This is a genomic window from Actinophytocola sp. (genome assembly GCF_036002505.1).
Classification (GTDB): domain Bacteria; phylum Actinomycetota; class Actinomycetes; order Mycobacteriales; family Pseudonocardiaceae; genus DASYTH01.
Map to the genome: position 1 here is coordinate 1 of NZ_DASYTH010000493.1, position 57,112 is coordinate 57,112.

Consider the following 57,112-nt stretch of genomic DNA (forward strand, 5'->3'; position numbering starts at 1 on the left):
GCTTCGCCGCTGAGGTCGGTGCTGAACAGGGCGTGGCCGACCACGTCGAGGGTCAGCGCGCTCATCTCGGCGGCGACGTCGACGACCGTGCCGTCGGGCCGGGTGGACCAGGAGTCGGCGAGGCGGGTGGCGGCGGAGACCATGGCGGGACCGAAACCGAGCAGGTTCCGGCGGGCGAACATGGGCTGGACGAGGCGGCGCTGCCGGGCCCAGGACTCGCCTTCGTTGGTGAGCAGGCCGTTGCCGAGGACCTCGCGCAGGGGCCGGTAGGTGGGTGCCTTGCCGTAGGCGCTCTGGTTGGACACCAGGACGTGCGCCACGTCGTCCGGGTTGGACAGCAGGAGCACGGGATGGCCGGTGACGGACGGGATCCGCACGCGCTCGCCGTAGGTTGCGGCCAGGCTGGTCAGTAGGCCGAGGGGATCCCGGCGGAGCTGCGGCAGGATCGCGAACGTCGCGCGCCCGCGGGGACCGGGGACCGTCGCCATGCCGCCACGGTACTCAGCCGAACGCCGCCTCGCCCAGCGCGAGCAGCGCGAACCCGGCGAACAGGAACCCGGCGACCCGCTGGATGAGCTGGGGCCGCAGCCGTTCGCGGATCTTGCGACCGAGCAGCACGGCGATCCCGCCGACGCCGACCAGCGCCAGCCAGGCGCCGAGGCCGACGAACACCGGCGAGTCGAACCGGGCGGTCAGGCCGGCGGTGGCGAGCTGGGAGGCGTCGCCCCACTCCGCGGCGAACAGCACGCCGAACGACGTCAGCGCCGCGCGGCGGAAGGACACCTCGGCCGGACCGCTCTGCGCGGCGTCCTCCAACTCGCCATCCGGCTTGCTGAAACCCTCACGCAGCAACAGGAGCGCGCCGGCCGCGAACAGCACCGCGACGAGCGCGGCGACCACCCGGTCGGGGAGCAGGGTGAGCGCGGTGCCGAACGCGACGGCGATCACGCACTGCACCGCGAAGGCCACGCTGGCCCCGACGAACACCGGCAGCGGGCGGTACCTCGTGGTCAGCACCAGCGTGGCGATCAGCGTCTTGTCCGGCAGCTCGACGGCCAGGACCAGCGCGAAGGCGGTGACGAAGGCCAGAGATGCGGACGCCATGCCCCGACTGTAGTGTCCGGTGATCCCGATCTATTCACCCCGCGCTGGCGCCCGCGCGGGCCCTGGCTGCGTTGTCGTCAGCCCCGGTAGAGGCTCCGCTACAGGGGACTTCCTCCGCCTTGCCAGGGACCACGTGGATCACCAGCGCGGGGCAAAGCATCAGGATCACCGGACACTTGGGTCGGGACCTAGGTCCTGAGTGCGCGGGACCGCACGACCTGCCGCGGCCGCGCACGAGACGGGACAGTGACCATCGTGGACGTTCTGAACCTGGCCCGGTGGCAGTTCGGGATCACCACCGTCTACCACTTCCTGATGGTGCCGCTGACCATCGGCCTGGCGGTCCTGGTGGCCGGCATGCAGACCGCCTGGGTGCGCACCGGGAAGCCACACTACCTGGCGATGACCCGGTTCTGGGGCAAGCTGCTGCTGGTCAACTTCGCGATGGGCGTGGTCACCGGGATCGTCCAGGAGTTCCAGTTCGGTATGACCTGGAGCGCCTACTCCCGGTTCGTCGGCGACGTGATCGGATCGCCGGTGGCGATGGAGGGCCTGGTCGCGTTCTTCGTCGAGTCCACGTTCCTCGGGCTGTGGATGTTCGGCTGGGACCGGTTGCCGAAACGCGTGCACCTGGCCTGCGCCTGGGCGTTCTCGCTGGCCACGGTCGCCTCGGCATATTTCATCCTGGCCGCGAACTCCTGGATGCAGCACCCGGTCGGGGTGTCGCTTGTGGACGGGCGGCCGCGGCTCACCTCGATCTCCGCCTTGCTGACCAACAACACGGCGCTGGCCGCCATCCCGCACACCATCGCCGGGGCGTTCGCGGTGGCCGGCGCGTTCCTGGTGGGCATCGCGGTGTGGAAGCTCCGGAACAGCACGGACGGCGCCTGGCGGGCATCGCTGAAGCTCGGCGCGGTGGTCGGGGCGGTCGCGTTCGCCGCGCTGGCGATCACCGGTGACCGGCAGGCGAAGCTGATGTTCGAGCAGCAGCCGATGAAGATGGCGGCCGCGGAAGCCTTGTGCCACAGCGAGAGCCCGGCCGGGTTCTCCATCTTCGCCTACGGCGACGTGGCCAAACCGGACTGCGAGAACGTCAAGTCGATCACGGTGCCGGCGCTGCTCTCGTTCCTGGCGCACGGCGACCTGTCCACCGAGGTCAAGGGCATTCAGGAGCTGGTTCCCGAGTATGAAGCCAAGTACGGCGCCGGGGTCGACTATGTGCCGAACCTCCCGGTGACCTACTGGGGCTTCCGGCTGATGATCGGCTTCGGCGCGATCAGCGCCCTGGTCGGGGTGACCGCGCTGTGGCTGACCCGTCGCGGCCGGACACCCTCGCGCTGGCTGGCGCGGCTCGGGTTGGCGTCGATCACGTTGCCGTTCCTGGGAAACAGCTTCGGGTGGATCTTCACCGAGATGGGCCGGCAGCCGTTCGTGGTCGCGCCCAACCCGTCCGGTGTGGACGGTGTGTGGATGCTGACCGCCCAGGGCGTGTCCGGGCTGACCGCGGGTGAGGTGCTGGCCTCGCTGATCGCCCTGACCGCGACCTACACCGTGCTCGCCGTGGTCGAGGTGTACCTGATCGTGCGCCTGGCCCGCGCCGGCACCGAACCCGCGCCGGCCGAGGACACCGACGAGCTGGCGTTCGCCTACTAGGAGCCGACCATGGATCTCGCAACGCTCTGGTTCCTGATCATCGCGCTGTTCTGGCTGGGTTACCTGTTCCTCGAGGGTTTCGACTTCGGCGTCGGCATGCTGCTGCCGGTGCTCGGCCGCGACGAGCCGCGGCGCCGCGCGCTGCTCGGCACGATCGGGCCGGTCTGGGACGCCAACGAGGTCTGGCTGATCGTCGCGGCCGGCTCGATGTTCGCCGCGTTCCCGGCGTGGTACGCGGCCCTGTTCAGCGGCGCCTACCTGGTGGTGGTCGCGGTGCTGCTGGCGCTGATCGGCCGCGGGGTGGCGTTCGAGTACCGCGGCAAGGTCGACTCGGCGCGCTGGCGTCACATCTGGGACGCGCTCATCGTCTTGGGTTCATGGGTTCCCGCGCTGGGTGTCGGGCTGCTGCTGGCGACGACGGTGCTCGGGCTGCCGCTGGGTCCGGACGGCGACCGCGCCGGCTCGGTGCTGGCCGCGATCCGCTGGGATACCGGGCTGGGCGCGCTGGCCGTCGCCGGGTACGCGCTGGTGCACGGCGCGGTGTTCGTCGCGTTGAAGACCGAGGGCGAGCTGCGGGCACGGGCGCGCCGGCTGGCGCTGCGGTTCGGCCCGTTCGCGCTGCTGCCGCTGGACGGTTTTCTGCTGCTGGTGCAGCTGCGCGAAGGATCGCCGTGGACCTGGATTCCGGTCGGGGTGGTCGCCGCCGCGGCGGTCGTGGCGCTGAGCCGGTTGGCGCGCGGGCGGGAGGGGCAGGCGTTCGCGGCGCTCGGCGTGGTGATCACGGGCGCGGTGGTGGCGCTGTTCGGCGCGCTGTATCCCGGCGTTCTTCCGTCCACAGCGGACTCCGCGAACTCGCTGACGGTGGCCGGTGCGGCGGCGAGCCACTACCCGCTGACCGTGCTGACCTGGCTGGCCGCGCTCGCCACCCCGGCCGTACTGGTCTACCAGGGCTGGACCTACTGGGTGTTCCGGAAGCGGATCAGCCATGCGTGACTTCTACTCTCCCGGCCGGATCCGTCCCGCCAACCGGACCGGGAGCGGCCCGCTCGGCGCGCTGCCGAGGCTCTCCTCGTCAGCGCGCCGGGCGTTGGCCGGATGCGGCGTCCTCGCCGCGCTGACCGGCGCCGCGGTGGTCGCCCAGGCCTGGGCGCTGGCCGAAACCCTGACCGGGCACGGGTTCCTGCCGGTTCTGGCGGCCGCGGTGGTGGCCCGCGCGGTGCTGGGCTGGGCGACGCAGGTGGTGGCCGCCCGGGCCGCGGCCGGTGCCAAGGAGGAGCTGCGCGCCACGTTGCTGGACCGCGCGCTCGCGCTGGGTCCGGAGTGGATCGCCGCGCGCGGGCCGGCCGAGCTGACCTCGTTGGCCACCAAGGGTTTGGACGCGCTGGACGGCTACTTCACCAGCTACCTGCCGGCGCTGGTGAACGCCGCGGTCGTGCCGGCCGGGGTGGGTGCGGTGATCCTGCTCGCGGACTGGCCGTCGGCCGTGGTGATCGCCCTGACCGTGCCGCTGATCCCGGTGTTCGCCGTGCTCATCGGCCTGTACACGAAGGACCGGGTGGCGCGCTCGGCGGAGTCCACCCGGCGCCTGTCCGGGCACCTGCTGGAGCTGGTGCGCGCGCTGCCGGTGCTGACCGCGTTCCGCCGGGCGGAGGCGCAGGCCGAGGCGGTGCGCCGGGTCTCCGATGCGCACCGGCGGGCCAGCATGGGGACGCTGCGGGTGGCGTTCACCTCGGCGCTGGTGCTCGAGCTGGTGGCGACATTGTCGGTGGCGCTGGTCGCGGTGATCATCGGGCTGCGCCTGGTGTCCGGCGATCTCGGCTTGGCCGTGGGGTTGTTCGTGCTGATCCTCGCGCCGGAGTGCTACCTGCCGCTGCGCTCCGCCGGGGCCGCGCACCACGCCAGCGAGGACGGCCTCGAAGCGGTGCGCCGGGTCGCCGAGGTGGGGAAGCAACGTGACTGTGCTTCGTTCCCGCTTTCGCTCTACGCGCAGGAACGTGACGTTGCTTTCCAGGAGCTGGTTGTTCGTGATCTTCGGGTGCGCCGCCGCGACCGGTTCGCACCCGATGGCATGTCGTTCACGGCACGACCGGGGGAGGTGGTCCGGCTGGACGGACCGAGCGGTGCGGGCAAGTCAACCGCCATGGGGGTGCTGCTCGGCTTCGTCCAGCCGGACCACGGTCACATCGAAGGTCTGCCCGGCCGCGACCTGATCGCCTGGGTGCCCCAGCGCCCCGCGTTCACCGGCGGCACGGTCGCCGACGAACTGGCGCTCGCGGTGCCCGAGCCGACCCGTGGGGAGCTGGAAACCGTTGCCGGGAAAGCGGTGTGCGCGCAGCTGCTCGACCGGCCGGTGCTTCAACTGTCCACAGGGGAGCGTCAGCGGGTGGCCGTCGCCCGGGCACTGCTCCGGGTCCACCGCGGGGCGCGCCTGCTCCTCCTCGACGAGCCGACCGCGCACCTCGACGCCGGCACCGCCGCCCGGGTCATGGCCGCCGTGCACGCTGCCGCGGCGGGCGGTGTGGCCGTGGTGATCGCCAGCCATCGCAGCGCGGAACCCGTTGCCCGGATGGACGATCAGCCGGTTACGTCCCCTGTGCCCACGACCGGCGAAGCGCCCGGCGAGCGGAGTCCGTTGCGACGGCTCATAACCCCACGCCTCGTCGCCGGTGCGGCCCTGGGCGCGGCGGCGCTGATCTGCGGGGTCGCGCTGACCGCGACCTCGGCGTGGCTGATCGCCAAGGCGGCGCAGCAGCCGCCGATCCTGACCCTCTCCGTGGCCATCGTCGGGGTGCGCGCGTTCGGCCTGGCCCGAGCCGGGCTCCGGTACGCCGAGCGGCTGGTCACCCACGACGCCGCGTTCCGCGCAGCCGCCGACCTTCGCGCCCGGCTCTGGTCCGCGCTGGTCCGCCTCGGCCCGGCCCGCACCCTCGGCCTGCGCCGCACCGAGGGCCTGCAGCGCCTCGTCGACGACGCCGACACGGTCCGCGACCTCACCCCCCGCGTGCTGCTCCCGCCGCTCGTGGCCGCCGGCGCCTGCCTGGTCGCCGTCGCGGTGCAGTTCGCGATCCTCCCCGCCGCCGGCCTCACCCTCGCCGCGGCCGTCCTGCTCGCCGGTCTCGCCGCGCCCGCCCTGGCCGTCGCGCTCGACCGCCGGGCCACCGCCGCGCTCACCAGCGGCCGGCGCCGTGTCACCGCCGGCGTGCTCACCCTCCTCGAGGCCGCCCCCGACCTGATTGCCATGGGGACGCACACCCGTCTCCGCGCCACGCTCGCCCGCACCGACTCCGAACTCGCCGCCCAGGCTCGCCGCCAGGCCTTCGGCGCCGGAGCCGCCCACGCGTTGATCACGCTCGCGACCGGTTTCGCCGCCGTGCTCAGCGTCGGGTCCGCACAGGGGACAAACCTCGATCCGGTGCTGCTGCCGGTGCTCGCCCTGGTGCCGCTGGCGCTCGCCGAGGCGCTCGGGCTCCTGCCGCCCGCGGCTCAGCACGTGCGCGCTCTGCAAGAGGTGCGGGCGCGGGGGGTGGAGTGCGATGAAGGGGGCCTTCCTCGCACTGGGCGTGAGAAAGGCCCCCTTCATCGCACTGTGGCCCTGCATCATGTGCGGGTGCGCTGGCCCGGAGCCGCCGAACCCGCTCTCCAGGACCTCACCCTCTACCTCCCGCCCGGCGCACACGTGGCCGTGGTCGGCCCGTCCGGATCGGGCAAGTCCACGCTCCTGGCTCTGCTGCTGGGTTTCCTCCAACCCGAGCGCGGTACCGCCACCATCCCGGCCAACGTCGCCTGGTGCCCGCAGGAGCCGCAACTCGTCTCCACCACGCTCCGGGAGAACCTCCGCGTCGGCGATCCGCACGCCGACGACGCCAAGCTCGCTGAGGCGCTGACCCAAGCCGGTCTGGACCACTGGGCGGACCGGCTGGACACCCGGCTCGACTTCGGTGGTGCCGCGGCCTCCGGCGGCGAGACGCAGCGCATCGCCCTGGCCCGGGCACTGCTCGCGGCGCCACAAGCGGACCTGGTGCTGCTCGACGAGCCCACCGCGCACCTCGACGAGCCGACCGCGCGCAAGGTCCTCGCCAACCTCCGCGAGGCGCTCGCCGGCAAGACCGTCGTGCACGTGACGCACCGCCCCGAGGAGGTCCTCGGCGCCGACCTCGTGCTCGAGATCGCCTAGCCAGCACAATGCTCACGATGGATCCCACCCTGGCCGCGCGCACGCTCGTCGCGTCGACCGAGATCGCCACGGCGGCGCTGTCCGGCGACGAACCCGACGCGGTGCTGCGCCTGGTCGTGCGCTCCGCGGCCGAGTTGGCCGAGGCCGATCTCGGGCTGGTGTGGGCCCGCGCCGCGGACGGCTCGCTCACCGTCGAGGCGGCGCACGGCAACCCGGCCGCCCCGAACCTGCCGAACAGCTTCGATCCGGTCGGCCTCGTGCTCACCGCCCGGTCGGCGGCCGGCCGGGTGGCCCGCAGCGGGGTGCCGATCGTGGTCGAGGACATCGTGAACGACCCGCGCACGGCCCCGTTCGTGCCGGCCGAGCTGCGCCGCTACGGCCCGTTCGCGGCCGCCCCGTTCGGCACCCGGGAACGCCGGCTCGGCGCGCTGACGGTCTACCGGCGGCGCGGCGCGAGCCCGTTCACCCCGGCCACGGTGGACGTGCTGACCGCGTTCGCCGCGCAGGCCGGCCTGGTGCTGGTGCTGGCCGAGGGCGCCGCGGCGCGCGAGCGGGTCGGCCTCTACGAGGAGCGCGAGCGGATCGCCCGCGACCTGCACGACGTGATCATCCAGCGGCTCTACGCCGCCGGCATGCAGCTCGACCTGCTCACCCGCCGGCCCGGCCGCAAGCTCGCCCGCAGGGACGCCACCCGCCTGGCCGAAGCCGTCGACCAGCTCGACGCCACGATCGCCGACGTCCGCGCCGTGGTCCGGGCCCTGCGCAACCCCGACCCCGACGCCGCGACCCCGGCCGACCTGGCCGAGTCCGCGCGCCGCGAGGTCGCCACGGCCGGTGAGCTGCTCGGCTTCGAGCCGTCCTTCACGGTGACCGGCTCGCTGGACGAGGTCCCGGTCGCGGTCGCCGACCATGCCCGCGCCGCGCTCCGCGAGGCACTGTCCAATGTGGTCAGACACTCCGGCGCGCACACCGTCGGCGTCCGGCTCACCCGGGACCGCGAGGGCCTGCGCCTGACCGTCACCGACGACGGCTGCGGCATCCCGCGCGACGTGACCCGCCGCGGCCTGCAGCACCTCGAGGAGCGCGCCGAGCAGGCCGGCGGCCACTGCCGCGTGGACTCCTCACCCCGCAGCGGAACGACCGTGACCTGGCAGGTCCCGCTCACGTGATTACGGTTGTCCCATGGCGCCGGAACCCGAGAACACCACGACGATCACCGATGTCGCGGTCATGCGTGCCCTGGCCCATCCGAAGCGGATCGCCTTGATCACCCACCTGGCCAGCGCCGGTGCGGCGACGGCCACGGAATGCGCCGGCGTCGTGGGTCTCACCCCGAGCGCGACCAGCTACCACCTGCGCGCGCTGGCGAAGGTGGGGATGGTCGAGGAGGCACCGGGGCGCGGCGATGGCCGGGAGCGGTTCTGGCGCAGCACGGTCGGCAGCTACCAGGTCGAGGACGACCCCGACGCCGACCCCGATGTCCGGGAGGCTCAGCAGGAGCTGCTCGAGACGTTCCTCGTCTCGGAGGAGGCCCAGGTCCGGCAGTACCTGGCCCGGCTCGACGAGGAACCGGAGAAGTGGCGCAAGACCGCCCTGTTCAACAGCAGCGTCCTGCTGGTGACCGTGACTGAGCTCGACTCGCTCAACAAGGCCATCCTCGAGCTGATCGGCCCGTACCGGAAGCGCGTCCGGGAAGACCGGCCGCCGGGCGCCCGCACGGTGTATTCGCTGGTCAGGACGTATCCCATGGATCCACCCTTGCCTGACGAAGATATGAAGTAGATACTTCGAAGTATGTCCTTCACATCTCGGTGGTCCGACGTGTACCTGTCGGCGGGGGCCCGGGCGATCTCCGGCTGCGGCGACTTTCTGGCGGCGACCGCATTGGTGCTGGCGTTGCAGGAGCGCGGTGCGGGCAGCGGCGCGGTGGCCGCGGTCATGATCGCGGCGGCGGTGCCGCCGGTGGTGCTGGCCCGGTGGACCGGCCGGCTTGCCGACCGGGTGGACAGCCGGCTCCTGCTCGTCGGCGCCGGGCTTGCGCAGGCCGCGGTCTGTGTGGCGCTGGCCTACGCCACCGACACCGGGCCGATCGTGGCGCTGATCGCTCTCCTCGGTGCGGGCCTGGCCCTCACCCAACCCACGCTCGGCGCGCTGCTGCCGGCCATGGTGCGCCCCGTGGACCTGGCCAGGGCCAGTGCGATCGGGCAGACCGCGAACTCGATCGGCCTGCTGCTCGCACCGATCGCCGGTGGTGTCCTGGTAGGACAGTTCGGGTTGCGGGTGCCGCTGCTGGTCGATGCGGCGAGCTACCTCGCCCTGGTGGCCGCCGGGTTGCTGATCCGCACCCGCCGCGGCACGCCGGCCGAATCGGCGGACGCGGCACCGGCGCGGGAGTTCCGGCTGCGCACTGACACCCTGCTGCTGGCCGTGTTCGTGCTCATTGGCGCGGTCATCGCCGCGGTGAGCGCGGTGAATGTCGGCGAGGTCTTCCTCGTACGCGGCGAGCTGCATTCGTCGGCCACGGTGTATGGCCTGCTCAGCGCGACCTGGCTGGGCGCCATGCTGATCGGCGCCTGGCTCGTGACGAGGCGCGATCTGGACGACGGCACGCTCGGCATCGCCCTGCTGGTGCTGCTCGCCACCAGCTGCCTGGTGGTGGTCGGCTGCGCCGTGGTCCCGGCGGTCGGCTGGCTGGTCCCACTGTTCGTCATCGGCGGGGCGGGCAACGGAGGCGAGAACGTGGCGGCCAACGTGCTAATCGCGCGCCGCGCCCACCCCGATGTCCGCGGCCGGGCCTACGCGCTCTACGGAGCGGTCACCAACGGCGCCACCGTGATCGGCTTCGTGCTCGGCGGCGCGGTGCTCACCGTGCTCCCGGTCCGGCTGACCCTCGCCGCGGCCGGCGGCCTCGCCCTGGTGATCGCGGCCGCACTCGCGGTGCCGATGCTCCGGGCCGCCGCGGCCGCCCGCTACGAACGGCCGGAGCGGCGGGCCACCCAGGCGACGGCCTGAGTGCGGCGTTCCATGCCCAACTTGGACAGCACGGACGTGACGTAGTTCTTCACGGTCTTCTCGGCCAGGAACAGCCGCTCGCCGATCTCCCGGTTGGACAGGCCCTCGCCCATCAGCGTGAGCACCTCCCGCTCCCGCTCGGTGAGCGCGGCCAGCTCGTCGGTTTCGGCGGCCTTGCGCATCCGGGAGAGCACCCGCGCGGTGGTCACCGGGTCGAGCAGGGAGCGGCCGGCGGCGACCTCGCGGACGGCGTGCACGACGTCCTGGCCGCGGACCTGTTTCAGCAGGTAGCCGGACGCCCCGGCCGTGATCGCCTCGACCAGTGCCTGCTCGTCGTCGAAGGCGGTCAGCACCAGGCAGGCCGGTGGCGGGTCGAGGGAGCGCAGGGAGCGGCACAGCGCGACGCCGTCGCCGTCGGGGAGGCGGACGTCGACCACGGCCACGTCAGGGGAGGTCACCTGGGCGCGGGTCAGGCCCTCGGCGGCAGAGGCGGCCTCGGCCACCACTTCGATGCCGGGCTCGCCGTCGAGCAGGTCGCGCAGCCCGCGGCGGACGATCTCGTGATCGTCCACGAGCAGCACCCGGATGGCCACGGTTTCACAGCTTACGGAGCCGCACCCGGGTGATCCGGTGGTCGGCATCCTTGCGCAGCACCAGCGTCGCCCGCGGGCGGGTGGGCAGGATGTTCGTGATCAGGTTGGGCTCGTTGATCCGCTGCCACAGCCGCATCGCCTCGGCCGCGGCGTCGGGGTCGGAAAGCCCGGCGTAGTGGTGGAAGTGCGAGGCCGGGTCGGCGAAGGCGGTGCCGCGCAGGGCGAGGAACCGTTCGACGTACCAGCGCGCGATGTCCTCGGTGTGCGCATCCACGTAGATCGAGAAGTCGAACAGGTCGGCCACCGCCAGCCGCGGGCCGGGCTGCAGCACGTTGAGGCCCTCGACGATGAGGATGTCCGGGCGCCGCACGGTGATCGTCTCGCCGGGCACGATGTCGTAGGCCAGGTGCGAGTACACCGGGGCGTGCACCTCGTCGGCGCCGGACTTGATCTCGCTGACGAACCGGAGCAGCGCCCGCCGGTCGTAGCTCTCCGGGAAACCCTTGCGGCTCATCAGCCCGCGCCGGATCAGCTCCGCGCGCGGGTGGAGGAACCCGTCGGTGGTCACCAGGTCCACCCGCGGGTGGTCCTCCCAGCGGGCCAGCAGCGTCCGCAGCAGCCGCGCGGTGGTGGACTTGCCGACCGCGACGCTGCCCGCGATGCCGATCACGAACGGCACTTTTTCGGCGGTCTCCTCGCCCAGAAACGCGGTCGTCGCCTCGTAGAGCCGCTGCCGGGCGGCCACCTGAAGGTTGATCAACCGGGACAGCGGCAGGTAGACGTCCTCCACCTCGGCCAGGTCAACCGGGTCGCCCAGGCCGCGCAGCTGGATGACCTCCGCCAGCGTCAGCGTCAGCGGCGTCGCGTGACGCAGCTCCCGCCACTGCTCCCGGCGCAGCTCGACGTACGGCGAGAGCTCCCGGACCTTTACCGATCCCACCGCACAAACGTAAGCGCTTGTGGAAGATTTGCAGTGTGACGCTGTACACCCTGCGCCCGGTCGAACCTCGGGACCGACCGGTGATCGAGCGCCTGCTGACCGAGGCGTGGGGTTCGGCGGTCGTCTACGCCGTGGAGCTGGGCGGCCTGGTGGACGCCAGCGCGCTGCCCGGGTGGCTCGCCGAGCAGGAGCGGGCCGTCCTCGGCCTGCTCACCTACCGGGTCTCCGGCTCCTCGCTGGACATCGTCACGGTCAACGCCTACCGCGACGGCGCCGGCATCGGCACCGCGCTCGTGGAGAAGATCACCGCGCTCGCGCCCGCGCTGGGCGCCAAGCGGGTCCGGGTGGCCACCACCAACGACAACACCGACGCGCTGCGGTTCTACCAGCGCTGCGGTTTCCGGCTGACGGCGGTGCGCCCCGACGCCATGACCAAGGCGCGCCGCCGCCACAAACCGCAGATCCCCGAGATCGGCCACCACGGCATCCCGATCCGCGACGAGATCAACCTCGAGTTCTCGGTCTAAACCGGGCTCAGCACCACCTTGTCGATATCGGGCGCCGCGGCGCCGTCGTTGAACAGCGTGATCAGGTTCAGGCCCGGACGCAGCGGCACGGTCAGCGACTTCCCGAGCAGCGGCGCCGACGGGCTCCAGCCGGTCATCGCGAGCTGGCCGGCGGGGCGGAGGTTCACCTCGACCGCGACCGACTTCGTTCCCTCCGTGCCACCGACCACGGTCAGCACCTGTTCACCCGAGCCGGACGACCACACCGGCAGGTAGAGCCGGTTCAGCCGCGCGCCCCCGACTCCGGTGACCTTCCGGCCGCCCGAGCACACGTCGCAGGCGACCGTGTGCACGGTGCCGAGTTTGAGGCCCTGCTCGGCCTCCCAGGTGAACCCGGCGGGCGCCGATGCCGCGTAGCCGGAGCCGAACCAGACCTCGTCGATGCGCAGCTTGTGGAAATAGTTCGGCGCGTTGTCCTGCGCCCACGTGCTGTCCACATTGAGCCGGAAGTACCGGGCGGGCGCAGTGAGCGTGACGTCGAGGAACTGCACGCTGCGGGTGCTCGGCATGACCCCGGACTTCACCGCCGTCCAGGAAACCCCGTCGGTGCTGGCCTCGAGCCGGTAGTCCTTGATCCGAGCGGAGTCCTCCGGCCGGCCGAACGTGTTGCGGTTGTACGTCGGCGACCACTCGCGCTGGTTGAGCGCCAGGTACACCGGTTTCTGCGGCCGCCCGAGGTCGAGCGTCAGCGCCACCGGCAGCGCGGAGTTGCTGTCCCAGTAGGACAGATAGTCGCCGTCGACGAGGTTCGACGCCGGAAATCCGTCCAAAGTAGACGATGCGCTCGCGGTGACAGAGCTGAGTGGGTACACCCCGACCCGCCCTGACGTTTCCACCTTGAACACCGTGTCGTAGGTGTCCCACGACGTGCTGCCGTCGATCGTCAGCGAGCCGCCGGACTGGCTGAACCGCATCGTCTCCCCGGTCCGCAGGTTCCGCACCCGCGACACCCGGTACCCGTTGTCCCGCAACGTGATCGACGTCGCGGTCGCCGGCTTGGTCAGCACGTGCACGTATTCGAGAGAGGGATCGGCGCGGCTGATCGTGATCACGCCGTGCGCGCCGTCGTTCCAGAAGCCCGGCACCATGCCGCCGTACAGGTACCCGGCGCCCTCCACGCCGGAGATCGACTCCCAGATCGGCCCGAGGTAGCCCGCAGCGAAGTTGTTGAACTCCTCCTGCAGCGGCGGGAACCGCCCGTTGATCTGCGCGGTCTCGGCCATCAGCGAGCGGATCGAGGAGCCGGCGTTGCTGATGATCCGGCCGACCGTGACCGGGTAGTCCACCGGCCCGTCCGTGCCGTCGTACCACCAGTTCCCGCGCGTCGGCAGCTTCCACTCGCCCTCGGTCAGCCGGGGCAGCGGCGTCCACACCGCCTGCGGGTAGTCGTACGCCGGGGTCATGCCGACCTTCTGCTCGTGGCTGACCATGTCCATGACCGGCGTGTCCTCGTTGTTGTTGGACAGCGTCAGGTCCGGCCGCTCCGCGCGGATCCGTTCGTAGAGCCCGTTCTGCTCCCAGTACTCGTTGTCGTTGTCGATCCAGAACCCGGCCAGGTCGCGGTAGCGCTGCATGACCTCGACGACGTTGTCGTAGCTGAACTCGCCGAACCCGGGCCGCAGCTGCAGGTTGACCTCGTGGCCCTTGTACGCCGAGTACGCTGCGGAGTTCATCCAGCTCGGCTTCGTCGTGTCCAGCGCGTCGTTCGGGTCGGTGGGCTGCGGGCGCAGGTGCTCCCAGTACCACTTCGGGTCGTCGGTCATGTAGAGGATCGTCCTGACGCCGCGGGCTTTCCCGGCGGCGATCAGCTCGCCGAGGAAGTCCCGCTGCGTCGAGCACGTGCCGGGGATCGCCGACGGCCAGGCCCGCGCGTAGCCGAGCCGGCTGTGGAACGAGGCGAGCACGACGTACCGGGCGTGCAGCTTCAGCGCCTCGTCGATCCAGTAGTTCGCGTTCCACCCGCCGTCGGTGACCGCGCGCTCCCACTCCGCGCAGTCGGTGTGGCCGGGGGCGGTCCACATACCCCAGTGCAGGAACAGTCCGTTGGTCGACTCGCGCAGCCACTGCTGGCGCGGCTGGAACATCTCGGCCGCCGCGGACGGCGGGGACACCGCCGCCATCCCGAGGGCCAGGCACAGGGCGGCCAGGCCGGCGGTCGCGGCACGGCGGACTCTTCTGGGCATCATCATTGGGCTACACCGCCCTAAAGATGGGATGTTTGCAGGGCAAGCCCACGCTATCAGTGCCGAGATCCGTGTCAACCGCCGTGATAGATCGGATCTAACCGGAGCAGGATTAACGATCCCGCCAGCGGGCAAATCCCGCTATGCGAGGCCTATGAGGAGGTTGACGATGGCTCTCACGGTTCGGTCCATGTGGGACCCGTTCGGCTCGCTCATCCGGCAGCTGGACAGCGATTTCGAGAACATGTTCCGGCGCTCGGGCGGCCGGGCCGGCGCGTTCGTGCCCGCCGCCGACGCGGTCCGGGACGGCGAGGACGTCGTGGTGACGGTCGAGCTCCCCGGTGTCGACGTGGCGAAGGACGTCAACGTCGAAGTGTCGGACGGGCGCCTGCTGATCACCGGCGAGCGCGCCGAGGAGACCAGCCGGGAGGAGGGCGGCGTGCTGATCAGGGAGAGCCGCAGCGGCTCCTTCCGCCGCGAGTTCGCCCTGCCCGAGCACATCACCGCGGACGACATCGAGGCGTCCTACGACCGCGGGCTGCTCCGGATCCGCATCCACGGCGTGGCGAAGCCGAAGGTCGAGCCGCGCCGGATCCAGATCCGCAGCGGCGACGAGGCGGGCACCCCGAAGGTCGTGGAGGGCGACGCTCAGGCCTGAGCCCGGTCCCCGATGACCTCGTCCCAGGCCGCGATCACCTGACGGGCACAGGTTTCCGGCGCGACCCCGCCGACCCCGGTGCCCATGCCGGGCAGCGCGATCGTGCGGACCACCTCCCGGACCGGCTCGCCGTGCTCCAGCGTGCCGTTCCGCCAGAGCCGCAGCACCGCACGGGCGGCCAGGTACGGGTGCACCGTGTCGGGCGGCAGCAGCTCGCCGGGCTGGCGCATGGTGGGCGCGCTGATCAGCCACTCCGGGGCGGGGGAGCCGGTGGGCACGATCAGCGCCTCGCCGACCGGGAGCTCGCCGCCGTGGTAGGCCAGCACGGCGCTGCGCACCTGCTGCTCGATGCTCGGGAAGGCCTGCGCGTACACCGCGTCGATCCCGCCGCGCATCCAACCGAACGAGTTGGCCGGGCTGACCACCGCCTGGGCCGGCACCTCCAGCACCGATCCCCGGTGGACGACGATGTCGGGACGGCCGTTCGCGGCGGCGTCCCACGCCTGGGCCAGCGGCTCACTCACTGCGCACAGCACGAGCGTGAGCGGCGCGGGCTCAGGATTCAGGTCTGTTGCGGACGTGGCCGTGTCAGCCTCCGGATCGGCGATCACGTACTAGGGCGGCACCACCTGTATACCGCGCGTGACAACCGTTTGGTAACTGGGAAACCGGATCACCAGCCTATTGCCGGCGAGCCGATCGGGTGATCATCTCGCCGGCTCCGGCGTGTCGTGTTGAATTGGCTCGCTCCGCTCGCGTGAGCGGGCAGTGACATTGGGCTCGCTCCGCTCGCGGGAGCGGGCCTTGATGCGGTGTCTTCCCTCCTGCGCTGCTCGGTCGCTCGTTCCTCGCTCCCTGCGCTGCTCGTCAGTCCAGACACCGCCGGCCCGCTCGGGTCTTGGAGCTCTAGGGTGGCGCCCGTGTCGAGCATCGCGTATCTGGGGCCGCAGGGGACGTTTGCCGAGCAGGCCGCCCTTGCCTACGGCGGCGGGCACGAGCTGGTGCCGGTGCCGACCGTGCCGGCGGCGCTGCGGGCCGTCCGGGCCGGCGAGGCCGGTCTCGCCTGCGTTCCGGTGGAGAACTCGGTCGAGGGCGCGGTCGGGCCCACCATGGACGGGCTCGCGGTCGGCGACCCGCTGCTCGCCGTCGCCGAGATCGTGCTGCCGGTCGGGTTCTCCGTGCTGGTCCGGCCCGGCACCGCGGCGGCCGACGTGCGCACCGTGGCCAGCCATCCGCACGCGCTGGCCCAGGTCCAGGGCTGGCTCGAGAAGCACCTGCCGAACGCCCGGCCACTCGCCGCGACGTCCACCGCGGCCGCCGCGGTCGGGGTGCGCGACGGGGACTTCGACGCGGCGGTCACCGCACCGGTCGCGGCCAGCCACTACCCGCTGCACGAGCTCGCCACCGGGGTCGCCGACGTGGCCGACGCGGTGACCCGGTTCTTCGTGCTCAGCCTGCCCGGTCGCATCCCGGAGCCGACCGGGGCGGACCGGACGTCGGTGGTCATGGTGGCCCAGGCGGACCGCACCGGGGTGCTCGCCGAGCTGTTGACCGAGCTCGCCGTGCGCGGGATCAACCTCTCCCGGATCGAGTCCCGGCCGATCAAGGGCCGGCTCGGCGAGTACCGCTTCTACCTGGACATGGACGGTCACGTGGCCGAGCCGCGGGTGGGTGACGCGCTCGCCGCGCTCCACCGGCGCTGCCGCGAGCTGCGCTTTCTCGGGTCCTATCCGAAGGCCGACGGGGTGCCGTCCAGCGTGGCAGAGGGCAACGCCCCGGCCGACTACGCCGCGGCCGCGGACTGGCTGAACCGGCTGCGGCACCGCTGACCGGGTGAATTCCCGGCGCGTTTTGTCGGGGTTCGGGTCTAGGCTCGCGCCCGGGTGGGGAGATCACACCAATCAGACTGGAGGTCGATCATGTCCGCGTCCGAGGTCGCGGTCCGCGCGGAGGCGCTGGTCAAAACGTTCGGCTCGACCCGCGCGCTGGACGGGGTCGATCTGGAGATCACCACCGGGACCGTGCTCGGCCTGCTCGGGCCGAACGGCGCCGGGAAGACGACCACCGTCCGCATCCTGACCACGTTGCTCAAACCGGACTCCGGCCGGGCCTGGGTGGCCGGGCACGACGTGCTCGCCGACCCGCAGGCGGTGCGCCGCTCGATCGGCCTGTCCGGCCAGTACGCCGCGGTCGACGAGAACCTGACCGGCTACGAGAACCTGTGGATGTTCGGCCGGCTCTACGGCATGAACCGCTCCGACGCCGCGGCCCGGGCGCGCGCGCTGCTCGGCCGGTTCAACCTGGACGAGGCCGCCGAGCGCCCGGCGAAGACGTACTCCGGCGGCATGCGGCGCCGGCTCGACCTGGCCAGCGCGCTGGTGGCCGAGCCGGCCGTGGTGGTGCTCGACGAGCCGACCACCGGGCTGGACCCGCGCGGCCGGCTGGAGACCTGGGAGGTGATCGGTGAGCTGGTCGCCGACGGCGCCACCGTGCTGCTCACCACCCAGTACCTCGAGGAGGCCGACCAGCTCGCCGACACCATCCTGGTCATCGATCACGGCAAGGTGATCGCCAGTGGCACGGCCGACCAGCTCAAGGCTCAGGCCGGCCGGGAGCAGCTCGAGCTCGTGGTCACCGAGGCCGCCGAGGTGGAGCTGGCCAGGAAGGTCCTCATCGAGGTGGGCAGCAGCGACCCGGTGATCGACGAGAAGGCCAAACGGGTCTCCGTCCACGTCGACACCGGCCCCAAGGCGCTCATCGAGGCGCTGCGCCGGCTCGACGCCCAGGACGTCGCGGTGCTCGACGTCGCCCTGCACCGCCCCACCCTGGACGACGTGTTCCTGGCCCTCACCGGCCACGCCGCCGAGGACCAGGCCAACGGCGACAAGGCCCGTAGCCGCCGCCGCAAGCAGAAGGAAGAGGTTCCCGCATGATCAAATCCTCGGCGGGCCACTCGCGCGGGCCGGCGGTGTCTGGACTGACGAGCAGCGCAGGGAGCGAGGAACGAGCGACCGTGCAGCGCAGGAGGGAAGACACCGCGTCAAGGCCCGCGCACGCGAGCGGAGCGAGCCGAAAGGACACAGCATGAGCGTGATCACCGTTGGCGCCCGGGACAGCGGGATCATCACCTGGCGCAACCTGACCAACATCCGGCGCCAGCCCGACCTGCTGCTCGGCGCCACACTGCAGCCGATCATGTTCGTGCTGCTGTTCGCCTACGTGTTCGGCGGCAGCTTCGGCGGCGCCAACTACCGCGAGTTCCTGATGGGCGGGATCTTCGCCCAGACCGTGGCGTTCAACTCGGCGTACACCACCATCGGGTTCGCCGCGGACCTGCAGAAGGGGATCATCGACCGGTTCCGCTCGCTGCCCATGTCCCGGGGCGCGGTGCTGCTCGGCCGGACCACCTCCGACCTGGCGGTGAGCGCGCTCGGCCTGCTGATCATGTCGCTGTGCGGGTTGATCGTCGGCTGGCGGATCCGGGGCAGTGTCGGTGACGCCGTGCTCGGCTACCTGGTGCTGCTGCTGTTCTCGTTCGCCATGTCCTGGGTCGGCGCCATCGTCGGGATGGCCTCGGGCAGCGTCGAGGTGGCGCAGAGCGCCGGGTTCATCTGGATGTTCCCGGTCACCTTCATCTCGTCGGCGTTCGTCTCGCAGAACACGCTGCCCGGCCCGCTGAAGACCATCGCCGAGTGGAACCCGGTCACCTCGGTCGCAGACTCCGCCCGCGACCTGTTCCACAACCGCATCACCGGCGGCATCCTCGACCGCGGCACCAGCTGGCCCGCCCAGCACGCCCCGCTCTACGCGACCCTCTGGTGCATCGGCCTGCTCGCCGTCTTCATGCCGCTGGCCATCGCCAAGTACCGCAAGGTGGCCAGCAAGTAGCCATGAGGATCATGCCGCTCGGGGACTCGATCACCGACGGGGACGGGAGCACGGACGGCGGCGGTTACCGGCGGCTGCTGAGCCGGGCGCTGGCCGAGGCCGGACACGACGCGGTGTTCGTCGGCTCGGTGCGCGACGAGGTGGCCGGGCTCGACCACGAAGGCCATCCCGGCTGGGAGATCGACGACCTCACCGGGCAGGTCGAAGGCTGGCTCACCGGCGCGCGGCCGGACGCGGTGCTGCTGCACATCGGCACCAACGATCTCGGCCGCGCGCTGGACCTGCCCGGCGCGCCCGCCCGGCTCGGCACCCTGATCGACACGATCCTCCGCACCGCCCCGACGGTCACCCTCCACGTCGCCTCCCTCGCCGCGGTCGGCACCGACGACCTGCAACGCCTCGTCGACGCCTTCAACGCCGAGATCCCCCGCCTGGTCAAGGAACGCGTCCGAGCCGGCTTCGACGTCCGCTGCGTCGACATCGCCGCCCGGCTCACCCGCACCCACGCCGCGGACCGGCTGCACCCCAACGATCTCGGCTACGCCGTCATGGCCGACACCTGGTTCGCCGCGCTGACCCGGCGTGTTGGCCCCTGACGTCGCCATGTTGGCCCCTGACGTCGCCGTGTTGGCGTCTGGCGTCGCCGTGTTGGCCGCTGGTGCGGTGGGCACGAGTGGAGGGGGACGGTTGCCCGGGATCGGTGTCGCCGTCACGAGCCAACACGGCGACACGATCGGCCAACACACCGTCGCCGCGGGCCAACACACCGACGTGGGCCGCCAACACGCCCGGTCAGGAGCGTGGGCGGACCACCGGGAGCCGGTCCAGCTCGAAGCCGAAGATCGTCCGGTAGACGTCGAAGATCTCCGTCTCGCCGGCGAGCGTGGTCTCGGTGCGGGTGTCACCGACGGTGGTGATCAGGCGGTCGCCACTGATCGAGATCCGGCCGTCCTCCGTGCGCAGCGAGCACATCAGGCTCTGGGTGAAGTGCGACGCCGGCGAGGTCTGCTGCCACCACGAGCCGACCTCGAACTCCTCGAGTTCTCGTGGCCGCTGCTCCATCCGGTACTGCGGCACCCCGTCGCGCAGCACCTCGACGTCCCCGTGCGGGGCGTCCACGACCAGGAACTTCCCGTCCGGGTCGTCCTGCGCGTCCGGCCAGTCGAGCCGGAGCGGGTACCGGCTGTGCTTGCCGAAGCCCACGTCGGCGAGCCACCGCTCACCGTCAAGCTCGACGACCAGCGCCAGGTGGTCGAACGGGATGCCCAGCGTGCCGTCCTCGCCGAACACCCGCGCCGCCCGCCGGCGGACCTGAAACCCCAGCGCGGCAAGCAAAGCCGCGAACGCGCCGTTGAGCTCGTAGCAGAACCCGCCACGCCGCCGCCGGACGATCTTGTCGACCAGCGCGGCCTCGTCCAGGGTGATCGCCTCGTCCAGGTGGATGCCCAGGTTCTCGAACGGCACCGTGCTCAGGTGCCGCTCGTGCAGCTCCCGCAACAACCCCAGGCTCGGCGCACCAGCCGGCCCAGGTAGCCCGATCCTGCGCAGGTACGCCGCGGCGGTCTCATGGTCCATCCACCCACTGTGCCTCATGCGGAACGTGGGTTGTGCGCAGCGGAGTCCGTGGGCGACCAACGCAACCTCAGGGGACCGTGGCGGTACTCAGCCACAATCCACCGGATGTCCGCACTGCTCGCTGGGACGCAACCAACACATCAAAATTCCGGGGAGGCGGACTATCAACCGGCCCCGCTGAGCCTCGCCAGTTCGCGCTCGGCCTCCGGGGTGGAGCTGATCACCCGGGCGGCGTCGGCCAGCCGGAACCGGACGAAGGACGCCTGGGCGGACAGGTCGGCGTCCGGCTCGCCGTCGAGGTAGGTCTGCCAGCTGGCGACCGGGATCGGCGCGGTCATCCCCTCGAACCGGGCGGCGAGCGACCACTGCCCGCGCTCCACCGTGATCAGCACAAACGCCTCGAGCCAGTGCCCCTCGGTGTGCACCGGCCCCTGCAGCAGCAGGTGCCGGCGGCCCTCCTCGAGCACGTCGAATCCCTGGCCGGCGAGGTCCGCGCACATGTCCGCGACCGGCCGGGGGAACTCAAGCTCCGTCACCGCCATAAGCATCCTCCGCATCCCGGACAGGGTCCCGAGCAGCGGTGCACTCCCGATCGATGGTGGCTCAACGCGTGCTGAATGGGCGCGTTTATTCTTGGCGGATCCGAGGTATGTCTCGTTGACGAGCAACCCGACCCCGCTCCCACCCGTCCCTTCACCAGAGCGTCCAGGAAAGTCGGGGCTGGAGGCGAGGTAGCCATGACACGTAGCAAGCTTCTCTCGGTGACCGGAATCGCGATGGTCGCCCTGTGCGCCGCCGCGTGCAGCGGGGCCGTCTCGGGAGGGTCGGCCGCGCCGGCGGTGCCGACCGTCGGTTCGTCGACGGCCAGCTCACCGGCGCCGTCCACCTCGGAACCGCCCAGCGCGGTGCCACCGGCCGCGCCGGCCGAGCAGCCCGCGCCCGCCGCACCGCCCGAGGCCGCGGCGTCCAGCGACTGCAAGGCGGCCGAGCTGACGTTGTCCCTGGGACACGGCGAAGGAGCCGCGGGCACGGTGTACCGCCCGCTGCGGTTCACCAACAAGGGCAGCCGCACCTGCACCATCCAGGGCTTCCCCGGGGTGTCCTATGTAGCCGGTGCGGACGGTCACCAGGTCGGCCCGGCCGCGTTCCGGGTCGGCACCAAGGGCCCGGCCATCGCGCTCGCACCCGGTGCGACCGTGAACGCTCCGGTCGGCTTCACCCAGGTGCGCAACTTCGACGCCCGCGCGTGCCGGCCGACCGCGGTGAACGGCCTGCGGGTGTACCCGCCGCACGACACCGCCGCCATGTTCGTGCCGATGGACGGCACGGGCTGCGCCGGAAACCCGCCGGGCAACCAGCTCGTGGTCAAGACCGTCCAAAGTGGAGCGGGGGCCTAGTCTGGGAAGGAATGTGACATTGCCGCGTTAGAAGGAAAGCAATGTGACATTCATTCCTGGTCCATCAGCCCGGTGCGCCAGGCCCAGGCGGCGATCTCCACCCGGTTCCGGGCGCCGATCTTCGCCTGGACCGCGGCCAGATGCGTCTTCACCGTCGACAGTGACAGGTACAGCTCGGTGCCGATCTCGGTGTTGGTCAACCCGCGCGCGGCCGCCCGCGCCACGTCCAGTTCCCGCGCGGTCAGCGGCTCGGCCGGCGTGTCCGCCGGGTCCGCCGCGTGCGGCTTGGCGTAGTGCCGCAGCAGCCGCACGGTGATCTGCGGCGACACCAGCGCGTCGCCGCGGGCGGCCGCCCGCACGGCCTCCATGAGCAGCGCCGGCCCGGCGTCCTTGAGCAGGAACCCGCTGGCGCCGTTGGACAAGGCACTGTGCACGTACTCGTCGAGGTCGAACGTGGTCACCACGACGACCTTCAACGGATCCGCCACCCCCGGCCCGGCCAGCGCCTTCGTCACCTCGAGCCCGTCCATGCCCGGCATCCGCACGTCCAGCAGGCACACGTCCGGCCGCAGCTCGCGGGCCCGCCGCACCGCCTCGACCCCGTCCGGAACGTCCGCGACCACCTCGATGTCGTCCTGCGTCTCCAGGATCATCCGGAATCCGGCCCGGACCATCTCCTGGTCGTCCGCGATCAACACTTTGATCAATTCGTGCCCCTCAGGGGAAGTGCCACCTTCACGACCCAGCCGCCGTCGCCGCCCGGGCCGGCGCTGAAGAAGCCACCGAGCAGTTCGACCCGCTCGCGCATGCCGATCAGACCGTAACCACCGGACCCGCCCGCCGGATCGCTCCGCCGCGCCGTGCCGTCGTCTTTCACGAAAACGTTGAGCTGGTCGCCATAGTCGCCGTAGCCCTTGGCCACCCCGACGAACACGCTGGTCGCGCCGGCCGCGTGCTTGCTCACGTTGGTCAGCGACTCCTGCACCAGCCGCAGCACCGACCGGCCCATCTCGACCGGCAGCGTCTCCGGCAACGACAGTTCCAAGTGGACAGATGGCCCGGTGAACCCGGCCACCAGCGCCCGGATGTCCGCGGCCAGATCGCTGGTCGCCTGCCGCGCCGCCGTCGACTCCCCGGCCGGCTCGGCCCCGCGCAGACTCCCGACCAGCATCCGCATCGCCGTCAGCGCCTCGGTCCCGCTGTTCTCGATCTTCTCCAACGCCCCCACCGCGACGGCCGGGTCCCGCTCCGCCACCATCCGCGCCGCCTGCGCCGCCACCACCATGCCGGTGACATGGTGCGCCACCACGTCGTGCAGCTCCCGCGCCAGCGCCATCCGCTCCGCCTGCCGTACCCCGGTCACCGCCACCCGCATCGTCCGGCCGCGGTCCGCGTCCCGAGCCCGGAAGTACAGCCCCGCGATCACGGAGATGACCAGCAGGAACCCCAACGGCAGCACCGCGTCTTTACGACGCGCGACCGGCTCCAGGTTCGCCACCACCAACGCCGCCACGCTCCACACCGCCGGTCGTGTCGCGGCGTACCGGGTGACGAACGCGACCAGCGCCATCCCGGCGGCGAGCTGCGACAACGTGAACGGCAGATCCCTGGACGAACTCACGAAGGCCAGCGCCGGCAGCGTCGTCACCGCCGTCGCACCCGCCCCGATCAGCGCACACCGCACCGGAAACCGCGGCGCGAAAAACGCACACACCGCGGTCACCATCGCCCCGGCCACCGCCAGCATCTGCAGCACCTCACGGTGCACATCCAGCCCGAACGCCGAAAACCCACCCCCGGTCGCACCGATGTCGAACAGCAGCAACACCGTCAGCGCCGCCCCCAACGGCCACTGCCGCCGCACCAGCGCGTTCAGCTCGGACCCGCCGCCCTGCTCCCGCCGCAGGTACAACCCCGCCGTCACACAGATCACCAGCAACGCCAACCCGAACCCCAGTGACGCGAACTCGTACCTCCCACGCTCCCGAATCCCCACCGCCCCCAGCGCCGCGATCACCAGCGCCGCCACCCCCAGCACCGCGACCTCCGCCTGCGCCCGCCACGCCACCAGCACCACCAGCGCCCCGCCCGCCAGCACCTCCGACAGCAGCAAGCTCTCGATCCCCACCCACTGCGGCACCGTCCCCGTCGCCCTGATCACCACCGACGACCCGATCAGCACCGCTCCCGCCCCCGCCGCCGCCACCCCCGGCCACCGCACCCCCAGATACACACACCCCAGCAGCGCCGCCGCCCCCGGCAACGCGAACACATACCCCCGGCTCCCCCCCGCCGCCGACAGCACCACATCAACCAGGAACGCCGCACCCAGCAGCCCCACCAACCACCGCCGCGACTCCGTAAGCCCGTTCACAGCAGCTCAACCTATTGCCCCCACCCCCACCCCACCTCGGCCAACCGGCGCCCCCACCTCAGCCGATCGGCCACTTCCCCCGTGTCATTCCCGGCCGTCCGGCGCCCCACCCCGCCCGTCCGGCCGATCCGCCCCCCACCGTCCACAAGCGACGCTGGACCCATGTTGATGCTGCTACTGACCTGGACCGGCGCCGTCCTCGGCCTGACCATCCTCCTTCTGATGGCCCTCACCCCACTCATCGTCAGGCTGGACGCGCTACCCCGTCGCCAAGGCAAGAAGCACCAGAATCACCACAACCACCACGATGACGCCCAGCAGCGGAAATCCCCTCAACCGCGCCCGCCGTCGGTGGTGAGAGCGCACTGGTAAGCCCAGCCGGTAGTGCCTACGAACCCAAGGCATGAGTACCTCCCGAGACTTCCCCGGCTTACGGGGTACCCACACCACACGCCGCTACCACGCGCGTCAGCGCGTGTCTCTCGGGCACGGAGGGCCGGTGACGCGCGGTTGTGAGGTCGGTGATCCGGACGATTCCGGTTTCACCGCGAAGATCACGTGTCGCGATCACCCGGCCCTCATGGGGACGGGCGAAATCGATGGTGTCGGCACGGACGCCGGGCGGGGCGGTGCAAACGGGTCGATGATCCGTCGCCCTGTGCTGTCCGGCCCTGCGTCAGATTCGCCGACGGCACAGACGGCGCCGATCCATCGGTCAATCGTAGCCGTGGAAGGTGTTGATCAGCAAAGTCTTCGGTACCTGGTCGACAGGTTGAACAATCACCAGCGCACCGTCGCCACGATCGACGGTCCGGTCACGGTGCCGTTCAGCAACGCCGCTCCGTGTCAACGCGGTATCGAGCAGGTTGTACATCACCTGGCGCAGCCGGGCCTTCAATGCATGCCGGGGAAATTCACTACGACAGCCGCGGACCGTTCGGCGAAGCGCTCGACATTGCCTGCAGGCTCGTCGACGCACCGGAACTCAAGCAAGCGACGAGATCCACGTCGGCGCCGCTGGTATTGGCGGTGTCGGATCACATCTTCCAGTCGGTCGTCAGGCACCGGTATAGCGGTATCGACGACAACGCATATCAGCCCCTCGTACGGATGGATATCGGTGGGCGGGAGCATCGTGGATGGATATCTGTGCCCGACACGACGTTCCTGATCCATTGAGTGCTCGTGGGAACGAGCAGCCCGATCACTCCGCTCGATCCCAATGCCGTCAGCTGGCCCGGCGCGGGGCGGGGGTGCGTTGGACGGTGCGGCGGAGGCGGTTGAGGGCGCGGTGTTGGGCTACGCGGACGGCGTCGGCGGTGGTGCCGACCATGTCGGCGGTTTCCTGGGCGGAGAGGCCCAGGACGATGCGCATGATGAGGATGTCGCGTTGGCGGGGGGTCAACATCCGCAACAGGCCGCCGGTGCGTTCGACGAGTTCGCGGCGGAGGGTGATCTGCTCGGGATCCTCGTCCTCGACCATGATGTCGGGGGTTTCGGAGGTGGGCTGGGAGCGGTCGCGGGCGGCGGCGCGGTGAACGTCGGCGACCTTGTGCGCGGCGATGCCGTAGACGAAGGACAGGAAGGGGCGACCGAGTTGCTTGTACGTGGGGAGGGCACGGAAGACGGCCAGGCAGACTTCCTGGGCGACGTCGTCGGCGGCGACGAAGGTGCGCTGGACGCGGCCGAGCTTGGTGCGGCAGTAGCGCACGACGATGGGGCGCAGGAACGCCAGGAGGTCACCGGCGGCGACGCCGTCGCCGCCGACCGCGGCGGCCACCGCGTCGTCGAGGTTGGTCCGGTCCACGCGGCGCGGCGCCGGGATGGAACCCTCCCAGGTCGCCTCTAGCTGGGCCAGGTCAACCTCTGGCTCGACTGTGCACAACATTGCACGCCTCCCGAACGTTTTCCACTGCTCCAAGAGAGCACGTGGGGAGGCGCCAAATACCTGGACGGCGATTTTGTATCCCGGACGAACCAAACTGCTGCCCCAATGGGCATACGCTCCGCACTCGGCGTGTGCGGACAGTCACCCACTGCGGGAAAGGGTCTGGTTGGCGAGCATGTCAATCACATCATCGAGCCGGTGGCGCCGTTCGTAAGCGGCCCGCTGCCGCGCGGCGCCGCCGCCGTGAACCCGGAGCCACGCCAGCATGTCGTCGACGAAGGACAGTTCGCCGGTTTGGCGCAGCTCGCGAGCGACCCGGTCGCGCAAATGCGAAAGAATTTCGTGCACCGGCGACAGTTCCCCGGACTCCGGATGCGGGCAGTGCCCTTCCAGCCCGTCCCGAGCCGCCCGCCACAACCCGGCCCGCAGCACCTCCTGCGGCACCCGGCGCGCCGGGTGCGTCGAGTCGAGTGCCTGCCCGGCCAGCGCCCGCACCAGCACTCCGTAGAGCGCCGCCTCTTCGGCCGTGCCGGCGGTGTCGCACACCCGCATCTCCAGGGTCGGCTGGTGCTCGGACGGCCGGACGTCCCAGTAGACCATCTTCCTGTCCAGGACCGCCCCGGTGCGCACGATCGCCTGCACCGTGGCCTCGTAGTCCGACACCGACTCCAGGTACGGCGGTGGCCCGGCGGTGTGCCAGCGTGCCCACAGCAGGTACCGGGAGCTCGCGTACCCGCTGATGTGCCCGTTGTTGAACGGCGAGTTCGCCGACAGCGCCAGGAACACCGGCAGCCACGGCCGCAGGTGGTTGCCGACCCGCACGGCGTGCCCGCGGTCGGCGATGCCCACGTGCACGTGGCAGCCGCAGGTGGTCCCGGTGAACACCAGCGCGCCGAAGTACTCGGCCATCCGCTGGTACCGGGCGATCGGGCTGATCGCGGACTGGTCGAACTGGGCGGAGACCGGGGTGCCGGTGCCGACCAGCCGGGCGCCGAGCACCCCCGCGCTCCCGGCCAGCCGCTTGCGCAATCCGCGCAGGTCGTCGAGCAGCTCGATGCCGTTGCGGCAGACCGCGGACGCCGACTCGACCTGGCAACGCAGCAGCTCGGCCTGGATGCGGACGCCGTCCAGGCCCGCGCCGGCGAGCGTCCCGCCGGCCTGCTGCACCAGCCGCCCGTCGGCGCCGACCAGGAAGAACTCCTCCTCGACACCGACCGTCAGTTCCGTCACATATCTGGATTACCAGCACCGACAGGGATTCCCGAAACTTGAACATGTTCAACTCCTGTCCTACGCTCTTTTTGAACGTGTTCAAAACAGGAGGGAGGAGGTTGTGGAACCAGTCATGACGACGTACGTCATCTACCTGCTGCTCAGCGTGGCGCTGACGGTGTGGGTGGCGTCGGGTGGTGGAGACGCTCGCGGTGAAGCTCGGCACGGTTGCCCTAGTGCTCGGTGGGGTGCACTTGGTCAACGTCTGGGTGTTCAACAGGTTTCGCCGGCGCCGGATGGATGAGCGGAACCTCCGGGGCAAGCGGCCGAGCACGATTCAGGTCGAGCCGGCGCCACCGCTGACGTGACGGCGATACCGTGACCCTCGTGTCAGAGCCCCAGGAACAGGCCGTAGCCGGCCGGACGCCGAGGAGCGAGGCGACCCGCACCCGGATCGTCGAGGCCGCGCTGCGCCTGTTCGGGGAGAACGGCTACGACCGGACCACGATGCGTGCGATCGCTCGGGAGGCCGGGGTCTCGGTCGGCAACGCGTACTACTACTTCAAGTCCAAAGAGGAACTGGTCCAGGGTTTCTACGACCGGATCGCCGAGCTGCACGGCCGGCAGAGCGCGGATGTCCTGGCCGTCCAGCGGGACTTCGCCGGCCGCCTGCGCGGCGTGATGCTCGGATGGCTGGACGTGGCCGCGCCGTACCACGAGTTCGGGCGGCAGTTCTTCGTCAACGCGGCGGACCCGGAGAGCCCGCTCAGCCCGTTCTCGCCGGAGTCCAGCCCCGCCCGGGACGCCCAGATCGCCATTCACCGCGCGGTGGTCGAGGGCTCCGACACCCGGATCGACCCGGCGCTGCGGGTCGACCTGCCGGAGCTGCTGTGGCTTTACCACATGGGCGTGGTGCTGTTCTGGGTGCACGACCGCTCGCCGGGCTGCCGCCGGACCCGGATGCTGGTCGAGCGCACGGTGCCGCTGCTGGACCGGGTGGTGGGGCTGTCCCGGCTGCGGGTGCTGCGGCCGGTCACCGGAGAGATTATGGCGCTGATCAGGGACCTGATGCGGCCGGACGCTTGACAGCCTCGCCCGGTCTGATGGAACCTGAGGTAACTGTTACGACCGGTAACACCTCGGGAGGACCGCCATGGCGAGGGCCCTGCAACCGAAGGACCGCGACCTCACCGCGACCCGGCTGCTCGAGTCGTCGGTGCGCAATTCCTACGACCCGCTGCTCGACATCGACTGGGACGCCCCGGTCGAGCCGGACAAGGGCTACCTCCCGCCCGAGCGGGTTTCCTTGTACGGCACCGAGTTGTGGGACTCGCTGTCGGCGGAGCAGCGGATCGAACTGGCCAAGCACGAGGTCGGCAGCACGGCCAGCGTCGGCCTGTGGACCGAGATCGTGCTGATGCAGCTGCTCGCCCGCTACGCCGAGGGCCTCGACCCGCGCAGCCCGCACGCCCAGTACGCGCTCACCGAGATCGGCGACGAGACCCGGCACTCGATCATGTTCGCCAAGGCCCTGACCCGCTTCGGCGTCCCCGCCTACGGCCCGCCCCGCGTGGTGCGCAAGCTCAGCCCACTCTTCAAGTCCGTGGTCGGCGGCGCCTCGATGTTTGCCTCGGTCCTCGTCGTCGAGGAGATGACCGACCGCCTCCAACGCTCCACGGTGGACGACGAAACCGTGCAACCGTTGATCCGCATGGTCAACCGCATCCACGTGATCGAGGAGGCCCGGCACGTCCGCTACGCCCGCGAGGAGCTCGTCCGCGAGCTGCAGAACGTCAGCCGCCCCATGCTCGAACTGCACCGCACGGTGACCGCGGTCGTCGCCTACACCGTCGCCGACATCCTCGTCCACCCCCGCGTGTATGCGGCCGTCGGCCTCGACCCCAAGCAGGCCCGCGCCGTTGCCGCCGCCAACCCCCACCACCACGAAACCCTGCGCTGGATGGCCGAGAAGATCGTCGCCTTCCTCACCGACGTCGGCATGATCGGCGGCCCCTCCACAGCGTTGTGGCGGAGTGCGCACCTGATCTGATCGGCAGCGGGATGCGATGAAGGGGGCCTTTCTCACGCCCAGCGCGAGGAAGGCCCCCTTCATCGCACCCCCAACCCGCAGTGTTGATCAAGGCGCACGATGGTGCAGCCGCGGAGTTCGCGGATGAGGTGGGCGGCGTGGGTCCAGCGGAGGGCGGGGTCGTCGAGGGGGACGATGTCGCCGCCGATCGCGGTGGGGAAGGGGAGGGTGGGGCGGTAGCGGATGCCGTAGACGGCGGCGACTTCGGAGTGGCGGACGCGGAGGGCGGCGTAGCCCTGGCGGAGGTTGGGGCAGTGGCGGACGGAGAGCTGGGCGCAGGGGAGGCAGACCGGGGGTTCGGAGCAGGCCATGCCTTCCGGCCAGTTCGGCCAGTCGCGGAAGTCGCGGACGAGCCAGAGGGTGCCCTGGTCGTTGTGGTCGGGTTGGCCGGCGCAGATGGCGCACAGGAGCTTGGTCATGGCGCGGCGCTGGCGGAGGGGGTGGATCTTGCCGAACTCGGGGCGGCCGCGGCCGGGGAGCGACGGGACGCGGGGCCACAGGACGCCGTGTTTGTCGCGGTCGAGGAGGCATTCGTCGGTGTAGGCGATGCCGGAGCGCGGAATGGTGATGAGCGTGGCGGGCTTGGGCTCCTCGCCGCTCCAGGAGACAACGTAGGGTATGCGCATGAACGCAGCGTGATCAATTGGCTACGGGATGCGGAAGGGAGGCGTGAGGGATGATTGATCCCCGACCGAATCGGCTCCTTCGGGCCGCCCGCGAGCGCAGCGGCATGTCCCGCAACGCACTTGCCGAAGCGGTGTGCCTGTGGCTGGCGCGGCAGGACCCCAAAGGGCGGGACGTGGCCTTCGACGCCAACCACCTCGGCAAGATCGAGCGCGGAATCGTTCAGCGCCCCCGTGCGCCCTACGTCGCCGCGCTGTGCGCCATATTGGGGACAACCGAAGCCGACCTCGGTTTTGATCATTCAAGTCGTGCTACACCTGAGGATGTGGACCGCCAGGCATTTCTGCAGGTAGCGCTCGGCGCAGGAGCGGGCGCACTGGTCACACGGCACTTTGCTGATCATGACTCGACCGATCTCGTGGCAACGATTGCCGGTCCAACCGGCCACTACCGGCGAATGTCGGACGCGGTGTCGACCACCGAGCTGAGTCCGGCAGTCGAGGCACACCTGCGGTTGGCAACCAATGTCGTGACGAACATGCTGCCAACCCGCGAGGGCTTCGCGGCACTGAGCGAGGCCGCCATGATCGCGGCATGGGTGGCGAGGGAACGGGACGATCAGGGAACAGCGCGCCGGCACTACGCCGAAGCCGTGCACTACGCCGAGCGGGCGCAGCATCCATTCCTGGCGATCTTCATACTGGTTTCCCGTGGCCATTTCGCGGTGGAGAGCAGCGACCCCAGAGCTGGGTTGGCGCTGTACCAGCAAGCCCGGAGCGGGCTGGAGCAAACGAGCGCTCCGCGGGCCGCGCATGCCTGGCTCGCGGCCTTCTGTGCCGATGCCCATGCGGAGGCGGGAGACCGGAGAGAGGCCCTCGCCGAGTTGCACCGAGCGGAATCGAGAGTCGGTGGCGAACTGCGCTGGCCCTGGGTCGTGGGGTACGAGGAAGGAGTGGCGCACTACGAGGCGTGCACCTTGGCGAAACTGGACGATCTGACCGGCGCGCGGTCCTCTTTCGCCGCCGCGGCGCCTGGATTGGCGCCGAAGCCGCTCGCGATGGCGCAAGCTCACCACGCGGGTGTGCTCGCTCGCACCGGTCACCTCGATGAGGCCCGTGCCTTGGCGATGGAGGCATTTTCCACCGCCAGGCAGTACGGGTCCGACCGTATTGTTCAGAAGGTTCGTTCTCTGCCCGTCTCCTTCAATGATGCCGACGTGACGTAGTAGTAATACCGGTCGCCGTACGGGCCGTCGAGGAACGACAGGTGGTTCAGGGCGATCACACAGTCGGTCGCCGGGCGCCGTCGGCGGAAATAGGCGAAGAGTGCCGAGATCATTTCGATTGCTCCCCAGTGCTGGCTGTATTCTAACCCCAGCCGAGCTCGTGGAGCCGTGCGTCATCCACACCGAAATGATGGGCGATCTCGTGCACCACGGTGATCGCGACCTCTTCCACGACGTCGTCCTCGGTGTCGCAGATGTCGAGGATCGCCTCGCGGTAGATGGAGATCCGGTCGGGGAGGACACCGCTGTAGTGGCTGGTCCGCTCGGTCAGTGCCACGCCGTGGTAGAGGCCGAGGAGCGTGGGGATCTCGGGGTTTCGGTCCTCCACCAGCACGGCCACGTTGTCCATCGCGTCCGCGAACTCCGGAGGGATCAGGTCGAGCGCGTCGGACACCAGCTCTTCGAAGCGCTGGCGGGACATCTCCACGCTCATCGGGACGGCGGTGGGGAGGACGGGGGTGCCGACTCGGCGGGGGCGGCCACCCCGCCGGCGCCCTTCACGGTGCCGGCCACGGGGGAGAGGCCGCTGCCGTCCTGCAGCGCGGCGCCCACCTTGCAGTCGACCTTCCGGGAGCCGGCCGCCCAGCTCGGATCCTGCAGGGTGTCCCAGGTCAGCGACAGCTTCTTCGACGCGAGGTCCAGCCCGTTGGAGTACTCGGCGCCGAGCTGCGCGCACAGCTCGGCGAGCTTCTTGCCCTGCTCCTCGGCGGGCGGGAAGGCCGCGGTGAACGCCTGCGACAGGTCCGCGTTCCCGACCACCTCGATGGCGTGCTGCTTCTCGCAGTCGACCGGGTCGCCGACGCCCTTGTTCTCGGTCAGCGCGAAGCAGGTGCCGGGCGGGAAGATGTTCGACTGGTCCGCCTTGGCGGCCGAGCCGGTGGTCAGCAGGCGGGTGCCCAGAGAGGTCACCCGGTGCACGCCGCAGCGCAGCTTCCGGTCGCCGGAGCGCCACTGGTCGTCGGTCGGCTTCAGCGCGCTCACGCTGTACTTGCCGGTGGGGTCCAGCTTGCCGCCGAGGTAGACCGCCACGCCCTCGGTGCACTTCTCGTTCGCGATCTGCTGCCAGCGCTTCTCGTCCGGCGGCGGTGCGCTCTCCGCGTAGTCCGGCGAGATGTCCACCTGGCTGGTCACCTCGAACACGTGCGGCTGCCCGCAGTCGACCGGGCGCATGGCCCGCGGGTTGTCCGCCGGCCAGTCCAGGCAGGTGCCGCCGGGCGAGTTGAACGCCAGCAGCGCCTCGTCCGCGGCGCTGCTCGCCGAGCCCTTCACCGCCACCGGCCAGGAGAACAGCAGGGTCGCCACCATCAGCCCCAGCGCGCCAACCAACGCCCCCGCCATCACCAGCCGGGTACGCGTCGTCTGCTTCGCGGCCATCGCCCCCCATAATGCCGTGCCGGGACGGTACTCTCCCCGGCGGGAGTGAACATGACAGATAACCAAGAGCCGGAAGGCCAGGAAGAGCCGGAGCCGCAGCGCGGCCGGATGCGCTTCCAGGACGAGACGACCACGCCGCGTGAGGCGACGCTCGGCGAGCAGCGGGCCCGCCGCAAGGCACTCGAACGCGAGGCCGAACAGGAGGCCGCGAGCGCCGAGCTCGAGCGGAAGTCCCGCACGCGCCGGCGGATCCTGGTCGGCAGCGGCGTCACCGTCGGCGTCGTCGCGCTGGTCGCGGTCTGGTACAACGCCGCGTCGCCGAGCGAGGTGACCGCCCGTTGCGTCAGCGACAACGACACGGTGGCCACCGACACGGCGATCTGCGACGACCCGAACTACGTGACCAGCCACGGCGGCTACTCCAGCGGCGGCTTCTTCTTCCTGCCGATCGGCGGTGGCGGGTACAACCGCTACCACTACTACTACGGCGGGTCCGTTGACGCCGGCGGCCGGGTGTCGGGCGGCTCCGTCACGGCGCCGTCCAGCCGGACCACGGTGAAGAGCAGCTCCGGCAAGACCGTGCAGCGCGGCGGTTTCGGCATCAGCGGCGGCAGCAAGAGCGGGGGCAGCTGAGTGCACCGCGAGCGGTCCAGCCCGCGCCGCGACTGGCAGCAGATCGTGGAGTCGCAGGGCCTGGTGTTCGGCACCCCGGCCCGGGACGGGAAGGGATCGCCGCGGCCCTACTGGGACGAGTCCGTGCACTACGTGTTCGACATGGACGAGGTGCTCTCCATCGAGGCCGATGTCGAGCTGCTGCACTCGATGTGCCTGGCCGCCGTGGACAACGTGGTGACCACCGAGCGGTACAAGGACTTCGGCATTCCGGAGTGGGTCTGGCCGTCGATCGCCGAGTCCTGGCGGCGCAGCGACCCGCACCTCTACGGCCGGTTCGACCTGCGTTACGACGGCTCCGGACCGGCGAAGCTGCTGGAGTACAACGCGGACACGCCGACCTCGCTGCTTGAGGCCGCGGTCGTGCAGTGGTATTGGAAGACCGACGTGTTCCCGGACGACGACCAGTGGAACTCGGTGCACGAGAAGCTGGTCGAGCGCTGGGTCGAGATCGGCGACCGGCTGCCGTCCGGCGAGCTGCACTTCACCTGGTCCTCGGCGGACCCGAGCGGTGAGGACCACGTGACTGTGGCCTACCTGCAGGAGACCGCGGCCGAGGGCGGGCTGGACACCGTGGGCCTGGCCATCGAGGAGATCGGCTGGGACCCGGTGCTGAAGCGCTTCGTCGATCTCGAAGAGGCGCCGATGAACACGATCGTCAAGCTCTATCCGTGGGAGTGGGTGGTCGACGAGGAGTTCGGCCGGCACGCCGTGTCCTCGCTGCCGCAGACGCTGTGGATCGAGCCGCTGTGGAAGATGCTGCTCTCCAACAAGGCGCTGCTGGCGGTGCTGTGGGAGATGCACCCCGGGCACCCGAACCTGCTGCCCGCGTTCATCGACGACCCCGGCATGCTCACCGAGTACGTGCGCAAACCGCGGCTGGGGCGCGAGGGGGCGAACATCCAGATCGTCGCGCCGGGCTACGAGACCCAGACCGGTGGCGTCTACGGCGAGGAGGGCTACGTCTACCAGGCGTTCGACCCGCTGCCGGAGTTCGACGGGTACCGGCCGGCGCTGGGTGCTTGGATCGTCGGGGACAACTCCGCCGGCCTCGGCATCCGGGAGACCGCGGGGCTCGTCACCGACGACGGCGCGGCCTTCGTCCCGCACCGCATACCGCAATAAGGCAGGAGGTTCTGTGAGCATTCTGGCCGCGACTTCGAACGTCGCGCTGCCCGAGGGCTACTGGGGAGACCTGGGCGAGAACATCGGCGCGATCGCCCTGTACGCCGTGGTCGGCGTGGTTCTCATGCTGATCGGCTTCTACGCGATCGACTTCACCACTCCCGGCAAGCTCTCCGAGTTGGTGCGCACCGGCAAACCGAACGCGGTGATCGTGACCGCCTCGGGAATGCTGAGCATGGCGCTGATCATCGTGGTGGCCATCCTGACCTCGTTCGGTGACCTGACCGCGGGCCTGATCGGATCCCTGGTGTTCGGCCTGGTCGGGATCGTCGCCCAGGTGCTCGGCGTGCGCCTGCTCGAGTGGATCGCCAGGTTCGACGTGGGCGACACCATCGAGGCGGAGACGTTCGCGCCGGTGAGCGTCGTGGTCGCGGCCGTGCACCTTGCGCTCGGTGGCGTGGTCGCCGTCGCCATCAGCTGATCGGGTCGGGGATAGCCTTGTGCCGACCAACGGAACCTCAGGGGACCGTGACGGCACTCAGGCACAATCCACCCGCCAACCGCACCGCCGGGCTGGAACGCGACGACAGCAGTTAATTCCGGAGAGGCGGACCAGTGATTGACCTCAGGACGCTCCGCGAGAACCCGGATGCCGTGCGCGCCTCGCAGCGTGCCCGCGGTGAGGACGAGGGCCTCGTCGATGCGCTGCTGTCCGCCGACGAGCGGCGCCGCGCGGCCATCGCCCGGGCGGACGCGTTGCGGGCCGAGCAGAAGCAGTTCGGCAAGCAGGTCGGACGGGCCCGCGGCGAGGAGCGAGACGCCTTGCTGGCCAAGGGAAAGGAGCTGGCCGCCGAGGTCAAGGCGGCGGAGGCGGAGCAGACCGACGCCGAGGCGGTGCTGGACGGGGCGCATCGCGCCATCCCCAACATCGTGTACCCCGACGTGCCGCCCGGCGGCGAGGACGACTACGTCGTGCTGAAGCACGTCGGCGAACCGCGCACATTCGACTTCGAGCCGCTCGACCATCTCGACCTCGGCGCCCGGCTCGGCGCCATCGACATGGAGCGCGGCGCGAAGGTCTCCGGCTCCCGGTTCTACTTCCTCACCGGCGTCGGCGCGCAGCTCCAGCTCGCCCTGCTCAACCTGGCCGCCCAGCAGGCCGTGGCGAACGGCTTCACGCTGATGATCCCGCCGGTGCTGGTCCGCCCGGAGATCATGGGCGGCACCGGGTACCTCGGCGCGCACGCCGCCGAGGTGTACCACCTCGCCGACGAGGACCTCTATCTCGTTGGCACCTCGGAGGTTCCGCTCGCCGGCTACCACGCCAACGAGATCCTCGACCTGTCGGCCGGCCCCCGCCGCTACGCCGGCTGGTCGTCCTGCTTCCGCCGCGAAGCCGGCTCCTACGGCAAGGACACCCGCGGCATCATCCGCGTCCACCAGTTCGACAAGGTGGAGATGTTCGTCTACTGCCGCCCCGCGGACGCCGAGGCCGAGCACGCCCGCCTGCTCGCCTGGGAAGAGCAGATGCTCGCCAAGATCGAGGTCCCCTACCGCGTGATCGACACCGCCGCCGGCGACCTCGGCTCCAGCGCCGCCCGCAAGTTCGACGCCGAGGCCTGGCTCCCCACCCAGCAGACCTACCGCGAGCTCACCTCGACCTCCAACTGCACCACCTTCCAGGCCCGCCGCCTCGCCGTCCGCTACCGCGACGAGAACGGCCGCCCCCAAACCGCCGCCACCCTCAACGGCACCCTCGCCACCACCCGCTGGATCGTCGCCATCCTGGAAAACCACCAGCAACCCGACGGCTCCGTGACCGTCCCCGAGGCCCTCCGCCCGCTCCTCGGCCGCGACGTGCTCTCCCCGGTGTGAGCGAGGGAAGCAACGTCACGTTCACTCCCTCAAAGGACGGCTGGTAACGAAGTCAACACGGTGCCACGATAGGCCGGCTGGGGTTCCCTCATCGTCGCCATCCGCTGGGAGGACTGAGTGGCCACGTCGGGATTACTGAGGCTCACCGTCGGGACGCTCGCCGCCGCCCTGATCGCGGCGGTGCTGCCGTTCACTTCGGCGCCGGCTGCGCCGGCGAAGGCGCCGCATGACACCGACACCCCGATGGGCTCCACGATCGCCGCGCACGAGCCCGACGCCGCGCCCAAGCGGATGACCACCCTGAGCGCGCTCGCCCCGGCCGGCGTGCCCGGCATCGACGTGAGCCACTGGCAGGGCCAGATGGACTGGAACGCGTGGGCCGCGAACGGCACGAAGTGGGCCTACATCAAGGCGACCGAGAGCAACTGGTTCATCGACGGCCAGTTCCAGAACAACGCCGCCGGGGCGTACAACGCCGGGCTGATCCGGGGTGCCTACCACTTCGCCGCGCCCAACGAGACGTCAGGCGCGGTGCAGGCGGACTACTTCTTCGCGCACGGTGCCAACTGGACTCCCGACGGCCGCACGCTGCCGCCGGTGCTGGACATCGAGTACGCCCGGGCCCCGCTGGACATGTGCTACGGCATATCCCAGAGCCAGATGGTGGCGTGGGTCGAGGACTTCGTGAACCGGATGCACCAGCTGACCGGGCGCTGGCCGGTGGTCTACACCACCAGGAACTGGTGGCGGGCGTGCACCGGCAACTACGCCGGCCTCGGGCCGCGCAGTCCACTGTGGATCGCCGGGTACCAGGGGAACCCGATCAACCTGCCGTACGGCTGGCCCGGCTGGACCATGTGGCAGTACTCGTCGACCCCGCTCGACCAGGACTCCTTCAACGGCACCGAGGCGGAGCTGCGGGCCCTGGCCACGGGCAGCGACGACGAGGCCATCGCCGCGCACTACGCCAAGCTCGGCGGAGCGGGCAACCTGGGCGACCCGGCCGGCGCGCGGTACGCGGTCCCCGGCGGTGTCGCGCAGGACTACACGAACGGCACGATCTACCTCAGCCCCGGCACCCGCGCCTGGTCGGTCCGCGGCGACATCCGCGCGTTCTACCAGGCGTACGGCGGCCCGGGCAGCCTGATGGGGTTCCCCGGCATGGACGAAGCCGTAGGCAGCTACGGCAACGCGCGGTACGTCCACTTCCAGGCCGCGTCCATCTACTCGGTCCCCAACATCGGCGTCTTCGAGGTGCACGGCGCCATCCGCGAGCAGTACGGGAGCCTCGGCTGGGAGAACTCGGTGCTGGGCTACCCGATCACCAATGAGATGGACGGCGGGGATGGCGTCGGCCGGTTCAACGGGTTCCAGGCCGGCGCGATCTACTGGTCACCGTCGAGCGGCGCCTACGAGCTGCACGGGGACATCTGGGCGCGGTGGGCCCAGCTCGACGCGCAGCGCGGGTTCCTGAAGTACCCGACCACGAACCAGACCACCCGGGACAACATCGGTGCGTTCAACCACTTCCAGGGCGGCTCGCTGTACTGGAGCCCCGGCACCGGCACCCACTGGGTGGTCAACGGGATCCGCGCGGTGTACCTGTCCCTCGACGCCGAGCGCTCCTTCCTCGGCTACCCCACCAGTGACGAGACCAGCCGGGACAACGTCGGCACGTTCAACCACTTCCAGCACGGGTCGCTCTTCTGGAGCCCGAGCAGCGGCATCCATTACGTGATCAACGCGATCTGGGGCAAGTACGCCTCCTACGACTACGAGAAGTCGTTCCTCGGCTACCCCACCACGAACGAGACCAGCCGCGACAACTACGGCACCTTCAACCACTTCGAGCACGGCTCGATCTTCTGGAGCCCGGCCGGCGGCATCCATTCCGTGGTCAACGGGATCCGCGCGGTGTACCTGTCCTACGACGCCGAGCGCTCCTTCCTCGGCTACCCCACCAGTGACGAGACCAGCCGGGACAACGTCGGCACGTTCAACCACTTCCAGTACGGCTCGATCTTCTGGAGCCCGGCCGGCGGCATCCATTACGTGGTCAACGGGATCCGGGCCCGCTACCTTGCACTGAACGCGGAGCTGTCCTACCTGGGCTACCCGATCTCCAACGAGTACGCCATCCCGGGCGGCGCCCGCTCAGACTTCCAGCACGGCTCCATCACCTGGAACGCGGCGACCGGCCAGATCACCGACCGCCCCTACTAGCCCCAAGCCGGGAAGTGAAGGCGAGTCGCCAACCGGCGTGTCCCGCCTTGGCGTAGCCGTGTTCCGGCCTCATGTCGTTGTGTTCCGGCCTCGCGTAGCCGTGTTCCGGCTGTCCGTCAGACCCGGGCCTGATCCGCTCAGGTCACGTGGTCGGCCACGTAGCGGGCGATCTCCAGGGCGCAGGTCGCGGCCGGGGAGGGCGCGTTGAGCACGTGCACCTGATGGGGTGCGGACTCGATGAGGAAGTCGTGCACCAGCGAGCCGTCCGGCAGCAGCGCCTGTGCGCGCACGCCGGAGCCGGCGCGCACGATGTCCGCGCGCTGGACCGCGGGCACCAGCCGGGCGAGGCTGGCCGCGAACCGGCGCCGGGACAGCGACCGCAGCACCTCGTCGACCGCGGTGTGCGGGTACTTCCGGGCCAGCTTCCACAGGCCGGGGAACCGGGCGGCCTCGGCCAGCTCGCGCGGGGAGATGTCGCGCCACCGGTAGCCCTCCCGGCGCAGCGCCAGCACCGCGTTCGGCCCGGCGTGCACGCTGCCGTCCAGCATCCGGGTCAGGTGCACGCCGAGGAACGGCAGCGACGCGTCCGGCACCGGGTAGATCAGCCCGCGGACCAGATGCCGGCGCTCGGGGCGCAGCTCGTAGTACTCGCCGCGGAACGGCACGATCCGCGCCCGCGGGGTGAGCCCGGCCAGGCGCGCGATCCGGTCGCTGTACAGCCCGGCGCAGTTCACCAGCGCGTCGGCGCGGACCACGTCCGATCCGGTCGCCACCTCGACCCCGCCGGAGCGGCCCGGGCGGATCGCCAGCGCCGGGGTCGCCAGCCGCAGCTCCGCGTCCGTGCCGGCCAGCTGGCGCACCAGGGCGTCGCACACCCCCGGGAAGTCGATGATCCCGGTGGTCTCCACCCGCAACGCGGACACGCAGGCGACCTCGGGCTCGTACTCGCGCGCCTGCACCGGATCGATGATCTTCGCCGGCACGCCGTTGGCCTCGGCCCGGTCGGCGAGCACGGCCAGCGCCGGCAATTCCGACTCCGAGGTGGCCACGACCAGCTTGCCGCAGACCTCGACCCGGACCCCGTTGTCCCGCGCGAACTCCACGATCGACCGGCTGCCCGCCACCGCCATCCGGGCCTTGAACGAGCCCGGCTGGTAGTACAGGCCGGCGTGCACCACGTTGGAGTTGTGCCCGGTCTGGTGCGCGGCCCAGCGGGTTTCCTTCTCCAGCACGGTCACCCGGCGGCCGCGGCCGGTCAGCTCGCGAGCCACCGCGAGACCCAGGATGCCGCCACCGATCACCACCACGTGCATCAGAGCAGCCTAGTTGGCCCGAGAACCGAGGTCCGGCCGCGGTGACGAGGGCAGGTAGGGTGGCCGGCGACAACGACATCACGCAGAGTGGCGCAGTGCAGGTGAATGCTCACGATTGGAGATGGGGGAGATGAGTGTGGACACGTCCACCGAAACGGCCGGCGCGGACAGCCACCCGCTGCTTGACGACGTCTCCCGGATGATCGTCGCCCGGTCCTGCTCGGTGCTGTCGCTGGACATCTTCGACACCGTGCTGTGGCGCCGGGTGCCCCGACCGACCGACGCCTTCGCCATCCTGGGCGCGCGGCTGCGGGAGTCCGGACGGTGCCCGTCGTGGCTGACCGACGCGACGTTCCGGCGGATGCGCATCGTCGCCGAGCAGAACGCCCGCACGGACCGCGGCGCGCTGGGCACCGAGGTGTCGCTGTTCGACATCTGGCGGCAGATGCCCCAGCACGTGTTCGGCTCCGCGCTGCTCGAGGAGCTCGTCGAGGCCGAGGTGGCGGTCGAGCGCGAGCTCACCGTGGTGGACCTGGACATCGCCAACCTCATGGCGCTGGCGCGCAAGCACGACACCCCGATCATCCTGGTGTCCGACACCTACTTCACCGAGGACCACCTCCGCCACCTGCTGGACCGCCCCGAGCTGGGCTCGCTGCAGGGCGTGCGGGTGTTCCGGTCCCACCAGCACGGCCTGGACAAGGCCTCCGGGCTGTGGGAGATCGTGCTCAAGGACCTCGGCCGGGAGCCGGAGCAGGTGGTGCACGTCGGCGACAACGAGCTCGCCGACGACGAGGTGCCGGCCGAGCTCGGCATCCGCACCGTGCTGTACACGCGCGTCGACGACCGGTTCGCCGAAACCCTTGAGCGGGAACGGGAAAGCATCGAGCCGTTCGGCCCGTTCGCCACCTGCTTCGACCCGCGGCAGGGCGACTTCGGGCTGACCAGCCTGCGCGCCAAGACGCTCGCGGCGGGTGGCGCGCAGTCCGAGTCGGCGGTGGACGTCGCGTGGCGCTACGGCGGCTCGGTGCTGGGGCCGGTGCTGACCGGGTTCGCCGAGTGGGCCGCGCAGAAGGCGCACACCGAGGGCATTCCCGTGCTCTGGTGCCCCATGCGCGAGGGCGAGATGCTCTCCACCCTGGTCAACAACGCGGCCGAGGCCCGCGGCTGGACCGTCACCGCCAAGCCGATCTGGCTGTCCCGGCACGTGGTGTCGATCGCCGCGCTGGACAGCTTCGACACCGAGTCGGTGTTCGACTTCATCCGGCGCAGCTACCAGCTCTCCGTGCGCCAACTGCTCGCCATGCTGCACATGCGTTCCGGCGACGTGCCGTCACTGGCCAGCGAGCTGGACACGATCCTGGACAACGGGCCGGTCGTCGAGCGGGTCGCGGTGGCGCTGACCGAGGCGCCGCACATCCGCACCCGGCTGGCCAGCCGGGTGACCGCGGTGCGCGACCGGCTGCTGAAGGTGCTGCGGCACAACGGAGCGCTCGACCACCCGGAGATCACCCTGCTGGACCTGGGCTGGGGCGGCACCATCCAGTACTACCTGGCCGAGGTGCTGAAGATCGCGAAGACCGGCGTGACGGCCTCGGGGATGTACCTGGCGACCGACGACCGGTCCGCCCGGGTCTACGTGGCGGGTCTGCGGGCGGAGGGCTACCTCGCCCAGGCCGGCCATCCGCACGAGGTCGCCAGCACGCTGGCCCGCAGCCCCGAGGTGGTCGAGCAGTGCGTGAACGCCCTGTGCGGCTCGCTGATCGACTTCGCCGAGGACGGCTCGCCGGTGCTCGGCCAGGTCGCCGACACCCCGTCGCAGAACGCGGAGCGCACGGCCGTGCAGGACGGCATCCTGGCGTTCCAGCGGCAGTGGCACCGCTACGCCGAGGCCGCCGGTGGCGGGTGGCCGCTGCTCACCGGTGCCGCCCGGGACCGGCTGGCCAACATCCTGGTGTCGGCGCTGCGCATCCCGTCCGCCGACGAGGCCGCGGTGTTCGGCAACTGGCGGCACGAGGACAACTTCGGCTCCTCGGTGATCACCCGCATCCTGGCCGAGGATCTGGTGCCGGCCATCCCGTACATGTCGCCGAACGACCTCAACGACCTCGACATGCGCGACTCGTTCTGGCCGGCGGTCATCGCCGCCTCGGACACCGGTCTCGCCGCGGCCACGAGAGCGCTCGGCACCGGCGCGGTCGACCCGTCGATGTTCGAGCCGTCGGGCGAGCCGTTCGAGACCCAGGTCTGGTACCACACGGTCGACGACAAGTGGCACGAAGGCCCGAGCAAGCGCGTGCGGATCAACCACAACGGGCTTTCCTTCGCCCGCCTGGATTTCGAGGCCGGCGAGACCGACATCGTCTCGTTGATCATTCCCGGCCGCCCGGCGGTGGTCCGGGTCGACTGGATCGAGGCCACGGTGATCGCCGGCGGGCGGCGCATTCCGGACCCGATCCGCTGGGACCAGCCGGAGGACTTCGCCGGGTTCGTCTACCGCGAGTGCCGCTGGCTCGGCGCCAACATGGTCGAGTTCACCTCGCCCACGGCCGCAATGATCCTGCCGCTGGCGGCGCGCAGCGGCGGCCCGGTCACCTCCGCGCGGATCACGGTGGCGTTCGCTATGCTGCCGCAGTCGATGTCGGGATTTGCGCACAAACTCCCCCTTGGTTCCAAAGTAGCGCGCATTTCGGGCCGGTTGCGTGACGAGTACCGGAACCGCGGCGCCGCCGGATTCGCCGCGGGGGCAGCCCGTGTCGCGCTACGCAAGTTGGCAGGACCGCAATGACGCACCTTGTCCATGTCGGCACCCGCGACGATCCGCACGCCCAGGCCCGAAAAGCCAGGCAGCTGCCGATCCTGCTGCACTCGATGTCGATCTTCCGGGAGATATTCGAGATCCTCTTCGACTCCCGGAAGTTGTCCATCGTCATCGAGGTCGGCGTGGAGTCGGGCAAGGTCAGCGGAATGTACGCCGAGCTCGGTGCGGTGGCCGTGCACTGCATCGATCCGCTGCCGACCGACGAGCTGCGCGCGAACCTCGCCCAGAACGACGCCCTGCACCTGGTCGAGGGCTGGTCTCCGGGGGTGCTCGCCGAACTTCCGGTCGCGGACCTCTACGTGCTCGACGGCGATCACAACTACGCGACCGTCCAGGACGAGCTCGCCTGGATCATGGCCAACGCGCCGGACGCGGTGATCGCCATGCACGACGTGCTCTGGCCGTGGCACCGGCGTGACCTCTACTACGAGCCGACGACGGTGCCGGCGGAGCGCAGGCATCCGGCGAGCCACGACGGGCCGACCGTGTGGCACGACGAGCTGACCCCCGGCGGCTTCGTCGGCAACGGCGCCTTCACCGCCGCGTGTCAGGGGGGCGGCGAGCGCAACGGCGTGCTGACCGCCGTCGAGGACGCGCTCGCCACCGCCGGGGGCGACTGGCGGTTCGAGGTCGTGCCCGCCGTCTTCGGGATGGGCGTGCTGCTTCGGGAGAGTTCGCCCGGCGCGGCGGAGATGCTCGAACGGCTCCGCCCTTACACGGAGTCCCGGCTGCTCGCGACCATGGAGAACAACCGGATCGCGCTGTACACCAAGGTGTTGCAGATGCAGTTCGAGGCCGTGGCGCACGGCGACGACGCCGACCGGCTGGCCGAGGCGATCTCCGGCCAGCGGCACGAGATCGACCGCCTGCAGGCCGAGCTGCGGGAGGCCGACGGCCGCCGCCAGAATGAGCTCGACGCGTTGCGGCGGGAGAACGAGCGCCTCCGGACGTTGCTCAGCCGCCGCTTTCGCCAGCGGCTCGCGGGGAGCCTCACCGAGCTCGGCCGGACCGCGAAGGCCCGGCTCCAGGAGCGGGCGCCGCAGCGCTGACCGGCCCGCCGGCCGGTCAGCGCCGCGGACCGGTCAGAGCAGGTCGACCCATTCGCTCCAGCCGGAGGGTGTCCAGGCCAGCTGGAAGACGTTCCCGTCGGTCGTGCGGGTGACGACGACGTCGAGTCGGGTCCCGTTGGCCACCCAGCTGATGCCGGGGCCGAGCTCATCGATGCCACCCGCGGGCGGTTCGAAGGCCACCCAGCCGGTCCAACCGGAGGAGCTGAGCCAGCTCTTCTGGTAGAGGCGGGAGTCGGTGCCGACGCCGAAGACGTCGATCCGGCGGCCGTTGTTGGTCCACGAAGCCGCGGGCGGGGAGACGAGCACGCCGTCCAGCTTCACCCAGTTGGTCCAACCGATGCTGGACAGCCACGACTTCTGGTACGGAACGCCGTCCTGGTCGCCGGTGACGAAGACGTCGATCCGGGTGCTGTTGGCCCACGTGGCGCTCGGTGCCGAGCCGATGCCGGCTCCGGGCGCGGCGAAGCCGACCCAGTCGGTCCAGCTGGAACCGAGCCAGCTCTTCTGGTACAGGCGGAAGTCGGTGCCGACGCCGAACACGTCGATCCGGCCACCGAACGTCGATGTCGCCGAAGGTCCCTCGACAAGGACGCCGCCCAAGTCCATCCATTCGCTCCAGCCGGTGCTGGTCAGGGTCTTCTGATACAGGTGGCCGTCCGATCCGCCCTTGGCGAAGACGTCGAGACGGCTGAGGTTGGTCGCCCACGTGATGGCCGGGGCGGCGGCGTCGAGGCCGGCGGCGGGCGCTCCCAGGGTGAACCAGTCACTCCACCCGGCATCGACGGTCCAGAACTTGTAGGCCAGTTCGCCCTGGAAGCTCTGGACGATGTCGAGCGAGAACCCATCGGCCGTCCACGCCGCCGATGGCTTCGAAACTCCCACGATTGCTGTCGCCCCGAACTCCCCGCGCGGCGACGTTGCCACCGCCCCTGACGTCCGCGGCAGGGTGGTGTCGTTCGGTCGCGGCTCGGCCGAGCCTGCCTGGACGGCGCCGACGCCGGCAAGAGTCAAAGCCATCGTGAGGATGAGTAACAGCAGTCGAGTGGTCCGAACCATTCGAGATCCCTCCAGTCGTGTCCATCCAATGTGGACGAGCGGATGGGATCACAGCGCCATCACGTGCCTGCGACCCCATCAGACCACGGCCGACGCCGGATTCTTGCTGCCCCAGCAGGTCCCCTTTTACCGGCCGTCGCCCGTACCATCGCTGCCGGCCGAGTGGCGTTACCGGCGGTTCGGAGCACGGCGCAAACCCACCGCCGAAATTGACACAGGTGTGAATTGCCTGCAGACCACAGTTGATCTGCAGACAAAGGATTTGATCAGTTTAGGTGGCCGGCACCGCGACGAGCTCCACGTTCGTCGCGAACTGGTTGAGGCCCGGGATGCGGGCGAGGAATTGGTTGGCGGCCCAGATGATGCCAGCCAGCCGTTGTCCGAGGCCACCGGTCAGAGCGGTCAGCGGCAGCATGTTGGCCCGCCGGATCTCCTGCACGCGGAAACCGTTGTCGGTCAGCAGCGTGCGGGCCTCCGGCAAGGTGTAGACCCGGTCGTTCGGGAACTTGCCGTGGTAGTACATGCCCATCAGCTTGGCCAGCCGCTCCAGGTAGGACCGCCGGTTGGCCAGGTTGTAGACGTACAGCGTGCCGCCGGGCCGCAGGATCCGGCGCAGCTCGGCGAGCGACCCGGGCGGGTCGGGGACATGCTCGAGCACCCCGCAGCTGAGCACCGCCTCGAACTGCCCGTCCTCGAAGGGCAGCGCAACTGGCTCGGACGAGTGGTGCACCGAGATGTGCGGATAGAGCTCCAGCGGCTGGACGCTCGGGTCGCCGGGTTCGTAGTCGTACGACGTGACGTCCAGTCCGCGCAGCAGGAGTTGGTTGCTGACCTGTCCGAAGCCACAGCCCCAGTCGAGTACCTTGCCCCCGGGAAGATCGGCCGCAATCCGGTCGGCGATGTGCTGGTACTGCCGCATCTGGGCGCCGGCCCGAACGTTCTTGTCACTGTTGTCGTGCTGGGTCCAGACATCCGCAGTTTCCGACATGGGCCCAGAGGCTACCGGGCCGGGTCAGGGGGTCTGTGTGCTGGGGGCGCACGCGCTGATCCGGTAGAGCTTGCGGCCACCCTCGGCCGCCACGAGCTGGAATCCGCTGCGCGACAGCGGATCGGCGAACCCCGGGTAGTTGTACCGGCGCGGATCGCCGGGCCAGAACTCGGCGTCGCCGATGAGCAGGTAGTCCACGTTCAGCTTGCGGGCCGTCCGGCACACCTCCGGATCGGTCGCCGCGTCGGACAGGTGCCGGGCGAGGTAGGTCTGGTCGGCGGTCGCCGGCGCGGTGAAATGCGGGAAGAGCGGGCGCCGGTCGGCCAGTGCCCACAGCATTCCGCTGCCGTCCCACGGGTTGTTGGCCACCACCGAGCCCGCGGGGATGCGCGGGCCGATGCTGGTCAGGAAGTCCCGCTGGGCGGACGAGGCGAGGACGTCACCGGGCGGCGGCCGCAGGTACTGCACGGCCAGGCGATCGGTTCGGTCGGGCACGTACAGGCCCCGGGTGAGCCCGGCGAGCAGGGCCACCAGCAGGAGGGCCACCGCCGTCGCCGATCCGGCCATCCGGGTCAGCCAGGCGGGCGTCCGGGGCGCGTCAGGCACCCGCGCGACGATCTTCCCGGTGAGGTAGAGGATTCCGGCGACCGCCAGCGGCACGGCGGTGACCGGGAGCATGGCCGCCAGCCGGTAGGAGTCGTTGTACCAGTACCCGACGAACTTCCGGGTGTCCGGCCGGTTCAGCGCCGCGGCCACCACGAACAGGAAGCCGGTCGCCGCGTACGCCGGGACCAGCCACCGGTGCCCGGCCACCTGCAGGCTGGCGAACACCCCGGCCAGGACGACCGCGGACAGCAGCCACAGCGCCTCCCGCCCGTTGGTCGCGTTCAGCAGCACCTCGCCGACCGCCGCCGACGGCGTCTCGAACGGCGGCCAGTGGATCTCCCGGGCGTTCTTGAAGGTGGGGTTCGGGGTCGTCGCGGTCCAGTACCAGGCCGCGCCGAGCACGGCGGCCGCGGCGAGCACTTCGGCGGCGCCGCGCCAGGCCCGGTCCTCCCGCCCGAGTCTCCGCACCCGCCGCAGCAGTGCGTGCCCCACCGGGAACACGCCGAGCACGATGAGGCCGAACAGCGCGCCGGGGTGGGCGAACGTGGCGGCCACCAGCACCACCGCCAGCAGCACCCAGGAGCGCCGCCGGCCCAGCGCGTCGTCCCTGGCCAGCCCGGTGAGGGAGAGCAGGACGGCCAGGCCCGCCGGCATCATCGCCATGCCCAGCGCGTTGGGCCACAGCACACCGAAGCCGAGCAGCCCCCACGGGCCGGCGGCGAACCCGACGCTCAGCACGCCGGTGACGGCCAGCGCGCCGGGGGAGCGGCCGAAGATCTGCCGGGCCAGCAGCACGCAGGACAGCGGCCACAGCACGACCGCGACCACCGCGGAGAGCAGGTTGGCCGCCGCCGGGATGCCGACCCCGGTGCTCGTCACCACGAGTGAGACGAAGTCGTGCCAGGCGGCTGGGTAGAAGCTCGCCGGGGTTCCCGGGGTGCCGAAGTTGGACACCGTCAGTGAGGACCCGTCGCGGGTGTCGAGGATCAGCGCCACCACGTTGTAGTGGAACAGCGCGTCGTAGGTCTGCGAGAGGTTGTCCGGCCGGCCGAACCCGCGCACGATCGCGACCGCGCCGAGCACCAGCCCGCCCAGCAACCCCGCCGCGGCGCCGATACTGACGGCCCGCGGATCCGCCTCCCGGACGACCGGAAACCGCCGGCGGAGCAGAAGAGCGGCTACCCCGATGCCGATCGCGACCACCGCGGCCACCGCGATCGGCAGGGTGGGCGACCACGCGACGCCGACCTTGCCCGCGAGCACGGCCGTCAGCCCCACCAGGGCCACGCTCGCCACCGGTGCGGTCCCCCACGCGGCGACGCTTCGCAGCCCGAGCGCGTAGGCGAATGCCAACCCCGGCAGCACCAGCCACGCGCAGCCGACCAGCGCGGCCGGCACCGCCTCCACCCAGCTCATCGGGCCCTACACCGACACGGTCTGTGCGGGCGCCGCGTCCTCGACCGTCTCCTTCGCCTCGACCGGCGGCGGTGGCGGCGGGGACGAGGCCGGAACCCGGGACGCCCGCCAGTAGAGGAAGAACAGCACCGCGGTGCCGAGGGTGGCCAGCACCAGCGGCAGCGTCACCCCGTAGTGCGGGAACCAGCTGCCGTTGTACGGGTTGAGGCTGATCCACCCCGAACTCCACCGGGCCATGGTCCACGGCAGGCAGATCAGCTGGATGGGCACCAGCAGGAAGGCGAGGAGCCGGGTCATGGAGCGCAGGTTCTCCGGGGTGAGCCCGCGGCGGGACATGACGTACGCGGCGAGCAGCGGCAGGCCCACCGCGCCGGGGAGGAAGTAGCGCCCCTGGTTGAAGTAACCGGTCGTGTTGGCGAGCAGGACCTCGGCGGCGGCCAGGGGGGCGAAGGTGGCGAGGAACAGTGCGCTGAGCCGCCACCGGTCCACCCGGTTCCCCAGCACCAGCGCACCCAGCAGCAGTAGCCCGGCGGCCATGTACCAGACGGCGTAGACCATCCCGGGCAGCGGCGTCTCCGCCCAGCCCATCACGCCGACCATCTGCTGGGTCACGATCGGCCACATGTCGAAGATCTCGCCCCGGAGGATCCGCGCCACCGTCTGGCCCTTGTCGGTGCCGCCGACCTCGGCGGTGTTGGCCAGCAGGGTCCACCCGACCGACGCGAGCACGGCCAGCACGACCACCCCGGACCAGATCCGGACCACCCGCGACCGGGCCAGCTCCCGCAGCCGCGCTTTGGCGGACGGAATGAGCACCGCGCCAACGATGACCGCCAACCACAACACGCCGGCGAACCGCGGCGTGACCAGGACACTGGCGGACACGCCGGCCAGCGCCACCGCCGCCCGGTTGATCCCCTCCCGCTGGTCGTGCACCAGCGAGAGCAGCGCGGCGAACAGGGCGAGGCCCGCGGCGATCTCCACGCCGTTCGGGTTGATCGCCCCGCCGAGGTGGGCGACCATCGGCGTCACCGCGACCACCACCCCGGCCAGCATCGCCTTGTGCCGGGTCCACCGGACGGCGGCGACCACCGCGCAGGCGATGAGCGCCGCCATGGCAGCGCCGTTGAGCAGCCGGGACGCCACGATTCCGCGCCAGTTCGGCTCGAAGCCGAGCGGCCAGCCGGTGATCGCGTAGTACACCGGGTTGTAGCGTGCCGCGGCGACCCAGTACTCCTGGTCGGTCTCGGATCCACCCGGTTCCACCGCGCAGTTGGCCGGGACTGTCAGACGCATGGGGAAGCAGAACGGGCGGCGGTAGAGGCTGTCCGGCACGAGCTGTCCCCGGTCCGCCCCGGCGAGGACGTCCCCGTTCATGATCGCCGCGGCGCGCAGCGCGTGCTGCTGCTCATCGGGCGGTCCATCATACGGGGCCGCGAAGGCCCATCCGGCGAACAGCAACCAGAGGCCGACAAAGGCGACCAGCCACAGCCGGGCTCCCGGCAGCCTGCGTATCACGAACGTGCATACTAGGCGACACCGAATAACGTGATCTGGCCGGTTGGGCCCAGCCGACCGCGGTTTGCGGCGCGCCTGCCCAGCAAAGGAGCACCCAGCGCATGACTCTGTCACACCAGGCCACGCCGGCCCCGGCGATGGAGCGGACTGTGCTGCAGCGAGTGATCATGCCGCGGGACAGCGACCCGCTCGACGTCCGGCCGATGTACCTGGACGAGCCGGAGCACGTGCACTGCCATGTGTCGTCCCGGCGGGCGGTGACCGTCCCGCCGTCCGCGCTGGTCTCGTTCGCCGCCTACTTCAACGCGTTCCCGGCCAGCTACTGGCGCCGGTGGACCACGGTCGACGAGGTGACCCTGCGCCTGTCCGCGCGCGGCGCCGGCCGGGTGGACGTCTACCGCTCCCAGGCCAGCGGCGACATCGTGTACCTGACCGGGCAGCCGGTCCGCAGCCCGGACGGGTGGACGGAGCTGGAGTTCCCGGTCGACATCCGGGCGTTCGAGGACGGCGGCTGGGTCTGGTTCGACGTCTTCACCGACGACACCCCGCTGGAGATCTCCGGCGGGGCCTGGGTGGCCGCCCAGGAGTTGCCGCGCCGCACGGTGTCGGTCGGCATGACCACGTTCAACCGTCCGGACGACTGCGTCGCCTCGCTGCTCGCGCTCGGTGGGGACCCGGCCGTGCTGGACGTGATCGACAAGGTCTACGTGGCCGACCAGGGCACCCGGAAGATCTCCGCGCACCCGCGGTTCGCCGAGGCGGGCGCCGGGCTCGGCGGCCGCCTCGAGGTGATCGAGCAGGCCAATCTGGGTGGCTCCGGCGGGTTCACCCGCGCCCTGTTCGAGTCGCTCGAGCACACCGACGTCGACCAGATCCTGCTGATGGACGACGACATCATGCTCGAGCCGGACAGTGTCCTGCGGGCCAACGCGTTCGCCCGGGCCGCGGCGTCGCCGGTGATCGTCGGCTGCCACATGCTGAACCTGCAGGCCCGGTCCCGGCTGCACAGCATGGGCGAGGTGGTCGACCTCGGCACGTGCATGTGGCGGGCCGCCCCGGGCGCGATCGAGGACCACGACTTCGCCGCGCACTCGCTGCGCTCGACCAAGGAGCTGCACCGGCGGATCGACGTCACCTACAACGGCTGGTGGAGCTGCCTGTTCCCGCGCGAGGTGATCGAGCGGACCGGGCTGCCGCTGCCGCTGTTCATCAAGTGGGAGGACGCGGAGTACTCGCTGCGCGCGCTGGCGGCCGGCTTTCCCACGGTGAGCCTGCCGGGTGCCGCGGTGTGGCACATGCCGTGGACGAACAAGAACGACAGCACCGACTGGACCGCTTACTTCCACCTGCGCAACCGGCTGGTCCTGGCCGCCCTGCACACCCCGTACGACGTGCGGAAGACGTTGCTGCGTCAGGGGTTGCGCGCCACCCTCGGCCGGCTGCTGAACATGCAGTACTCCACCGTGGCCATCGAGCAGAAGGCGCTCGAGGATTTCATGGCCGGACCGGACCGGCTGTTCGACATGCTGGGCGGCACGCTCCCGGAGATCCAGGCGCTGCGCGCGGAGTACTCGGACGCGCGCGTGCTGAACTCGGCCCGCGCGTTCCCGCCGCCCACGTTCGACATGGTCCAGGCCGAGCGGATGCTGCACCGCCCGGAGAACCCGGTCAAGCTGGCCTTGCGGGCGTCCGAGGCGCTGCTGCACAACCTGCGCAAGCCCGATGCCTCGGCGGCGGACCGCCCGCAGGTGAACGTGCCGTCCGCGAGCGCACGCTGGTACCTGCTCGGAAACCTCGACAGCGCAACGGTTTCCAACGCAGACGGCAGCGGGGTGGCGTTCCGGCACCGGGATCCCAAGCTGTTCCGCGAGCTGTCCCGCCAGGCCGCACAGAACTACCGCCGGCTGATCCGCGAGTGGCCGCGGCTGCGCGAGACGTACCGCGCCGCGCTGCCGGAGCTCACCTCCGTCGAGTCCTGGCGCAAGGTCTTCGAGAGCTAGCCGCCGACCCTACGAAAGCATCGGAAAGGGACCCCAGGTGCCAAGCATTCACGTGATGCGAACCGAAATGAACAGGATCGTCACCAGCCTGCGTTCCCTGGTCAAGGAGCAGGGGTTGGCGACGACCAGCAGCCGTATCGCCGCGGTGGCCCGCGGTCAGCTCACCTACCCGATCATCCGCGCCCGCCGGCAGAACGACCGGTTCAGCTTCCGCGGTCAGGACCTTCCCTACGCGTTCGCCCGCTACAACAACTCGTTCCTGAACGAGCGGACCGTCGAGATCGCCATCGCCGATTATTTCCTGGCCGCCGGCAAGGGCCGCCTGCTGGAGATCGGCAACGTCCTCGCGCACTACGGGCACCCCGGGCACACGGTGGTGGACAAGTACGAGACCATCCCCGGCGTGCTCAACGTCGACATCGTCGACTTCAAGCCGGAAGAGCCCTTTGACACCGTGGTGGCCATCTCCACGCTCGAGCACGTCGGCTGGGACGAGGAGCCGCGCGAGCCGGACAAGATCCTCCGCGCGGTCGAGGCCGTCCGGGCCTGCATGGCCGACGGCGGACGCCTGCTGATCACCCTGCCGATCGGCTACAACCGACGCCTCGACGACGCCCTCCGTGCCGGCGAGATCAAGTTCCCCCAGGAAAGCTGGCTGGTCCGCATCAACCAGCGCAACGACTGGGTGGAGGCTGACCGCGACGAGTGTCTCACCCGCAAGTACGGCGAACCCTTCACCGGCGCCAACGGCCTGTACGTCGGGACGATCTAGGACCAGCGCATGTTTCCTGGAGGGATTCTCGGCGGTTCGGGATGTGAGTGAGGGCGCACGATGACGGTCGCGAAGCCTAGAGTCGGCGCGGCCCAGCGTGAGGCCATGATTGTCTTGGCCGCGAGCATCACATGCCATGTAGGCAACTACCTGTTTATTTGATTGCCGCCCGGATGGTCACGCCGGGGGAGTTCTCCGCAATCACCGCTTTGATCACGTTCGGCACGATTGCGATGATGCCGGTCAACGGTGCTCAGATGGCTGTCGCGCGGGATGTGGCCGCACTCCGGACCTCCGGCACCGGTGGTGAGTTGAGTGGGTACCTGCGTCGGCTCGCCGGCAAAGTCGGTGCTCCGTCCCCAGGTGAAGTTCTGCGCCCGCTCGATCCCCAGTCTGCGCAGTTCGTCTGCCCACTGAGGGTTGGTGAGCAATTTCTCGACCGCGCGTGCCAACTCGGCGGTGTCGCGGATGTCGACGAGTACGCCGGCGTCTCCGACTACCTCCGGCAGCGACGAGTTTGTTGCCTGTGATGACCGGTGCGCCGCAGGCCATCGCTTCCAGCGGCGGCATGCCGAAACCTTCGAACAACGACGGAAACACGAACGCGCTGCACCCGGAATACAGTGCGGGCAAGTCCTCGGTCGGCACGTAACCGGTACGGATAATCGTCAAGCGCTCGCTCAACAGCTTATGCAGCTCATCGATGCTCTGCCAGCCTTGGCCGCCGACAAGGACGAGCGCGTACTTTTCGCTTATCTCTGGAGGCAGAAGGTCGAAAGCCCGCATCAGGCCGATCGGATTCTTGCGCGGATGGATGGTACCGACGCTCAGGACGTATGGCCGGTCGATGCCGAACCTGGTCATTACCTCCTCAATCCGCTTCGCACCGGCAGGCTTGAAGACCGAGTGGTCCAAGCCCGGCGTGACTACGGAGATCTTGCTGGCGTCGGCGCCGTAGTGATCGACCAGGCGGTCCCAACAGGTAAGCCAAGTTCCTCTTCGTCGCTGGATTGACCGAAGTGGACAATGTGTACACGTTGTCGTCGTCGAGGCGCAGCAGGGCGTCGAACAGTCGTTGGGCATAATAGTAGACACCCGTCTTGCTGCCCTTCGCCAGCACGTCGATGTCGACAACAATGGTCTGCGGGGGTCTGGTCACCAGGGGAAGATAGACCACTCAAAATATGTCGCCGTCATCGGCCTCGGCTACCCAGATTCACATCAAACTCGCAGCTCAAACTATGTCCAACGTGTACAAAATGGTTGTGCTGCAACCATTGTCAAATGCGTGACAAATTGGATGCCAATTTCAATTTTCAGTGCGCCATGACGGATCATCGATCAGTGGCGTTGCCTGCGCTACGGCATGAACGTGATGTTGCTTCCCGCGCGGAAAGCTAGCCCGAGTACATCCACTCGAGGGTGTCGGCGAGGGGGATCACCGGCTCCTCGCCCAGGGTTTCCACGAGCCGGCGGCGGCTGCCGACGAGGCGGAGGACCTCGTTGGCACGCATGAAGGCCGGGTTGACCCGGACCTCGATGTCGTAGCCGGCGATGCCGGCCATGAGGTTCAGGATCTCGTCCAGTGAGTGGGCGACGCCGGAGCACAGGTTGAGGGTCGCGCCAGCGGGGGCGACCTCGACCAGGCGCCGGTAGTAGCGGGCCACCGTGCGAACGTCGCCGAAGTCCCGCCAGACGCCGGTGTTGCCGAGCTCGATTTTGCGCTCGCCGCGCCGGAAGTGGTCGACGATCTTCGGGATCAGGAACCGGACGTCCTGGCCGGCGCCGGTGTAGTTGAACGGGCGGGTGATCGCGATCGGCAGCCGGTCGGCCCAGAGCCCGGCCATGTGCTCCATGGCCAGCTTGCTCACCGCGTAGTCGTTGGCCGGGGCGGGCGGGACATCCTCGTGGATGGGCTCGACGGTCGCGTTGCCGTAGATGTTCGCGCTGCTGGCCAGCACGACGATGCGGGGGGTGTGCGCGGCGCCCTCGACCGCCTCGAGCAGGTTGCGGCTGCCGACGATGTTGGACCGGTAGAGCTCGTCGGCGTCGCCGTGGGCCACGAACGAGATCGCAGCCAGGTGCAGCACGGCGTCCACGTCCAGCCCGGACACGATGCCGCGCAGCCGGTCGCGGTCGAGCAGGTCCACCCGGTGCACCTCGACCCCGGGCACGCCGTCCTCGTGGATCCCGCCGGGATGGCCCAGCCCGACCACCTCATGGCCGGCGCCGGTCAGCTCGGCCGCGACGTAGCGGCCGGTGAACCCGGTGACCCCGGTGATCAAGGCGCGCATCGGAATCCTCAGAACGTGCTGCCGCGCTCGTTGCGGGCGAGGTCGGCCTCCACCATCATCCGGGTCAGCTCCTCGATCGAGGTGGTCGCCTGCCAGCCGAGGATCTCCCTGGCCCGGGACGCGTCGCCGATCAGCAGGTCGACCTCGGCCGGCCGGTAGAACCGCGGGTTGACCCGGACCAGCTCGCGCCCGCTGGCCGCGTCCAGGCCGCGCTCGGTCTCCCCGGCGCCCTCCCAGCGCAGCTCCAGGCCCGCGGCGCGGAACGACAGCGTGACGAACTCGCGGACGGCCACGGTGCGGTTGGTGGCCAGCACGAACGTGTCCGGCTCATCGGCCTGCAGCATCCGCCACATGCCCTCGACGTACTCCTTGGCGAAGCCCCAGTCCCGCTTGGCGTCGAGGTTGCCGAGCTCCAGCGCGTCCAGCTTGCCCAACTTGATCTTGGCGACCGCGTCGGTGACCTTGCGCGTGACGAACTCCAGGCCGCGCAGCGGGGACTCGTGGTTGAACAGGATCCCGCTGGTGGCGAACAGGTCGTAGGACTCGCGGTAGTTGACCGTGGTCCAGTGCGCGAACAGCTTCGCCACGCCGTACGGGCTGCGCGGGTAGAACGAGGTCGACTCGTCCTGCGGCACCGACTGCACCTTGCCGAACATCTCCGAGGTGGACGCCTGGTAGAACCGCGCCCCCGGGCGGACCGTGCGGATGGCTTCGAGCAGGTTCAGCGCCCCGATCCCGGTGATCTGCGCGGTCGTCACCGGCTGGTCGAACGACACGCTCACGAAGCTCTGCGCGGCCAGGTTGTAGATCTCGTCCGCGCCGGTGCTCTCCAGCAGCCGGATGCTGTTGCCCAGGTCGGTCAGGTCGTACTCGACCAGGTGCAGGTTCGGGTGCTCACGGATGCCGAGCTCCTCGATCCGCCAGAAGTTGATCGAGCTGGTCCGCCGGTAGGCGCCGTACACCTGGTAGTCCTTGTCCAGCAACAACTGCGCGAGGTAGGCGCCGTCCTGGCCGGAGATGCCGGTGATGAGTGCGGTTCGCATGGGATTGGCTGGCTCCTCGGTCGGAATGACGCAGTTTAACGTTGGCCGGCAAGGATGGCCGGCGTGCCCTTGAGCATGCGGACGACACCGCTGCTCGAGCCGATCTCGATCACCACGAGGCTGGCCCCGATGGCGATCGCCGAGGCGGTGATGATCTGCCCCGGCGAGCCGTGCAGGAACGCGAGCAGGATCCAGTGCGTCACCGCGGCCCCGACCAGCCCGGTCATCATCCGCCGGCTGCGCTTGGCCACGGCGAACGTCAGGTGCACCCACAGCACCGCGGCCGCCGTCATGACCAGGGCCAGCGGCGCCAGCAGCGGTTTCGACGCGGCGTACTCCGGGCCGAACGTGCCGGTCAGCACCCAGGTCGGCATCAGCCACAGCACGGCGGCGACGAGCAGCCCGCACGCCGCGGTCAGCGCCATGGTCTTCAGCACCGCCCGTTCGGCCCGCTCGCCGCGCTCCAGCGCCGACGTGGCCCGGGGCAGCAGCACCAGCGCCAGCGCGGACGGCGCGAACAGGGCGATCTTGCCGAGCAGCACGGCACCGGCGTAGTGCGCCCGGTCCGACTCGGCCAGCGCCGCCTGGGCCACCAGCAGGTCCACGTTGGTCAGCGAGGAGAACGCCAGCAGCGCGACCATCGTGACCAACATGTTCGGCAAGGGTGGAGGCTTGGTCGGGGCGATCCGCACACCTGCCGCCACCGGCCCGATCAGCACCGCAATGCCGACCGCGGTGGCCAGAATCATCGCCCACACGCCGCCGGCCATCCCAGCGGCCAGGATGCACAGCGGCAGCAGCGCCGCCCGCACCACGCCGAGTGGACCGGCCAGCGAGAACGCGACGTAGCCGAACCGCTCCGTGCCCTGGGCCACGCCCATCATCACGGCCAGCAACGCGAGACCGGCGATCCACACCGCGGCCAGCACCACTGGCAGCGGCGAGCTGAGGTGCAGCCGGTCGGCCAGCAGCGGGCTCAGGCCGCCGATCACCACCAGGATGGCGAGGCATGCCATGCCCATCCGGGCGCCAATCCGACGCAGGTATGCGGACAACTCGCCGAACGTGGCCGAGGTGCGCAGCACCGCCACATCTCGAGCCACCGCCACCTGGATCCCGTTCACGGGCATCATGGCGATCGTGCCGAACGCGATCAGCGCGGAGATCGCGGCGAACTCCGGCGGGATGAGCAGCCGCGCGGCGATCACATAGAACAGGTAGTTGCCGGCGTGCCCGGCGAAGCTCGCGATCAGGACGACGAGCCCGGCGCGCCGCCCACTGACCGCGGCGCTCATCGTTGGCTCACCAGCCGGCGGTACACGTCGGCGGTGGCGTCGGCGGTGCGCTGCCAGGTGAACGTGGCGGCCCGTTTGCGGCCGGCGGCGGCCATGGCGGACTGCGCCTCGGGGTCCCTGACCAGGCGGCGGACGGCGGCGGCGATGGCCGTGGCGTCCGTGGCGTCGACGTAGGCCATGTCCTCGCCGCCGACCTCGCGCAGCACCGGGATGTCCGAGCCGAGCACCGGGCAGCCGCGGGCCATCGCCTCGAGCACCGGCAGGCCGAACCCTTCGAACAGGGTGGGGAAGACGTAGGCGCTGGCGCCGTGGTACAGCGCGGACAGTTCCTCGGCGCTCACCCAGCCGAGCAGGTCGACGTCGTCCTCGAGACCGAGCCGCCGCACGGTCGGCAGCAGCGGGTCCTCGCCGTGGCTGCCGGTGATCACCAGCCGCG

55 protein-coding genes and 1 pseudogene (1 of these 56 cut by a window edge) are annotated in these 57,112 nt (G+C 70.4%); 30 read left to right on the forward strand and 26 right to left on the reverse strand.

Annotation, left to right across the window (positions count from 1 at the left end; translation table 11 throughout):
* Positions 1-488 (reverse strand): cytochrome P450 (locus tag VGR06_RS43155; RefSeq protein ID WP_327565068.1); only part of this gene is annotated, 488 nt, incomplete at its 3' end.
* Between the two features lie 13 nt (positions 489-501).
* Positions 502-1,104 (reverse strand): TMEM165/GDT1 family protein, encoded by a 603-nt coding sequence (locus VGR06_RS43160; RefSeq protein ID WP_327565069.1) that lies wholly within the window; start codon positions 1,102-1,104, stop codon positions 502-504.
* A gap of 255 nt (positions 1,105-1,359) precedes the next feature.
* On the opposite strand from VGR06_RS43160, the gene VGR06_RS43165 reads away from it, so the two are divergent.
* Genes VGR06_RS43165 through VGR06_RS43190 form a run of 6 tightly spaced genes read left to right on the forward strand, consistent with a single transcriptional unit; the run spans position 1,360 to position 9,943 of the window.
* Positions 1,360-2,757, forward strand: coding sequence for a cytochrome ubiquinol oxidase subunit I (locus VGR06_RS43165; protein WP_327565070.1), 1,398 nt, complete (start codon positions 1,360-1,362; stop codon positions 2,755-2,757).
* A gap of 9 nt (positions 2,758-2,766) precedes the next feature.
* Positions 2,767-3,750 (forward strand): cytochrome d ubiquinol oxidase subunit II, encoded by a 984-nt coding sequence (cydB, locus tag VGR06_RS43170; protein WP_327565071.1) that lies wholly within the window; start codon positions 2,767-2,769, stop codon positions 3,748-3,750.
* The gene (gene cydD / locus VGR06_RS43175; RefSeq protein WP_327565072.1) at positions 3,743-6,931 is read left to right on the forward strand and encodes a thiol reductant ABC exporter subunit CydD; all 3,189 of its coding nucleotides are present in this window, start codon (positions 3,743-3,745) and stop codon (positions 6,929-6,931) included. The genes cydB and cydD overlap by 8 nt, the downstream gene beginning before the upstream one ends.
* A 17-nt stretch (positions 6,932-6,948) precedes the next feature.
* Entirely contained in the window at positions 6,949-8,100 is a 1,152-nt protein-coding gene (locus VGR06_RS43180; protein ID WP_327565073.1) for a GAF domain-containing sensor histidine kinase, read from the forward strand.
* 13 nt (positions 8,101-8,113) lie between these two features.
* Positions 8,114-8,713 carry an ArsR/SmtB family transcription factor gene (locus VGR06_RS43185; RefSeq protein ID WP_327565074.1) on the forward strand — a complete coding sequence of 200 codons (600 nt, stop codon included), beginning with the start codon at positions 8,114-8,116 and terminating at the stop codon, positions 8,711-8,713.
* Between the two features lie 12 nt (positions 8,714-8,725).
* Positions 8,726-9,943: an MFS transporter gene (locus VGR06_RS43190; protein ID WP_327565075.1), complete on the forward strand. Its 1,218-nt coding sequence runs from the start codon at positions 8,726-8,728 to the stop codon at positions 9,941-9,943.
* On the opposite strand, the gene VGR06_RS43195 is transcribed toward VGR06_RS43190, so the two are convergent.
* The gene (locus tag VGR06_RS43195) at positions 9,901-10,536 is read right to left on the reverse strand and encodes a response regulator transcription factor (RefSeq protein WP_327565076.1); all 636 of its coding nucleotides are present in this window, start codon (positions 10,534-10,536) and stop codon (positions 9,901-9,903) included. The genes VGR06_RS43190 and VGR06_RS43195 overlap by 43 nt on opposite strands.
* Positions 10,537-10,540: 4 nt before the next feature.
* Entirely contained in the window at positions 10,541-11,476 is a 936-nt protein-coding gene (gene coaA, locus VGR06_RS43200) for a type I pantothenate kinase (protein WP_327565077.1), read from the reverse strand.
* 35 nt (positions 11,477-11,511) lie between these two features.
* Here coaA and VGR06_RS43205 point away from each other — a divergent pair, with 35 nt between their 5' ends.
* Complete coding sequence (locus tag VGR06_RS43205; RefSeq protein ID WP_327565078.1) at positions 11,512-12,003, forward strand: GNAT family N-acetyltransferase; 492 nt, start codon at positions 11,512-11,514, stop codon at positions 12,001-12,003.
* Here VGR06_RS43205 and VGR06_RS43210 read toward each other — a convergent pair.
* Positions 12,000-14,225: an alpha-L-fucosidase gene (locus VGR06_RS43210; RefSeq protein ID WP_327565079.1), complete on the reverse strand. Its 2,226-nt coding sequence runs from the start codon at positions 14,223-14,225 to the stop codon at positions 12,000-12,002. The two genes, VGR06_RS43205 and VGR06_RS43210, sit on opposite strands and share 4 nt — an antisense overlap.
* Positions 14,226-14,394: 169 nt before the next feature.
* Between VGR06_RS43210 and VGR06_RS43215 the strand changes: the two genes are divergently transcribed.
* Positions 14,395-14,883 carry an Hsp20/alpha crystallin family protein gene (locus tag VGR06_RS43215; RefSeq protein ID WP_327565080.1) on the forward strand — a complete coding sequence of 163 codons (489 nt, stop codon included), beginning with the start codon at positions 14,395-14,397 and terminating at the stop codon, positions 14,881-14,883.
* On the opposite strand, the gene VGR06_RS43220 is transcribed toward VGR06_RS43215, so the two are convergent.
* Positions 14,874-15,449: a macro domain-containing protein gene (locus VGR06_RS43220; RefSeq protein ID WP_327565131.1), complete on the reverse strand. Its 576-nt coding sequence runs from the start codon at positions 15,447-15,449 to the stop codon at positions 14,874-14,876. The two genes, VGR06_RS43215 and VGR06_RS43220, sit on opposite strands and share 10 nt — an antisense overlap.
* Positions 15,450-15,803: 354 nt before the next feature.
* On the opposite strand from VGR06_RS43220, the gene pheA reads away from it, so the two are divergent.
* From pheA to VGR06_RS43240, 4 genes are all read left to right on the forward strand, one after another.
* Entirely contained in the window at positions 15,804-16,712 is a 909-nt protein-coding gene (pheA, locus tag VGR06_RS43225; RefSeq protein ID WP_327565081.1) for a prephenate dehydratase, read from the forward strand.
* Between the two features lie 90 nt (positions 16,713-16,802).
* Positions 16,803-17,816 carry an ATP-binding cassette domain-containing protein gene (locus VGR06_RS43230; protein ID WP_327565082.1) on the forward strand — a complete coding sequence of 338 codons (1,014 nt, stop codon included), beginning with the start codon at positions 16,803-16,805 and terminating at the stop codon, positions 17,814-17,816.
* A 151-nt stretch (positions 17,817-17,967) separates the two neighbouring features.
* Entirely contained in the window at positions 17,968-18,771 is an 804-nt protein-coding gene (locus VGR06_RS43235; protein WP_327565083.1) for an ABC transporter permease, read from the forward strand.
* Positions 18,772-18,773: 2 nt separating this feature from the next.
* Positions 18,774-19,367, forward strand: coding sequence for an SGNH/GDSL hydrolase family protein (locus tag VGR06_RS43240; protein ID WP_327565084.1), 594 nt, complete (start codon positions 18,774-18,776; stop codon positions 19,365-19,367).
* 196 nt (positions 19,368-19,563) lie between these two features.
* Here the strand turns inward: VGR06_RS43240 and VGR06_RS43245 are convergent, their stop codons facing one another.
* Complete coding sequence (locus VGR06_RS43245; protein WP_327565085.1) at positions 19,564-20,346, reverse strand: arylamine N-acetyltransferase family protein; 783 nt, start codon at positions 20,344-20,346, stop codon at positions 19,564-19,566.
* A gap of 164 nt (positions 20,347-20,510) precedes the next feature.
* Entirely contained in the window at positions 20,511-20,882 is a 372-nt protein-coding gene (locus VGR06_RS43250) for a hypothetical protein (protein ID WP_327565086.1), read from the reverse strand.
* Between the two features lie 225 nt (positions 20,883-21,107).
* Here VGR06_RS43250 and VGR06_RS43255 point away from each other — a divergent pair, with 225 nt between their 5' ends.
* Entirely contained in the window at positions 21,108-21,743 is a 636-nt protein-coding gene (locus VGR06_RS43255) for a DUF4232 domain-containing protein (RefSeq protein WP_327565087.1), read from the forward strand.
* Positions 21,744-21,793: 50 nt separating this feature from the next.
* Here VGR06_RS43255 and VGR06_RS43260 read toward each other — a convergent pair whose 3' ends face one another.
* Positions 21,794-22,450 carry a response regulator transcription factor gene (locus tag VGR06_RS43260; protein ID WP_327565088.1) on the reverse strand — a complete coding sequence of 219 codons (657 nt, stop codon included), beginning with the start codon at positions 22,448-22,450 and terminating at the stop codon, positions 21,794-21,796.
* Complete coding sequence (locus VGR06_RS43265; RefSeq protein ID WP_327565089.1) at positions 22,447-24,117, reverse strand: sensor histidine kinase; 1,671 nt, start codon at positions 24,115-24,117, stop codon at positions 22,447-22,449. Before VGR06_RS43265 ends, VGR06_RS43260 begins: the two co-directional genes overlap by 4 nt.
* Positions 24,118-24,279: 162 nt before the next feature.
* On the opposite strand from VGR06_RS43265, the gene VGR06_RS43270 reads away from it, so the two are divergent.
* Positions 24,280-24,489, forward strand: a complete 210-nt coding sequence (locus VGR06_RS43270) for a hypothetical protein (protein ID WP_327565090.1) — start codon at positions 24,280-24,282, stop codon at positions 24,487-24,489.
* Positions 24,490-24,832: 343 nt separating this feature from the next.
* Here the strand turns inward: VGR06_RS43270 and VGR06_RS43275 are convergent, their stop codons facing one another.
* Positions 24,833-25,015: a hypothetical protein gene (locus tag VGR06_RS43275; protein WP_327565091.1), complete on the reverse strand. Its 183-nt coding sequence runs from the start codon at positions 25,013-25,015 to the stop codon at positions 24,833-24,835.
* Here VGR06_RS43275 and VGR06_RS43280 point away from each other — a divergent pair.
* The gene (locus tag VGR06_RS43280) at positions 25,015-25,296 is read left to right on the forward strand and encodes a hypothetical protein (RefSeq protein WP_327565092.1); all 282 of its coding nucleotides are present in this window, start codon (positions 25,015-25,017) and stop codon (positions 25,294-25,296) included. The two genes, VGR06_RS43275 and VGR06_RS43280, sit on opposite strands and share 1 nt — an antisense overlap.
* 49 nt (positions 25,297-25,345) lie before the next feature.
* On the opposite strand, the gene shbA is transcribed toward VGR06_RS43280, so the two are convergent.
* Positions 25,346-26,005: an RNA polymerase sigma factor ShbA gene (shbA, locus tag VGR06_RS43285; RefSeq protein WP_327565093.1), complete on the reverse strand. Its 660-nt coding sequence runs from the start codon at positions 26,003-26,005 to the stop codon at positions 25,346-25,348.
* 141 nt (positions 26,006-26,146) lie between these two features.
* Positions 26,147-27,235: a glutamate--cysteine ligase gene (locus VGR06_RS43290; RefSeq protein ID WP_327565094.1), complete on the reverse strand. Its 1,089-nt coding sequence runs from the start codon at positions 27,233-27,235 to the stop codon at positions 26,147-26,149.
* A gap of 176 nt (positions 27,236-27,411) precedes the next feature.
* Between VGR06_RS43290 and VGR06_RS43295 the strand changes: the two genes are divergently transcribed.
* The 3 genes from VGR06_RS43295 (at position 27,412) to VGR06_RS43305 (ending at position 29,267) form a co-directional block, all read left to right on the forward strand.
* On the forward strand, positions 27,412-27,585 hold the full coding sequence (locus VGR06_RS43295; RefSeq protein WP_327565095.1) for a hypothetical protein: 174 nt from the start codon (positions 27,412-27,414) through the stop codon (positions 27,583-27,585).
* 19 nt (positions 27,586-27,604) lie between these two features.
* Positions 27,605-28,303 carry a TetR/AcrR family transcriptional regulator gene (locus tag VGR06_RS43300; protein ID WP_327565096.1) on the forward strand — a complete coding sequence of 233 codons (699 nt, stop codon included), beginning with the start codon at positions 27,605-27,607 and terminating at the stop codon, positions 28,301-28,303.
* A 67-nt stretch (positions 28,304-28,370) separates the two neighbouring features.
* A complete protein-coding gene (locus VGR06_RS43305; RefSeq protein ID WP_327565097.1) occupies positions 28,371-29,267 on the forward strand; it encodes a diiron oxygenase in 897 nt (298 codons plus the stop codon).
* 59 nt (positions 29,268-29,326) lie between these two features.
* Here the strand turns inward: VGR06_RS43305 and VGR06_RS43310 are convergent, their stop codons facing one another.
* Positions 29,327-29,932 (reverse strand): hypothetical protein, encoded by a 606-nt coding sequence (locus tag VGR06_RS43310; protein WP_327565098.1) that lies wholly within the window; start codon positions 29,930-29,932, stop codon positions 29,327-29,329.
* 50 nt (positions 29,933-29,982) lie between these two features.
* Between VGR06_RS43310 and VGR06_RS43315 the strand changes: the two genes are divergently transcribed.
* Positions 29,983-31,155 (forward strand): helix-turn-helix transcriptional regulator, encoded by a 1,173-nt coding sequence (locus VGR06_RS43315; protein ID WP_327565099.1) that lies wholly within the window; start codon positions 29,983-29,985, stop codon positions 31,153-31,155.
* 142 nt (positions 31,156-31,297) lie between these two features.
* Here the strand turns inward: VGR06_RS43315 and VGR06_RS43320 are convergent, their stop codons facing one another.
* Positions 31,298-31,648 carry a metallopeptidase family protein gene (locus VGR06_RS43320; RefSeq protein WP_327565100.1) on the reverse strand — a complete coding sequence of 117 codons (351 nt, stop codon included), beginning with the start codon at positions 31,646-31,648 and terminating at the stop codon, positions 31,298-31,300.
* On the reverse strand, positions 31,645-32,589 hold the full coding sequence (locus VGR06_RS43325) for a septum formation family protein (RefSeq protein ID WP_327565101.1): 945 nt from the start codon (positions 32,587-32,589) through the stop codon (positions 31,645-31,647). The genes VGR06_RS43320 and VGR06_RS43325 overlap by 4 nt, the downstream gene beginning before the upstream one ends.
* Positions 32,590-32,640: 51 nt before the next feature.
* Here VGR06_RS43325 and VGR06_RS43330 point away from each other — a divergent pair, with 51 nt between their 5' ends.
* From VGR06_RS43330 to VGR06_RS43350, 5 genes are all read left to right on the forward strand, one after another.
* Positions 32,641-33,222 carry a hypothetical protein gene (locus tag VGR06_RS43330; RefSeq protein ID WP_327565102.1) on the forward strand — a complete coding sequence of 194 codons (582 nt, stop codon included), beginning with the start codon at positions 32,641-32,643 and terminating at the stop codon, positions 33,220-33,222.
* Positions 33,223-34,386 (forward strand): glutathionylspermidine synthase family protein, encoded by a 1,164-nt coding sequence (locus VGR06_RS43335; RefSeq protein WP_327565103.1) that lies wholly within the window; start codon positions 33,223-33,225, stop codon positions 34,384-34,386.
* 13 nt (positions 34,387-34,399) lie between these two features.
* On the forward strand, positions 34,400-34,867 hold the full coding sequence (locus VGR06_RS43340) for a DUF350 domain-containing protein (protein WP_414637465.1): 468 nt from the start codon (positions 34,400-34,402) through the stop codon (positions 34,865-34,867).
* A 134-nt stretch (positions 34,868-35,001) separates the two neighbouring features.
* The gene (gene serS / locus VGR06_RS43345) at positions 35,002-36,261 is read left to right on the forward strand and encodes a serine--tRNA ligase (protein ID WP_327565104.1); all 1,260 of its coding nucleotides are present in this window, start codon (positions 35,002-35,004) and stop codon (positions 36,259-36,261) included.
* A 117-nt stretch (positions 36,262-36,378) separates the two neighbouring features.
* Entirely contained in the window at positions 36,379-38,484 is a 2,106-nt protein-coding gene (locus VGR06_RS43350) for a GH25 family lysozyme (RefSeq protein WP_327565105.1), read from the forward strand.
* Positions 38,485-38,621: 137 nt separating this feature from the next.
* Here the strand turns inward: VGR06_RS43350 and lhgO are convergent, their stop codons facing one another.
* Complete coding sequence (lhgO, locus tag VGR06_RS43355) at positions 38,622-39,800, reverse strand: L-2-hydroxyglutarate oxidase (protein ID WP_327565133.1); 1,179 nt, start codon at positions 39,798-39,800, stop codon at positions 38,622-38,624.
* A 127-nt stretch (positions 39,801-39,927) separates the two neighbouring features.
* Here lhgO and VGR06_RS43360 point away from each other — a divergent pair, with 127 nt between their 5' ends.
* Together VGR06_RS43360 and VGR06_RS43365 are read left to right on the forward strand one after the other, a co-directional pair.
* On the forward strand, positions 39,928-42,585 hold the full coding sequence (locus VGR06_RS43360) for an HAD family hydrolase (RefSeq protein WP_327565106.1): 2,658 nt from the start codon (positions 39,928-39,930) through the stop codon (positions 42,583-42,585).
* Positions 42,582-43,667: a class I SAM-dependent methyltransferase gene (locus VGR06_RS43365; protein ID WP_327565107.1), complete on the forward strand. Its 1,086-nt coding sequence runs from the start codon at positions 42,582-42,584 to the stop codon at positions 43,665-43,667. The genes VGR06_RS43360 and VGR06_RS43365 overlap by 4 nt, the downstream gene beginning before the upstream one ends.
* A gap of 33 nt (positions 43,668-43,700) precedes the next feature.
* Here VGR06_RS43365 and VGR06_RS43370 read toward each other — a convergent pair whose 3' ends face one another.
* The 4 genes from VGR06_RS43370 to VGR06_RS43385 all read right to left on the reverse strand — a co-directional run bounded on the left by VGR06_RS43370 (position 43,701) and on the right by VGR06_RS43385 (position 49,272).
* Complete coding sequence (locus VGR06_RS43370; protein ID WP_327565108.1) at positions 43,701-44,705, reverse strand: hypothetical protein; 1,005 nt, start codon at positions 44,703-44,705, stop codon at positions 43,701-43,703.
* Between the two features lie 310 nt (positions 44,706-45,015).
* Entirely contained in the window at positions 45,016-45,732 is a 717-nt protein-coding gene (locus VGR06_RS43375; RefSeq protein WP_327565109.1) for a class I SAM-dependent methyltransferase, read from the reverse strand.
* Between the two features lie 24 nt (positions 45,733-45,756).
* Positions 45,757-47,754, reverse strand: a complete 1,998-nt coding sequence (locus tag VGR06_RS43380; RefSeq protein WP_327565110.1) for a DUF6541 family protein — start codon at positions 47,752-47,754, stop codon at positions 45,757-45,759.
* Between the two features lie 6 nt (positions 47,755-47,760).
* Entirely contained in the window at positions 47,761-49,272 is a 1,512-nt protein-coding gene (locus VGR06_RS43385; protein ID WP_327565111.1) for a DUF2142 domain-containing protein, read from the reverse strand.
* A 101-nt stretch (positions 49,273-49,373) separates the two neighbouring features.
* On the opposite strand from VGR06_RS43385, the gene VGR06_RS43390 reads away from it, so the two are divergent.
* From VGR06_RS43390 to VGR06_RS43400, 3 genes are all read left to right on the forward strand, one after another.
* Positions 49,374-51,272, forward strand: coding sequence for a glycosyltransferase (locus VGR06_RS43390; RefSeq protein WP_327565112.1), 1,899 nt, complete (start codon positions 49,374-49,376; stop codon positions 51,270-51,272).
* 55 nt (positions 51,273-51,327) lie between these two features.
* The gene (locus tag VGR06_RS43395) at positions 51,328-52,044 is read left to right on the forward strand and encodes a hypothetical protein (protein ID WP_327565113.1); all 717 of its coding nucleotides are present in this window, start codon (positions 51,328-51,330) and stop codon (positions 52,042-52,044) included.
* Between the two features lie 158 nt (positions 52,045-52,202).
* Entirely contained in the window at positions 52,203-52,574 is a 372-nt protein-coding gene (locus VGR06_RS43400; RefSeq protein WP_327565114.1) for a hypothetical protein, read from the forward strand.
* A gap of 49 nt (positions 52,575-52,623) precedes the next feature.
* On the opposite strand, the pseudogene VGR06_RS44235 reads toward VGR06_RS43400, so the two are convergent.
* Positions 52,624-52,830, reverse strand: a pseudogene (locus tag VGR06_RS44235) (glycosyltransferase); the annotation flags it as partial.
* On the opposite strand from VGR06_RS44235, the gene VGR06_RS43410 reads away from it, so the two are divergent.
* Positions 52,762-53,058, forward strand: a complete 297-nt coding sequence (locus tag VGR06_RS43410; RefSeq protein ID WP_327565116.1) for a hypothetical protein — start codon at positions 52,762-52,764, stop codon at positions 53,056-53,058. The pseudogene VGR06_RS44235 and the gene VGR06_RS43410 sit on opposite strands and share 69 nt — an antisense overlap.
* A 383-nt stretch (positions 53,059-53,441) precedes the next feature.
* Here the strand turns inward: VGR06_RS43410 and VGR06_RS43415 are convergent, their stop codons facing one another.
* The 4 genes in view from VGR06_RS43415 to VGR06_RS43430 are tightly spaced (at most 35 nt apart) and all read right to left on the reverse strand, a layout consistent with a single transcriptional unit that may run on beyond the window.
* Complete coding sequence (locus VGR06_RS43415; RefSeq protein WP_327565117.1) at positions 53,442-54,338, reverse strand: NAD-dependent epimerase/dehydratase family protein; 897 nt, start codon at positions 54,336-54,338, stop codon at positions 53,442-53,444.
* Positions 54,339-54,346: 8 nt separating this feature from the next.
* Complete coding sequence (gmd, locus tag VGR06_RS43420) at positions 54,347-55,381, reverse strand: GDP-mannose 4,6-dehydratase (RefSeq protein WP_327565118.1); 1,035 nt, start codon at positions 55,379-55,381, stop codon at positions 54,347-54,349.
* A gap of 35 nt (positions 55,382-55,416) precedes the next feature.
* A complete protein-coding gene (locus tag VGR06_RS43425) occupies positions 55,417-56,676 on the reverse strand; it encodes a hypothetical protein (RefSeq protein ID WP_327565119.1) in 1,260 nt (419 codons plus the stop codon).
* A protein-coding gene (locus VGR06_RS43430; RefSeq protein WP_327565120.1) for a glycosyltransferase family 1 protein crosses the window boundary here: on the reverse strand, positions 56,673-57,112 show its end. The gene runs 655 nt beyond the window's last position; the window shows 440 of its 1,095 coding nt (coding positions 656-1,095); its start codon lies off the right edge, out of view; it ends in the stop codon at positions 56,673-56,675. Before VGR06_RS43430 ends, VGR06_RS43425 begins: the two co-directional genes overlap by 4 nt.

Coding starts and splice junctions, on each gene's coding strand:
- VGR06_RS43160 (WP_327565069.1), bottom strand. CDS start 1,104: ATGGCGTCCGCATCTCTGGCCTTCGTCACCGCCTTCGCGCTGGTCCTG.
- VGR06_RS43325 (WP_327565101.1), bottom strand. CDS start 32,589: ATGGCCGCGAAGCAGACGACGCGTACCCGGCTGGTGATGGCGGGGGCG.
- VGR06_RS43240 (WP_327565084.1), top strand. CDS start 18,774: ATGAGGATCATGCCGCTCGGGGACTCGATCACCGACGGGGACGGGAGC.
- VGR06_RS43365 (WP_327565107.1), top strand. CDS start 42,582: ATGACGCACCTTGTCCATGTCGGCACCCGCGACGATCCGCACGCCCAG.
- VGR06_RS43245 (WP_327565085.1), bottom strand. CDS start 20,346: ATGGACCATGAGACCGCCGCGGCGTACCTGCGCAGGATCGGGCTACCT.
- VGR06_RS43415 (WP_327565117.1), bottom strand. CDS start 54,338: ATGCGCGCCTTGATCACCGGGGTCACCGGGTTCACCGGCCGCTACGTC.
- VGR06_RS43280 (WP_327565092.1), top strand. CDS start 25,015: ATGCATGCCGGGGAAATTCACTACGACAGCCGCGGACCGTTCGGCGAA.
- gmd (WP_327565118.1), bottom strand. CDS start 55,381: ATGCGAACCGCACTCATCACCGGCATCTCCGGCCAGGACGGCGCCTAC.
- VGR06_RS43310 (WP_327565098.1), bottom strand. CDS start 29,932: ATGCGCATACCCTACGTTGTCTCCTGGAGCGGCGAGGAGCCCAAGCCC.
- VGR06_RS43380 (WP_327565110.1), bottom strand. CDS start 47,754: ATGAGCTGGGTGGAGGCGGTGCCGGCCGCGCTGGTCGGCTGCGCGTGG.
- VGR06_RS43180 (WP_327565073.1), top strand. CDS start 6,949: ATGGATCCCACCCTGGCCGCGCGCACGCTCGTCGCGTCGACCGAGATC.
- VGR06_RS43270 (WP_327565090.1), top strand. CDS start 24,280: ATGTTGATGCTGCTACTGACCTGGACCGGCGCCGTCCTCGGCCTGACC.
- VGR06_RS43370 (WP_327565108.1), bottom strand. CDS start 44,705: ATGGCTTTGACTCTTGCCGGCGTCGGCGCCGTCCAGGCAGGCTCGGCC.
- VGR06_RS43230 (WP_327565082.1), top strand. CDS start 16,803: ATGTCCGCGTCCGAGGTCGCGGTCCGCGCGGAGGCGCTGGTCAAAACG.
- VGR06_RS43390 (WP_327565112.1), top strand. CDS start 49,374: ATGACTCTGTCACACCAGGCCACGCCGGCCCCGGCGATGGAGCGGACT.
- VGR06_RS43375 (WP_327565109.1), bottom strand. CDS start 45,732: ATGTCGGAAACTGCGGATGTCTGGACCCAGCACGACAACAGTGACAAG.
- VGR06_RS43305 (WP_327565097.1), top strand. CDS start 28,371: ATGGCGAGGGCCCTGCAACCGAAGGACCGCGACCTCACCGCGACCCGG.
- shbA (WP_327565093.1), bottom strand. CDS start 26,005: ATGTTGTGCACAGTCGAGCCAGAGGTTGACCTGGCCCAGCTAGAGGCG.
- VGR06_RS43360 (WP_327565106.1), top strand. CDS start 39,928: ATGAGTGTGGACACGTCCACCGAAACGGCCGGCGCGGACAGCCACCCG.
- VGR06_RS43320 (WP_327565100.1), bottom strand. CDS start 31,648: ATGAGCGTGGAGATGTCCCGCCAGCGCTTCGAAGAGCTGGTGTCCGAC.
- VGR06_RS43395 (WP_327565113.1), top strand. CDS start 51,328: ATGCGAACCGAAATGAACAGGATCGTCACCAGCCTGCGTTCCCTGGTC.
- cydD (WP_327565072.1), top strand. CDS start 3,743: ATGCGTGACTTCTACTCTCCCGGCCGGATCCGTCCCGCCAACCGGACC.
- VGR06_RS43330 (WP_327565102.1), top strand. CDS start 32,641: ATGACAGATAACCAAGAGCCGGAAGGCCAGGAAGAGCCGGAGCCGCAG.
- VGR06_RS43190 (WP_327565075.1), top strand. CDS start 8,726: ATGTCCTTCACATCTCGGTGGTCCGACGTGTACCTGTCGGCGGGGGCC.
- VGR06_RS43235 (WP_327565083.1), top strand. CDS start 17,968: ATGAGCGTGATCACCGTTGGCGCCCGGGACAGCGGGATCATCACCTGG.
- VGR06_RS43185 (WP_327565074.1), top strand. CDS start 8,114: ATGGCGCCGGAACCCGAGAACACCACGACGATCACCGATGTCGCGGTC.
- cydB (WP_327565071.1), top strand. CDS start 2,767: ATGGATCTCGCAACGCTCTGGTTCCTGATCATCGCGCTGTTCTGGCTG.
- VGR06_RS43315 (WP_327565099.1), top strand. CDS start 29,983: ATGATTGATCCCCGACCGAATCGGCTCCTTCGGGCCGCCCGCGAGCGC.
- VGR06_RS43215 (WP_327565080.1), top strand. CDS start 14,395: ATGGCTCTCACGGTTCGGTCCATGTGGGACCCGTTCGGCTCGCTCATC.
- VGR06_RS43210 (WP_327565079.1), bottom strand. CDS start 14,225: ATGCCCAGAAGAGTCCGCCGTGCCGCGACCGCCGGCCTGGCCGCCCTG.
- VGR06_RS43425 (WP_327565119.1), bottom strand. CDS start 56,676: ATGAGCGCCGCGGTCAGTGGGCGGCGCGCCGGGCTCGTCGTCCTGATC.